This window comes from Veillonella sp. CHU594, assembly GCF_003992265.1.
Taxonomy (GTDB): Bacteria; Bacillota; Negativicutes; order Veillonellales; family Veillonellaceae; genus F0422.
In genome coordinates, this window is record NZ_RQVB01000003.1 from 115,343 (window position 1) to 170,328 (window position 54,986).

Here is a 54,986-nt window from a genome sequence, read left to right on the forward strand (position 1 = left end):
GCTGGCAAAGAGGGGATTGAAGAATTAGATTCCCAAGTAGCTCAACATGTTGCAGGGGAAGATATGGTAGCTAATTTATTACCTACAGGCTCTATGGACAAACATTATCCAATCGCTTTTAATTTAATTCCGCAAATTGATGTATTCATGGAAAATGGATACTCTAAAGAAGAAATGAAAATGGTATTGGAAACACAAAAGATTTTCCATGATGATACTATTGCTGTAGTACCGACTACAGTACGTGTACCAGTATATCGCTCTCATTCTGAATCTGTATTAGTAAAGACAGAGTCTCCAGTATCTGTAGAAGATTTCAAAGCTGCTTGTGAAAAATTCCCTAGTTTACGTGTGAACGATAATCCAGCAGCACAAGAATATCCAATGCCTTTATATACATCGAATCAAAATGATTGTGAAATCGGCCGCATTCGTAAAGATTTATTTAACGAGCATGCTATGAATTTTTGGATTGTAGGAGATCAAATTCGTAAGGGTGCTGCATTAAATGCATTACAAATTGCAGAATACTTGGTAGAACATCAATCTTTCTAATCATATATTTCAGGGGGTGCTAAGATGACAACATTTGGAAATATCTTAACAGCAATGATCACTCCTTTTACTGACGATGGTCATGTAAATTTTCAAGAAGCACTACGTTTAGCCGGATACTTATTAGATAATGGGTCTGATGGGTTAATTGTATGTGGCACTACTGGTGAAGGTCCAAATATTGATGATCGTGATAAACTTGAGCTATTTACATTAATCGCTAAAGAGTATGGTCATCGTGCTAGCATTATTGCGAATACAGGTAGTAATTCTACTAAAAAATCGATCGCTTTAACGAAGGCTGCTAGCCATACTGGTGTTCATGGCGTGATGGCTGTGGTACCATATTATAACAAACCCAATCAAGAAGGTTGTTATTTACATTTTAAAGCAGTTGCAGACAGTACTGATTTACCCGTTATGCTATATAATGTACCGGGTCGAACAGGTGGTCGTATAGAACCACAAACAGTAGCTAGATTAGCTAAAGAATGCCCTAATATTACATCTATTAAAGAAGCTACAGGTGATATTAGTATTACTCAACAAATTCGTGCATTACTACCAAGTGATGATTTCATGATTTATTCTGGTGATGATGCATTAACATTAGATGTGATACAAAATGGAGGAGCCGGTGTTATTTCTGTGGCCGCACATATTGTAGGAAATGAAATGCAAGAGATGATAGGATTATTCAGACAAGGAAAGGTAAAAGAAGCAAGAGTTATTGAGCTATCCTTGGTACCTATCTTAAAAGCTATGTTTATTACCACAAATCCTATTCCTGTAAAATATGCGATGAAGCAATTAGGATTTATAACAGGGCCATTACTATTACCATTATGTGATCCATCTGTAGAAGAAGCGCAGATCATCGATGCAGCTATAGAATCATATAAACAATAAAAATTTAAAAAGAAAAAGATAGTAGTCTTATTAAAGACTACTATCTTTTTCTTTATTATATTAGATTAAATATGGTCACGAATGAGCCCAATCACTCGACCTTCAATCACACAATTACGTGTGATGATAGGCTCAAACTCTTCGTTTTCTGGCATTAAACGAATATGGTCAGACTCTTTATAAAAGCGTTTTACAGTGGCTTCATCATCAATTCGAGCAACTACGATATCCCCATTGTTGGCAGTGGATTGATTGCGAACGATAAGCAAATCACCTTCATACATACCGATATCGCGCATGGATTCGCCACGAACACGTAATAAGAAGCATTCAGAGCTACCTAATAGAGCAGTAGGTAATACGAACTCATCTTCACGGTTTTCAATAGCTGTTACAGGAAGACCTGCTTGTACAGTTCCAATCAAAGGGACACGACGAAGGCCAGCCTCTAAAAAATTAAATTCAGGGCTTGACGTAACTTCGTGAGTTTCTTCATCCATTTCTAAAGCAGGTACATCAGGCATATTTACAACGGTAATAGAGCGATTCTTATTCGCATCACGAGTAATATAGCCAAATTTTTCTAATGTATTTAAATGACTTTGAACAGTAGAAGTGGAGCTTAACCCCATATGATCGCCAATTTCACGAACACTTGGGCAGCGATAGCGCTGTTGTAAACTTTCAATAATAAAATCTAATATTCTTTGTTGTTTGCTATTTATATCAGTGGCAGGACGTCTCAAGGGAATAACCTCTCATTCTACAGTATTATGGAATTTAATTTATATACACCTATTATAAATTTAATATCGAAAATTGTCAAATATGCGTTCTAAAAAATTATGCTTGACCGAACATTTGTATGTGTGTTAGAATATGAATATAAACAAACAGATGTACTATTTATTTTGTTCGATATTATTAGAGAGAGGTATATATTATGAATAAATTATTTTCTATTTTAGTAATGGTAGCTATGGTATTTGTAGTAAATGGTATGATTAATACTACAACATTAGAGATGGATACTCAAAATATTAAAGCTGTACAAGTAGATGCTGGGGACACCTTATGGAGTATCTCTCAAAAGGCATTGGCGCAAACTGAAGATATTGATATCCGTGAGTATATCGTAGCGATCGAAGAAATTAATCATTTACAGCATGGTAAGGCATTACGTGCTGGAGAAACTTTAATGATTCCTACACTGAAAGAAAAAACTATGTTCGGTTTTATTACAGCTTGGGCAAATAATTAAATTATAGCATGTGTATGTTCGGTAAAATATTAAAATATATATATTGAATGATAGAATAAAAAGACTGTATATCCTATGTATTATTCATAGGGGTATGCAGTCTTTTTTGTCTGTTCTTTCTCATGTTTTGGAGACAGAATTGTATCTGATTATTTTCTGTATTATATAGTCTATGTACGACTATATAGAGATTCAATATACATCATCTAACTCAAGTAATATGTAGTTAATATGGTGCTATTTAGGCTTGAATATAGAAGATATAGGATTATCTACAAATTTATTGGCTTCATTAATATAGCGTCGAACCATATTAACACTATGATGTCGTGTTTGTTTCATAATATTACGTTCTTCTACACCATAATGGGCAGCTGTAGTGGCAAATCCATGACGTAGACTATGAGCTCCATATAAGGAGGGATCTTCGCCAATAGCTGCCATATAGTATTTTACAATTTCTGCAATACTTTTATCACTGATAGCAGTTTTGCGTACGTTCATATTTTTGGTAAATCCTCGAAAAATAGGGCCTGTTGTAATAGGAACAAAGCGTAGCCATGCTTTTACGGCTCTTACGGCGCATAATGCTTCATTATCTATATAAGGTATTGCTACAATTGCACCTTGGCCTTCTTGGTCAGCTTTAGAGTTGGCAACAAAGATTTCTAAACCTTGTGGTAAAAACTTTAAAGATTCTACGGTTAAGGCAGATAATTCACTACGTCGAAAGGCGCCCATAAAGCCTAATAATAAAATAGCTTTATCACGAAGTTTTTGTATAGGTGCTATATCAGCAGTTTCCATATAGTCTAGGATATCCATTAGATCATCCAGTAGTACAGGTGTTTTACCTTGTTGGTAAGTGCCTAAGGATCTACGAATACCTCTCATCGCTTGTTTGACGATAGGAGCGCTACAAGGGTTACTTTCAATACCAGAAGCATTAAAGTTTTCCGATAAGGCGCTAATGCGACGTGATATAGTATTAGCCTTAGCGTAATCAGCTAAATCATTAATATAATTGACAATAATTTCTGGTGAACTAGGAAAAAAGGATTCTTGTTTATGTTGACACCAATCCACAAAATCCATCCAATCAGATTCGTAGGCATCAACGGTATTTTCTGCTTTGGATAATAGAATGCTAGACTTAGCCTTATCGCTAAGCTTGGAGTTGTTCATAATCTCTTTATAATTGCGTAAATAGAAGTGTGTATTAGATTGACTCATAAGCACCTCAGATGTACTATATAGAGCTGTTGGTATCTATATAGCTATTTTAAACTAAAAAATTACTTCCGATAATATATCGTTATCGGAAGTAATTATATCATAAGCCAAAATAAATGGCAAATATGTTGTTTTTACCAATAGTTTATATACTTAATAATATCTATAACAGTCCACTGTTATTTTACCATTTAGAGATTCATAGTACCTTCTACTCATGACTAGTATTGTGTGTAGGACAAACTATAGCAAAGATTATATTATAAGCTTTTTAAAAACTCTTTTAACACATTCCAAGTAGTAACAAAACTTTGTAACTCCATACGTTCTGTAGGCGCATGTAAGTCATGAATGTTTGGTCCAATGTTAATAGCATCTACAGAGCCTTGTAAATTATCTAATATATAGCCAACTTCAAGGCCTGCATGGATTACATTGAATTGTAAGTCTGTAGCGCCTGTCACAGATTCATATGCCTTTTGATAAGCTTGTTGTAATGGACTATCAAATGTTGGTAGCCAGCCTGGATATTGGCTCTCAAGGGTTGTAGTAGCACCATAAGTTTCTGCCAATTGTGCTAGTCCTTTATAATGAGCCTCTAAATTCTTCGTAGCTGTACTGCGTACTTGCATTTTAAGGTACACAGTACCATCCGCCATACCTAAGACACCAACATTATTAGAGTACCATACTTCATCCGGATTGCCAGGAGCATGTTGTAATACGCCTTGTTCAATTCCTTGAATAAGAGCACATAGTTTTTGTACAGTGTCACCGCTGAAAGCTCGTTCCATGGTGATAGCATCTAAATCTAATTCCACTAAATCTTCACGATTTACTTTAGGGACAACAGATAAAGATATTGTCATATTTTCACCAGCTGATGCATAGTGAGCATTCCACTTATCTTGTTCTTCTTGTAACAGAACTTGCACATATGGCACATCTTGTAAATGAAGATATACATCTGCATAGGCACGTAATGGAATCGCATTAGGCGCACTACCACCGCTTACTTCTGTGATACGAATGTTATGTTCCCCTGTAATACGTTCTAATACCTTAGATAGGATGTAAATGGCATTACCACGTCCTAAATGGATATCACAACCAGAGTGACCACCTTTTAAGCCTTCAATGGTAATTCTGCGCTTTGTCATTTCATTATTCACAGATACTTGTGCAATAGGCAATGTTACGGTAGAACCATGACCGCCAGCACTGCCGATGGTCACTTCATTCATACGTTCTCCATCCATATTGATGAGACATTTGCCTTGTAAATGACTGTAATCTAATGTTTTTACACCTTTGAAAGTAGTTTCTTCTTCTACAGTGAATACTACCTCTAACGGAGGATGTGGAATCATTGTAGATGCTAAGATAGCCATGCCATAGGCTACTGCAAAGCCATCATCTGCCCCTAACGTAGTTCCATTGGCATGTAAGATACCATCCTCTACATGCAAAGCGATAGGGCTGTTAATAAAGTCATGCTCCACAGACTCTAATTTAGTGCAAACCATGTCCATATGACCTTGTAGAATCACTGGTTCATGTGATTCATATCCCTCTGTGCCGGCTTTTTTAATGACTAGATTGTACTGTTCATCCTGGAACACATCTAAGCCCAAGTTTAGAGCCCAGTCTTTAATATAATTGGAAATAGCTTGTTCATACCCAGATTTTCTAGGAATATTAGCAATTTCTTGAAAGTAATGCAGAATATTATCCACATTATATTGATTTATAATAGTTTGTTCTATTGACACTTGTTCCTCCTAGATTAGTCAATATTTGGCCAACCTAATTCTTTACCGCCCAACAAATGTGCATGTAAATGGAATACAGTTTGACCTGCTTTCGCGCCTGTATTTAATGTTAAGCGATATCCATCAGCGGCAAGACCTAATTCTTTTGCAACCAACTTAGCAAAGGGTAAGATACCTTCCACATAGGCTTCATTATTTTCATTTAAATGAGCAATATTAGACACATGGTTTTTAGGAATGATCAACACATGCACAGGTGCTACTGGAGCAATATCATGGAATGCCAAGAACTTGTCATTTTCTAATACAACCTTAGCTGGAATTTCTTTATTAATAATTTTACAAAATAAGCAATCTTCTTTCATGGGAATTTCCTCTCTTATCTACTGTATGATACTTACATACTATGATATTAACTATATCAAAAATATTCTATGTAGTCTATTATTTCTTTCTAAAAATATTAATATATTCACCATCAGATGTTTTCCAACACTCCCATCCGTTAGATGATGAACCTCTTACCAAAGTAGCTGCTGTAGAAACAGAAGGACAAACAAAATCTTCTACTAATATATTGTTAACTATATTAGCAGTTCTTCTAAGATCAATGATACGATAATAATCAGTAGGTGGACATGTACTCCCTTTTAGAAGGATAAACTTACCATCTTCCACTTTTAGTGTTCCATTTACTGTACCAAAACCTTTTCTTTTTGCCGTTAAATTGTATAAGCCATTTGGAATCATCCCCAAATCTTTATTCTCTAAATTTTCTACTCTAGCTTTTGTTGCATTATCAAATACAACATCTTTACCTTGATCTGTAGGATAGACCTGCTTTCCATCAAAGGAAGATAATAATTGGATAACTAACTCTATATCAAGTGCAAATAGTTCTGTATTATGAAGTCGACTTTTACTAAATATATCATCTAATAGAAGTTCTTTTTCATCATAATCATCTACTTCAATAGCAAACTTTCTTTTTAAGCCTACTACATTGCGATAACCATTATTTTCTAATGTATTCATTCGAGATTCAAAGTTATCAATACCAGTCTTACCTATTTTTACTAGACCATCTACGACTGTTGTCATTACATATAAAATTCCTCTTGCCATATCTCCTCCTAATATAATAAGTAAGTAATGATATTTTATGAGAAAATTTAGATACTAATTTCTACTAACACCACATCACTATGTACTTCTGTCACTTTACCGCTTACAATATCCCCTACATTGAATTGGTACTCTCGTTTAGGTATTTTACTATGTACATATTCATTGGTTAATCCATAATAGTAAAAGTCATCGCATTGTTCGATGAGAACCTTAACAGGTTGGTTAAGGAAACGGTTTGCATAGGCTTTAAAGCCTTCCTTGCCAAGTTGATTTAATAAGGCTACTCGTGTCTTTTTCACGGCTTCTGGAACTTGGTCTTCCATCTTAGCAGCTGGCGTACCTTCTCGAATAGAATATGGGAAGGCATGGATATGCGTAAAACCAACTTCTTTGACTGTGCGCATGGTTTCCTCGAATAATTCGTCTGTTTCCCCTGGGAAACCGGCGATAATATCTGTCGTGATGGATAAATTAGGAATCCGACTACGTAAATACTTCACTAAGTCTTTGTATTGTTGCAAATTATAGTGTCGGTTCATGGATTTTAATACTGGATCAGATCCTGCTTGTAACGGCAAGTGTAAGTTAGGGCATACACGAGGGTTCGTTGCCATTAACTCGATTAATTCTTCCGATACTTCTACAGATTCAATAGAACCAAAGCGAATGCGTTCTAAGCCATCAATAGTCAATAATTCACGCACAACGCGGCCTAAGGTTGGTCGCTCAGGTAGTTCAATACCATAGTTACCGAGATGTATCCCTGTGAGGACAACCTCTTTATACCCATAAGCAACCAGGCGTTTTGCTTCTTCCACGATGTCTTCAATTTTTCTAGACTTTAATTTTCCTCGTGTATAAGGAATGATACAGAAGGAACAGAAATTATTACACCCTTCTTGTATCTTCATGAAAGCCCGACATTTTTCAATTTCATTGCCAAATAAAGGCATTTCTTCAAAGGTAGACTCTTCCATTACATTACGAACGATGGAAATCTGTTCTTCTGTAGATGGAATATTTTCTACTAATTCTACAATTTTATTTCGATTCGCTGTACCGATCACAAGGTTGACCCCATCGATAGCAGAAATCACTTCTGGCGCCAATTGGGCATAACAGCCTGTGACTACGATAAATGCTTCTGGATTACGGCGTTTTGCTTGTCGAATTAATTGGCGTGATTTTTTCTCTCCCATATTTGTTACAGAACAAGTATTAATCACGTAAATAGAGGCTTCTTCATCGAAACCAACAGGTGTATATCCTGCTTTTATAAATAAACCTTTCATGGCATCCGTATCATATTGATTGACACGACACCCTAAGGTTGTAAATGCAACTGTCTTCATGAGACTCCTAATCTAGTAATTCATATTGAATCATACTCACAGCACTTAATGCCGCTGTTTCAGCTCGTAATATAGTGGAGCCTAGGCTAATCTTATGGCCTCCACAGGATTCCAATAGTTCCATTTCAGTAGGGCTATAACCACCTTCAGGACCAATGCAAATGGCTATGGTATGGTATGAATTAGTATGTAACTGTGTTTGTAAAATATCTTTGATCGTCTTGTCATCTTCTCGTTCATAGGCACCTAACAAGAGAACTCCCTCATCAGATTGTAAGGTTTGCAGTACCTCTGAAAGTGACTGTTCTACTGTTAATGTAGGTACATTAGGGCGACCACATTGTTGGCTTGCTTCTATGATAATCTTTTCCCATCTACTTTTCTTGGCGTTTAATTTTTTAGCATCATATTTAGCTACACAATGGACCGAAGATACACCGTAGATGTGATGAACGTTTAATTCCGTAGCCTTTTGCAATAAAAACTCGAACTTATCGCCTTTCAAAAAGGATTGAATTAACACTACTTTCGTAGCTGATGTAGACACATCAAGGGTACGTAATCGTTTTGCCATATATATATCTGATTCTTCAGATAATAGCACAAATTCACCTGTATGCCCTTCATGATTGCTCACAATAAAAGGTTCCTCTTTAGAATGGCGCAATACATGAAAGAGATGATGTGCTGTATCTAATGGTAATTGGATACTTTCATCTATAATGCCATCAATAAATATTTTTTTCATATATTTCCTATCTTATGCCAAGGCAAAGGTATGCCAAGGGCCCTCTACCATTTCTTCCATAATAGTCCAGTGGTTAGTAATATACGGCATAATTTCATCATACCGATCGTCCACAATACCACTTATTATTAGTATACCATTATCGTGTAGTTTTTCCCTAATCATAGGCAATAAAATTTTTAGAGGATCAACTGTTAAATTCGCTAGTATAAGATGAGCTTTATCGTGAAAGTCATCGCTTAAATTGCCATGAATGATGGTGGCCTCAATACCATTATTTTCACAGTTTTCCTTGGCCTGCATAGCTGCTTCTTCTTCTAGGTCGATGCCCACTAGGTTAGGTATCCCTAAATGATGGGCTGCTAGTAATAAAATACCTGTACCAGTACCAATATCTAGGCAAACCTGTTGGCTCAAATCTGTGTGAATACGGTGTATATATTTGCCTAATAAAGTGGCACAGTTCCTAGTAGTCTCATGATCTCCCGTACCAAAGGATAGCTTTGTATCCATGGTCATTACCACATCTTGTTCTGTAGCGAGTGGATCTGTAGTGGCATCATAGCTTTGCCAAGAGGGACAGATCACCAAGTCTGGTAACAATCTCGTAGGCATAATATATTGTTGCCAACTATGATACCATTGCTCATCGTCTACAGTTTTACATTCCATATCTTCAAAGGAAATATTAGCATCTTGCAATGCTGTTTCTATGAGCTGTTTCCATTGCTTCTCATCTTTGTCTATGCTTAAATAGATGGTCACACGGCTTAAGTTGGGGTTATTTTCTATTGTTTCTTCTATGTATCCATTACTCTCTATATCATTAAAAATGGCAGCCATTTCATCAATGACTGCCACTTCTACAGTAATGGATATTTCTATCCATTTCATAGATGACTCCTTACTTACCAAGGTTTAATCTTGTCAAAATAACTGTTTCACCTTATCACTTAAATTTTCTAATATGCTTTTATTCACTTTCAAAGTATTTACATCTTCTTTGTTTTCTGCAGCAAACTCAACTAATAATTGACGTTGTTTATCTGTCAATTTTTTAGGTGTTTCCACAGTGACAACTACGTGTTGATCACCACGTTGGCTTGGTTGACGTAAATACGGAACACCTTGTCCTTTAATTCTGAAAGCAGTACCAGTTTGTGTACCTTCAGGGATTTTTAACTCCACTTTACCTTCTAAAGTAGGAACTTGTATAGTAGCACCTAGTGCAGCTTGTGAGAAAGAGATAGTTTGACGTAACACAACATCATTGCCACTGCGTTCAAACTCTTTGTCACGAGCTACAGAGATATACACATATAAATCACCCTTAGGACCACCTAATGTACCAGGTTCCCCTTCTCCGGATACACGAAGGCGTGCACCATCGTCGACACCAGCTGGTATTTTGATTTCTATATCACGACGTTTGATAGCTTGTCCTTGTCCACGACATACTTTACAAGGTTTTTCAATAATTTTACCTTGTCCTCCACAACGTGAACATGTGCGAACCGTTTGCATACGTCCAAATGGGGTATTTTGAATGACAGCTTCTTGACCGGAACCATGACAGTTTGGACATGTTTCTACTTTAGAACCAGGCTCACCACCTGTACCATGACAATGATCACACTCTTCATGGCGCTGTACATTGACTTTCATCGTTGTTCCAAATACAGCATCACGGAAAGAAATGCGTACATCTTGGCGTAAATCGGCACCACGCTCTGGACCACGTTGACCACGGCCACCACCGCCGCCGAACATGTCAAAGATATTACCAAAAATATCTTCAAATCCGCTGCCACCGCCGAAACCGCCAAATCCGCCGCCACCAAAACCACCGCCAAAACCGCCAGCGGAGTTACCTCCGCCAGCAGTGAAGGCATCATGACCGTATTGGTCATATTGTGCTTTTTTAGTGTCATCAGATAATACTTCGTAGGCTTCATTCACTTCTTTAAAGTTCTTTTCTGCCTCTTCAGGATTATCACGGTTTACGTCTGGATGGTATTGACGTGCTTTCTTACGAAATGCTTTCTTAATTTCATCTTGGGATGCATTTTTGTTGACGCCAAGGACGTCATAATAATCACGAGCCATTATCTATGTCCCTTCTTATTATTTTTTGTCTTCGTCAACTACTGTGTAGTCAGCGTCTACTACATTATCATCTTGTTTAGGAGCTTCTTGTCCACCTTGTTCGCCTTGAGCTTGCGCTTGTTCGTACATTTTAGAGGACAATTCGTATAAAGGAGCTGTCAATGCTTCGCTATCAGCTTTAATTTTTTCAATATCGCCAGACTCAATAGATGCTTTTAACGTTTCTGTCGCTTTTTTAACAGCTTCTAATTGTGCTGCATCAGCTTTACCTTCAAAGTCTTTCACTGCTTTTTCAGCTTGGTATACCAAGTTATCAGCATTGTTTTTCACTTCTACTTCTTCTTTTTTAGCTTTATCTTCAGCTGCATGTGTTTCAGCTTCTTTTACCATGCGGTCGATTTCTTCATCGCTTAAACCGGAAGACGATGTAATTGTGATTGCTTGCTCTTTACCAGTACCAAGATCTTTTGCTTTTACATTAACGATACCGTTAGCATCGATGTTGAATGTAACTTCGATTTTAGGTACTCCACGAGGAGCTGCTGGGATGCCGGACAATTCGAAACGGCCCAATGTTTTGTTAGCTGAAGCCATGTCGCGTTCCCCTTGCAATACATGGATATCAACGGAAGGTTGGTTATCTGCTGCAGTGGAGAATACTTGAGATTTAGATGTAGGGATTGTTGTATTGCGGTCGATAATGCGAGTGAAGATACCACCCATAGTTTCAATACCTAAAGACAATGGAGTTACGTCGAGTAACAATACGTCTTTTACTTCACCTACTAATACACCACCTTGAATCGCAGCACCGATAGCTACACATTCGTCAGGGTTGATGTTTTTAGTTGGTTCTTTACCTAATTCACGTTTGATTGCTTCTTGTACTGCTGGAATACGAGTGGAACCACCAACCAATAATACTTTATCGATTTCGGATGCAGATAAACCAGCATCTTTCATCGCTTTACGAGTAGGCTCGATAGTTGCTTCTACTAAGTCACGAGTTAATTCATCAAATTTAGCACGAGTTAATGTTACGTCTAAATGTTTAGGGCCTGTTGCATCAGCTGTGATGAATGGCAAGTTGATTTGTGTGCTAGCTACGCCAGATAACTCAATTTTAGCTTTTTCAGCAGCTTCTTTTAAGCGTTGGTCAGCTAATTTGTCATTGGATAAATCGATACCAGTTTCTTTTTTGAATTCGCTGATTAAATAATCCATAATGCGTTGGTCAAAGTCGTCACCACCTAAATGGTTGTTACCAGATGTTGCCAATACTTCGAACACGCCTTCACCCAATTCAAGAATGGATACGTCGAATGTACCACCACCAAGGTCGAATACAAGGATTTTACCGTCTTCACCTTTATCTACACCGTATGCCAAAGCAGCTGCTGTAGGTTCGTTGATGATACGTAATACTTCTAAGCCTGCTACTGTACCAGCGTCTTTTGTAGCTTGACGTTGAGAGTCAGTGAAGTATGCAGGAACAGTGATAACTGCTTGTTTTACTGGTTCCCCTAAATGAGCTTCTGCATCAGCTTTAATTTTTTGTAGAATCATAGCAGAGATTTCTTGTGGTGTATAGGATTTACCTTCTACATTCACTTTGTAATCTGTACCCATATGACGTTTAATAGAAATGATTGTGTTTTCAGGGTTAGAAACTGCTTGACGTTTAGCTAATTGACCTACTAAACGTTCGCCATTTTTTGCAAAACCTACTACGGAAGGAGTCGTTCTAGCTCCCTCTTGGTTTGTAATAACAGTTGGTTCGCCGCCTTCCATTACTGCGAAACAAGAATTTGTTGTACCTAAGTCAATACCAATTACTTTTGCCATTTAACATGACCTCCTAATACTTCTTCTAATATGTTAATTATAATAATTAATTATCCGTTATGGACTACTTTCACCATGGCTGGACGTACCACACGGCCTTCTACAGTATAGCCTGTTTGTAATACTTCACACACAGTGTCATCTTCCATATCTTCAGCTGGAACACGCATGATAGCTTGATGGAAATTTGGATCAAATGGTTGTCCCACAGCTTCAATGACTGCTAAACCTTGTTTTGATAGGCTTGCCATCAAGCTTTGTTGAATCATTACAAATCCTTCCATGAAAGCCTTCGTTTCTGGCGTTTCAGGTGCTGAAAGTGCTCTTTCAAAATTATCTAATACTGGGAGTAAATCTTCAATAACATGAGATTTAACAAATACCCCTAATTGTTCTTTTTCTTGGTTCGTACGACGTCTGAAGTTTTCAAAATCTGCTTGCAAACGCATGTATCGTTGCTCCCATTCTTTCGTAGGGTCTACTGCTTCAGGAGCTTCTTCTTCCAAAACTTCCACTTCAGGAGTGACTGTTTCTTCTTGTTTATTTTCTTCCATACTTCACCTCTTTACAGTTTCTTTTTCTGTTCTTGTAATTCTTCCATGCACTTATTAATATAGGCTAGGATACCCATAATACGGCCATATTCCATTCGTGTAGGACCTACAATAGCGAGGGTACCTACTTGATGAGGAACATTGAAACTTGCTTGGATAACACTGATATCTTTCACCAGTTCGTTGGAGTGACCTATTTTTACATCGATAGGACTACTAGAGTTTGGCGTTAATAATTGGGTTAACTCATCTTGTTGTTCTAATAAGGCTAACAGTGATTGGGCCCGTTTAATATCGTTAAACTCTGGTTGTTCTAATAAGGATGTAGTTCCTATTGTATAGAATAATTTACGCTTAGCAATGGCTCGATATAATGTGTCACAAAAAACTACATACGTTGTATCTTGTAAATCTAAAGTTACCCGCATTTTATCTAAGTTTTCTTGCGTGATGTCCTGGATGGATACATCATGAAGTACACTATTAAAGCGATGCGCATGCATAGCTAATTCTTCTTTATTAATAGGTTCTGTAAAATAAATTGGCTCATTATCCAAAGCACCTGTATTCGTTACCACCACCATGACCGCTCTATGTTCATCGATAGGAAGAACATGGATATAGGTTATAGTAGATAAATCATGGGCGGGAGCTAAAAACATACTCACATTATGACTAATACGAGAAATAAGTTTTGCTATTTCTACAAAAAAATCATCAAGTTCTTGTTGATGAGTCTGCCATAACTCTTGAATTACAGGAATATCTTCAGCAGCATCGTCTTCAAACCCCTGTAAAGTGTCTACATAGTACTGGTAGCCTTTTGCCGAAGGTATGCGACCTGCTGATGTATGAGGTTGTTCAAGAAAGCCAAGATCTTCTAAATCAGCCATTTCATTTCGTACCGTCGCAGGACTGATACCTAAATCATAATTCTTTGCGATCGTACGAGAACCAACCGGTTCCGCTGTTTTAATGTAATCTTGAATGATAGCACGCAGAATGCGCTCTTTCCTTTCATCCATAGTATCACCTCGTTATTATTAGCACTCACTAAGGTTGAGTGCTAACTACAAGATATATAGTATCACATTTACAACATATGTCAAGTGAAAAATTGGTGAAAGTTCAGTAAATACCGTATTAGTCAAAAAAACAAACTTTTTGATTGTCTGGTTTGGTGAGGTATGTCAGTACTAATTTGGGCAAAGGGAAGAGCAGGGCACATTCCTCCACAAACTGATCCTACGGTAGGTTTGCTCCGGAACATGCCCTGCTCTTTTAGGGTTATCATCAATTAGTATATTAACTTGACATACCTCACCAACACATCCAATTGGGTGGAAGTTTGAGGGCGAGCGTTGTATTGATCCTCTACGTTAGTTCTTACATAGTGCATTATATAGACATACCTCACTAACGCATCTACTCGGTGTGAGATTTAATCGATGTATTCCCCATTTTAAAATTGTATCGTCATTGAAATGATAGTATAATGATATTAAGATTAAATATTGGAAACTATTAAGATATTAGGCTTTGTAAGATGCTAGGACTTAGCTTAATCTTGTTTTAGATTAATGATTTCTGTAAAGGAAAGGTAGTATATGAAATTTATTGTATTACAACGTGATGACATTGAAAATTTTATACATATTGAGCATGCACAGGTTCATAATTTAATAAATGAAGAACATCATAACGAATTAGCACAGATATTGGATTATGTAAAACACGAAGAGCAATTACAGTTCATAAAAAAAAGTAGTACACTCCTACCCAAAGGACTACGACTGCTGTATATCCCACCATTGAAAGAACTTGGTATCACTACAGGTGAAACTTCCATATCATTAGAATGGACTGGATTAGAAGAAGATACGTTATACATCATACAAGATGAAGAACCACTTAAACTACGTATTACGAATCCAAAAGCTGGGGTGTATTATAAAACCCTAGCATAAAATACTTCTTCCATACTATGCAATGCATAACTTAAAATAATCACAAAAGATCAGTATAAGACATCAAGCGTGTAAGTTGTACTGGTCTTTTTATACATTATATCTTGAGGAACGACATTACGCGTAGCAGATCTTGTGGCTCTTCTCCTTTCTACCTAAATTAGACAAATGCAAGAAATGAGCAACACGTAGACATTCAAGCTACTAGTAGACTCCTTTGTAGAAAATTCTTTCACATTTTATCATCCCTGAGGAACGCCATTAAGTGTAGCACATCTTGTGGCACTCGATATTACCTAAATCACGCATAACTAGAAACGAGCAACATGTTCCGGAGGAAACCTAACCACTGTATCAGTTTCTGGAGGAATATGTTGCTCGTTTCCCTTTGCTAGTTAGTCAATAGCCACAAGATTACATAACAGAAGAAGTGACGACTTCAAACATTATGAAATACCGTTTGTGAGGAGTATACCGTGCTCTTCCTTTTAATATATTTAGTTTAGTTAGCCACAGGCTACATAGCATCACAAGTGACGTTTTACTGGAACGGATTCCCCAATCGTTGTAATACATGCTCGAACTTCTCTTTTGGATTCGCATTTTTGCTATACCATTCTAAGAGCTCTGAGATTTTCTGTTCTGCTTCTTCCGGGGATAATCCTTCTAGCAAGGTAATTGCTTTTCGAGGCAAGGCACCGCTTGTGCCACCTGCTACTAAGGTAAAGCCATTTGGTTTTCCCACTAGGCCGATGTCTTTGATCATAGACTCTGCGCAGCATCGTGGGCAACCGCTGATGCCGATGCGAATTTTATTCGGCATATCTTTGCCGTAGTGTTTTTGGTCTACCATAGTCGCCATCGGAATGGTTTCCATAAAGGCATGGCTACATCCATCTGTACCGCGGCATGCCACGATGGAGTTCACCGATTTATGTTGTACTTGCACCACTCCATCTGGTAAGTGTTCTAAGATGGATTCTTTTTGTTCTTTTGTAATGTCATAAATTTGAATGCCTGTAGGAACGATACGGAACTTTCCATTATGTTCTTTCGCTAGGCTAAAAATTGCCTCCATTTGTTCGTATGTGAACTCACTGAATAAGGCATGTAAAATAACTGCTGTTTTCATAAAACTCTCCTAAATTAACTGTATGGGCGTACATTCCTACTTAGGACGTAAGGAACTGACTAAACACATAATTTCCGTGTTTGGCCCCTTCCTTAGTGAGACGATATGCATCATCTTCATAAACAAGCAATTGTTTATGCATTAGATCTGTTACAACAGATCCATATATATTGTGAAAGTCTAAATTAAATCGACTTTCAAACAAACTAGGTACTAATCCCCACTTTGTACGCAACGCAAGAAAGCTAAAATCTTCATAGTCACGAGGACTAGTGATGATTTCTTCCTCAATGCATGGACTTTCACTCATTTCAATCTTATGAATGTAAGGCACAACGTAAGGGGTATTCTGAAAGCGCCGATTCCCCACAAAGGAATGGGCGCCAGCACCAAAGCCGATGTAATCAGCGCCATGCCAGTATTTGATATTATGACGACTGAAAGCTCCATCTTTACCAAAACTAGCAATTTCATATCTATCGAACATCTGTTTTTCTAACCCTTCTACAAGGTAGTCGTACATCTGTTCGCATATATCTTCAGACGGTAATATGACCGAATGATCCATAACTTGGCGATGCAATAAGGTACTAGGTTCCACTTGCAGGCCATAGATAGAGATATGATTTATGGGCAAAGACTGAATGACCTCTAGATTATAAGAAATATCTTCCAATGTTTGTCGGGGTAATCCATAAATTTGATCAATGCTAATATTGCGGAACCCTACCTCATAGGCATCTAGAACAGCTTGTTGTGCCATCTTTGCCGTATGGGTTCGGTGCAATACACGCAAATGGTCATCACGAAATGTTTGCACACCAAAGCTAATGCGGTTAATTCCTAGTTCATGCAATTGTTTCAGGTATTGTGCATCCACTTCACCAGGGTTAGCCTCAATGGTAATTTCTACATCACTGCTAACCGTATATGTTTTGTACACTGTCTCTAATATACGATTCAATTCCTTAATGGACAATACAGTCGGTGTTCCACCGCCGAAGTAAATCGTATCGAAAGGCTCTGTTCCTAACAGGGATTGACTAGATTCAATCTCTTGGCGCAACGCATAGGCGTACACATCAAAATAGTCTTCTAATCCTTGGTACGAAGGGAAATCACAGTAGGTACACTTTTGACGGCAAAAGGGAATGTGGATATACATTCCCCTGTGACCTACTGGAATATGAGTGGTATTCATTAGTTTTCTACTTTCAAAATCGCCATGAATGCCTCTTGTGGAATCTCTACAGACCCTACAGCTTTCATCCGTTTTTTACCTTCTTTTTGTTTTTCTAGCAATTTACGTTTACGGGAAATATCGCCGCCGTAACATTTTGCCAATACGTCTTTACGCCAAGCTTTTACCGTTTCACGAGCTACAATTTTTGTGCCTACTGCCGCTTGGATTGGAATTTCAAAGTTTTGACGTGGAATCAATTCTTTCAATTTCTCAGCGAGGGCACGGCCACGTAATTGAGCACGATCTTTGTGAACGATAATACTCAAGGCATCGACAGGATCTCCGTTTAGCAAGATATCCATTTTTACCATTGGAGATTGTTGGTAGCCAATCAATTCGTAGTCCAAGGATGCATAGCCTTTCGTAGCAGATTTCAATTTATCAAAGTAATCGTAAATGATTTCCCCTAGCGGCAAGTGGTATACGATGGATACACGGCTTTCATCAATGTATTCCATGCTGATGTATTCCCCGCGTTTGTCTTGTGAAAGTTCCATAATGGCTCCCACATAATCTTTAGGGACGATAGTGGTTGCCTTTACATATGGCTCCTCTACATAGTCAATTTCAGTTGGTGGCGGTAATTTAGCAGGGTTATCAACTTCGATGACTTCCCCATTTGTTTTGTATACCTTATAGTTTACGCTTGGAGCAGTCGTAATCAAGGATAGATTATACTCCCGTTCCAATCGTTCTTGGATGACATCCATGTGTAATAGTCCAAGGAAACCGCAACGGAATCCAAAACCTAGTGCCAAGGATGTTTCTGCTTCGTATTCTAAAGCAGCATCGTTTAGATTTAGTTTTTCTAAGGCATCCCGTAAGTTTTCATAATCTTTGGAATCTGTTGGGTATAGACCACAATATACCATGGACACGGCTTTGCGGTATCCTGGTAATGGTTCTTCAGCTGGATTATCTGCTTTTGTGATGGTATCCCCTACACGACAGTCACGAACATTTTTAATACTTGCTGCCACACAGCCTACAGAGCCACATGGTAATTCTTGGACTGGCAACAGATGCGGTGTAAATACACCTAATTCAGTGACCTCAAAATCCTTAGAACTGTGCATCATACGGATGGTATCTTTTACTTTCAAAGAACCTTCTTGTACACGCACGTATGCAATGGCACCTTTGTAGGAGTCAAAGCGAGAGTCAAAAATTAAGGCACGTGCTGGTTTATCAGAATGATCTGGTGGTGCAGGAATTTTCTCTACAATCGCTTCTAAGATATCCTGAATACCAATGCCAGACTTAGCACTGGCCAAAATAGCATCAGATGCATCTAATCCAATAACATCTTCGATTTCACGTTTTACACGTTCAGGATCTGCACTTGGCAAATCAATTTTATTAATGACAGGAATGATTTCCAAATCATGTTCCAATGCTAAATAGACATTGGCCAAAGTTTGCGCCTCTACACCTTGTGCAGCATCAACCACCAACAAGGCTCCTTCGCAAGCTGCCAAGGAACGGGATACTTCATAGCTGAAGTCCACGTGACCTGGTGTGTCGATTAAATTTAATGTGTATTCTTGTCCATCTTTTGCAGTGTGCAATAAACGAACGGATTGGGCTTTAATCGTAATGCCCCGTTCCCGTTCTAGGTCCATGGAGTCTAAGACTTGGGCTTGCATTTCCCGTTTCGTCAAAGATCCAGTTTCTTCGATTAAACGATCCGCTAGCGTGGACTTACCATGGTCAATATGAGCAATGATACAAAAATTACGAATATGTGATGTACTCATGACTTCCCTTTCTAACAAACAATATCTATTACACCACCACCAAGAACTCGACTTCCTTCGTAGAATACGACGGATTGACCCGGTGTAATGGCGCGTTGTGGTTCCGTAAATTCAACTTTCATAGTACCGTCCTCTGTGAAAGTAACAGTACATGGTGATGGTTTCGCGGCATACCGAATTTTACCTTCTGCTTGTAATGATGTGGGCACAACTCCGTCTAGGAAGTTATAGTTTTTACACAACATGGTGCGAGAGAATAAACTTTCATTAGGACCTACGATAACCTCATTCGTTTCGCCATCTAATTTCACAACATAGAGAGGATATGCATAGGCAATGCCCAAGCCTTTACGTTGTCCAATTGTATAATTGTATAATCCATTATGCGTACCTAACACCTCACCATTTTCATGGACAATGCGCCCTGATTTAGGTTTCGATTTCGATGTTTTTTCGATGAACCCTTGGTAATTATGATTCGGCAAGAAACAGATATCTAAGCTATCTGGTTTATCCCATACAGGCAATTCTTTTTCATGAGCCATTTCGCGAGTTTTCGTTTTTGGTTGATTCCCCAAAGGAAAGACTAAATGTTTTAAAATATCTTGGGTTAACGTGTACAATACATAACTTTGATCCTTCGTTGGATCGTCACCTTTATGTAATTCATACCGTTGTGCTGCCTCATTGTACATAACCTGCGCATAATGACCTGTCACCATGTGTGTAGCTCCTAAGGATAAGGCACGTTGTAGTAACAAATCGAATTTGATATTGCGATTACAGAACACGCATGGATTCGGTGTACGACCATTGGAATATTCTGTGATAAAATAATCTACCACATTATCTTTGAAAATATCTTTCGCATCCACCACATGATGCTCAATACCAAGAAAATCACACATCTTCTTCGCATCCACCACGGCTTGGGGAATTTCGTCTTCCTCCGTGTCGCTGACCCACAAACGCAAGGTAATACCAAATACCTTATACCCCTGTTCTAATAACATTGAAGCGGTTAAAGAACTATCTACGCCACCGCTCATAGCTACTGCATATACTTTGTCCATATTATCTCCTACCATCAAATTGATACATCAAAACAGATTGAAAGTCTGAAGATGTATAATTGAACAAAAATTATACTTATACATATCACTATATTATACGATACATTACTATGCATTTACAATAATCTACCAAAATCCACCAAAATATCATGTTGGCCATAATTTTGCACTTCGATTTTTATTGCTTAACTACCAATATATGACAATTCCTTTTTGCCGTTTTTCTGCCGTCGCTAGATCCAGCAACGATTGTTTTCTTGTCTATATTATAGCACAAAAAGCCTATCAACCTTATGGATGATAGCCTCTTAGTTGTATCTCATTCACTAATGATGTATAATAGCATTGTAATAGCTATTAACAAAATAGGTGAATAATTGATTTGATTGTATTAATGATAGATTCCATGTGCTGTAACACAAGGTCTACTGCCATTAATAATTTTAGGATTTTTTTCAAAGGTTCACCTCCTTTCAAAAAGAGGACATCTAGTGCTGATAACACTTTGGATGTCCTCTTTTTGCTATTTAATTGTTAAGATTATAACTTTTTGATTTCTTTTTCGATGTTAGCAACGATTGCTCCTGCACTCTGTTGGATCACATTAATGTATGCACGGTTTCGCAACTTCACCCACCATGATTTAGTGGTTTTGATTTCGTCCTCTAGTGGCTGTGTCACTCGCTCCAATTCATGACGTACCCATTCTTCAATGGCTGTTGTGTCCATTCCTTTCAACACCAAATCCGCATGTGCTTTTGCTAACTCTACACCTTTATCAAAGATTGTTTTATCGATTCTCATAGTATCCTCCTATTGGTCATCCCAATCTGCTCTGTAATCTCGCACATCAACGTGTACGAACCCTTGGTTATAGTATCGACCTACACCCATCGCACCACATTCTATGGCAATGTCTGCCAATTCATCTACGCCCATACCATCAACGTAAATATCGCTAGCAGTTCCCAACGTATGCTGAGAGTTTGGCACCCCCCCTACGTCTGAATTATGTTCAGGACAACGATAGCCACTAGTGATGTGTACTGGTTGTCCTACTGTTTCACGGATATTATCCAATACATCAACCAATCGCTTATCAATAACATGGTCTAATACATTATGACCATCCACCACATTATGCCTGTCGCAATTACAAGCGAACTCGTAATCATCAAAATACTTGCCTACTTTCATTTGTATAATCCTCCTTTTGCTACTGCACCACCGATATAGCCAATCAATCCGCTAGCAATATTAGTGGCCAATTCGTTCATGCGGAAATAAATTGCCATAAATAATGCAACAGTTAACCCTGTCGCTACTACCATGTCAGTATTTCTACTCACTACATCTGCACCCCCTATCGTTGATTTCGGTAATCCGTTTGTGTGCAGATTTTACCGACTCTTTAATGCTTGCTTGCTCCTTAGACAAGTCAAGCAATCGTTCCTGTGTCTCTTTCAATGTTTCTTTCAATTCTCCGATAGATTCTGTCAGATGTTGCATAGCCAATGTGTTCATCTTAACGGTATGCTCTGCGTTGTGAGTTTGCACCTCAAGCCGTGATTGCAACTCATCTTGCTTGAGCAAGAAATCATTTTTGACCTTTTGTAACTCCATCTCACGTTCGGTCGATACTTTGCTGTCATACAACCACACCACCATTTTGGCGATAGCAAATATCCCACTGACTAGAGTTACAAGTTCCAAAATAGTGTAATTCATTGCCTCAACCTTTCTTGACGGTTTGGATTTGTAATATCCCATCATTGTTATTAAATTCTCTTTGAGGTGGATTGTCATCCGTTATCCACGAGCAAGTGCCTAGTCGCAACAGCCTAGTCGGAAACTTTCCTCGTGCCTCGCTACCCATCCCATCAAAATGAATACGCATTAGTCTTTGATTCTCCTTGTCACCGAACATAACTGTTGCTACTGGTATGCCGTTATCGTTGACAAGCATTCCATATGTTGACTTAACAGGAGTGAATCCCTCTGGGATAATGAAGTTACTTTGAAAACCACCACTGTTATTTGGCTTTTGTATTTGTAGCCAAGTACCGCCTTTGCCGTCAACGGTAGATTCACGTTTTGGCAACTTATTGAAATTGGCGTCTGTAGGCGGTGTAATTGAGATAGTAGCCCAACTATCTCCGTCTGCCCCAGCAACCACTAAATTGCCAATGCGTGTCAACTGAATGTAGCTGTTACCATTCAGCCATGACGCCCCTTTGGGCGTTCGATATACATACTTCTTTTCTACTGCTCGACTTGTTTCAAGTGTTAAGATTCTAGATTTTAGAGCCTTAATCTCTGCCCCTACTGCTATGGCTAACTCTTTGATTTTGCCGACTAAACTCATGAACGTCTCCTAACCATTTACTGCTTTGTTGTACTCTGATACAAAATCTGTATCTGTTAATCCCAATGAGTTAAGTACGTTTGTTTGTTGTGCTTCTGTTAGAGATTGCTGTTCATCAAAACGTAAGCGGTTATTGATAGATGTTGCCATAGCACTAGCACCACTTTTGTCAGTTTCGATATAATCAGCAATCTCTTTCAATGTATCAAACGTAGCAGGAGCACCGCCCACTACTTTGGCGATTTCCTCATTTACCTTGGTTGTAATCACTGATTGATCAACCGTACCGCCTGTACCGTTTGTTTCTAATGCTAACACACGACCTTTTAATTCTTTAATATTCCTAGCAATCTCTTTCACTACCAACGTAATGCGTTCTACAATATTCATTTCAATTACCTCGTTCTAATATGTAAATCGTCAAGAAATCTCTATCCTCTAATGCAGGTTTGCATACAGATCCAATTTCCCCATCTTCCTCGTTAATCAATTCCACCTCATCATCACGTGGATTGACTACCACCCTATAGGGCTTGTTGTATCGTATCGTTACTCTCTTCATCGAATGCCACCTCTTACATACGCCCTACCAAAGGCAATGCCATTAGTTTGGCCATTGACCTCTTGCACGATGTCGTAATATAAGACTGCCCCATGTGATGGTATACGCCCTACCACTTTCATTTGCTCTGCTGTTAACGTCAACACTGCTGTATTACCTGTAATCGTCATGCTAGCCTTTAACACTGGTGTTCTATCGTCTACATGTCGCTTAAATACAGCCGTGAATATGCCACCATCAAATTTGACCGTGCTTGTACCATCGACTAATGTCAATTCAACCACATTGTCAATGCCTGTATAAAGCTCTATGTTCGCTTGCACTAATCCGCCGTACATTGATTACCTCTTTCTTTGTACGATAAAAGGTCGACCACTTGTGCCGACCTCTATCATCAATCCTTATTGTTCTTCTTCAACTTGTTTAGCAATCCATTCAGCTACTGCCTCTACATAAGCCACTGGAATTACTTTTTGACCCTCTTTGCGGTCTTTCTTTGTTAATGCATATTTTCCTGTAGATACTAAATAACCATAAATTGGAATCATAAATTGTTGTACTTTCATTTTGTATACTCCTTTTACATAATCATAAATTGCTCGACCATTACTCATGTTTGCCCTCGCTTTCTTCCTCCGACTGAGGAACTACGCTTGCTAATAATTCATATAATCCTGCCACACTTTCCGCCAAACTCTCTACTGATGGTGGCAATGGTGTGTCTCCTTGTTCTTCTTGCGGATGTTCTCCTGTAGGTTCTTCTTTTGGTGGCTCTTGCTTGATTATCTTGCCGTTAATCAATCGTATTTCCCACGGATTGTACACCTCATCGCTTTCCATATGGGTGTATCCATCGATTGGTTCGATTGATGATTTGGCGGTGATAACACAAGTGCCTGTACTGTCGAATATATAATACATAGATTACCATCCTTTTGTCGCAATACACATAACATTTAAAAAACCTTCCCTAAACTGCCCCCAACTATATTTTTCATAAACCTCAAAGGCAAAAATTTTCCTATTTTTTGTTATGCCACATTTAATTACTGTTATATCCGTTTTACTGTCATGGTGTTTTTGCCAGCCAATTCTTTTTGTATCATGCTGCGAACCAACCATCCATATTTCATCTTGTTTTGGTGCACCCGGGTCGTTTACATGTCTATCACTTTCCCAATAAGGTTTATCACTCTCGTAAACTACTTCCCATTTATCTATATTTAACACAATATATCTGCATTCTTCAAAACTAAAGCCTTCTGGCACTGGCAATGGGGCTTTATTTCGTAAGTTATATGTTTCAACCTTTAAAGCCGTAATCTCAAATCCCGATTTCCTAAACGATTGAGCGTCTATCGTTGCTCCTTTAATTACACCCTCGCTCGATACACTGAATGTGCCACTAGCATTTTGAATAGTAGTACCAATGATTGTGCTACCTGTAATCGTGCCACCTGTCAATGTTCCTACATTGGCAGTTATAGAACTCAACGAATCTACCTTGATTTTATCGGCAGTAACGGCACTAGCCTGTAACATCTTACTTGTAATGATGTTATCATCGAACTTCGCTTTCCCTGTTACATGCAATAATTTGCCATCAATTCGTGTGCCCTCGGGGGATAGATTGATACGAGATACAATCTCTTGACCATTCAACGACTTCAAGCCTTGCGATACCTTTAAATCAATGCTATTGGTTAATTGCGTAATTTGTGAGCTTACACCTTTAATTCCATCAGCTACTTTTGAATCAATACTGCCCTCTAATTGCGTGATTCTCGTAGATATATTCTTGTTCGCATTAGTCACACGGCTATCGATTGCACTATCTAACTGTGTAATTCTCGTAGATAATCCACTCGTTGCATTATTCACTTTGCTATCAATAGAACTAGATAATTGCGTGACTTGAGTATTCGTATATGCCTTGCTATCTGCAATAGCTTTAGTGATGGCATTATCCGTCTGTGTTAAGTGAGATTCTACCCCTTTGATTTTATTTGTTACTGACGTATTGACCGTATCACTTAATTGGCTAATTTGAGTAGATACTCCACTTTTAACATCTTCTACTTTTTGATTAATTAAACTTTCTAACTGTACTACTTTAGATGAAATCGTGCCTGTTTGGCTTTTGACTTCCTGTACTATTTTGTTGTTGATACTGGAGATGTCAGCTATTGCCTTATTCACTCGTTGATGGGTTTGAGTAGCCCACGTAGCTGTTGTGTTGTATTTAGATTCTAGTGAACCAAGTTTAGTACTATAATCAGTAAACTTACCATCATATCCATCAATACGACTTCGTACAGCGTCAATCTCTTTCGCTTTCGCCTCAACAGCTTTAATGGCGTCATTTTGCCCTTTTAATAACTCAGGAGGTATTTCAGCTTTGACTGTAGCTAATTGCTCCCCACTGGTATCACCCTCTCCGAATATATCAACATAAGCGACTTTGACCTTATGTACTCCTGCCTCTATCGGTATAAAGATAGTGTTTGATGTCGATTGGTATCTCTGTGCATTCACGTAAATATTGGCATGATGTGACCCACTCGGAATAGGAGAATATGTAACGACTAACCCATTCATGGTAGTTTTAACAGTTACATCTGTAGGTGTTATTGGCTTAGGAACGTTGTATTGCAACATAGCAGGTGCAGAGTATCCTTTGACTGGATTATGTGCATACAAATATACCGTGCCTTGTCTGTTCTGTAGCAAGCTAGAAGCTGTGGTATTGCTACTTTTTGCTAATAACCCATCGTCATTACCTACAGCGGTATTCAATCTGACTTCATAAAAGTCTACATCTGCATTGGTTACCTCTCGCCAATTATAAATCGCCTGTTCAGCAAATCGGATAGTGAACCCATCGGGGGTATTCGGTTTATCACTCTTCAATGCAATCTGCAAGGATTTTACGATACCCTCGGAATAGTTCCCATTGATGTCTTTAACTTGTAGTTTCACATCATACGTTTTGCCTACTTCGCATTGGCTTATCACGATTTGACCGTTGCCATCACCGCCATAGATCCATTCGCTTGTACCTTGTTCACGATACCATGCCACCACCGTGGATAGTGTTTTAAGGTTAGGTGGAATAAACTTGGCCACCAAATCATAAGCAATCGCCTTGCCACCTAATTGGCGGTACTTGTTAGATAAAGTAAACTCGCTTACCTCTGGTATGAAATACTCTTGGATGGTGTACTCGTATTGTTTAACTCTTGATATATCCTCTTGTTGTCCACCTAGATTATTTAGAGATGTAAACTTCGCATAAATCTTCTTGCCGACATCTTGCTTGCGGTACGGAATACGCATAAAAGCCTCATCAAGACGGCTTAGCTTATCCCCTGCACTATGACTACCTATAGGTGTATTGAACTGACCTCTAACAAGATTATTCAGCGTTACAGTGCCATCTGTATTGAGTGTAGCTGTTTCGTACGATAAGCACTCGCCATTGATGTAGCAGACGGTATTCCCTCGTTCTGCGTCAATGTGTGTGCCACTTTTGAGCGTTCCATTGACCATGCGAACAATACACGAATTGCCATCAGCAGATAATGGACTTACTAGCTTACCTATCCGTGCCGTAGTGTTCAGCATTCCCATAGATTGGAAGTTAGCTGTTGGATCATCACTCATCCATACTTCGCACCCGCCCCACTCCTGTGGCGTGGAAACTCCGACCCACAATTCTTGCCCTTGTCCAACAACATCAGCAGGCGGTTGAATGAATGTAGCATCCAGTATTGATTGAGCAGGCTTGTTATAGTCTACAAACGGTCGTTCATTCTCATGCACATCATATTTCGTAGGTGCATACATGCCAGGTGGCTTACCAATCGCTGTAATTTGCAATTCACCATCTTGTGCCTCTTGTACATCAGTAATTACGACAATTTGCTTATGCAATCCACATGTACTTTCTGTCAATGTCACTAAGTCGCCTGGTTCCAACCTACAAAACGCCCAATCCAATTTGAATGAATATTGGTTACGTTCATAGAGTCGTTTCATGGCTAATTGCTCTGCCAAATACATTGCCCTTGCTTTCGTGTAGATATAGTGAGCGGAATAACTCGGAGCAGGTTTCATGCCATTTCGTTGTACATCTGCCAACACCTCGAATGTGACGGCCTCTTTCTCGTACGAATTAGCACGGTTAATGAACTCAACTGTAGCCGTGTTATAGCTTTCACTGTTCGATTTACGTTTATACTCGACCAATCGCCCATCACTACCGCTTAGGAAGTCATCTTCGGTTAGATCATATTGAATTTGTGAATGTGGATTCCATGACTTTATCGGCTTATCTGCCAACGGTACAATCTTGAGCCTATCATTTGACCAAAATAGATAACAATTACAGATGTCAGCAATATCAGATACAATTTGCTGTGCTTTCTGCGTCTTAGTTTCGGGCGGTGAACTAATCAGAATGTCCGCTTGACTACAATAGTTTCTAAAATTGTCAATCCCATCTATTGCGGTTTCTTCAATTCCTACGCTTTTAAGTACATGAATGATATAGTCAGCTGGATTCACATCAACACCATCACCAGTTTCTAGCAACTGCCCTTGGATTTCAAAGTTAAACGTAGGTAGACTAGCACGTTCACCCATATCAACAACGCCTGCCATATATGCCAACCCACTATAAGGCAACGCCCTATCGGGATGTTTACTCACTGCATACGGCCACGGTGCTTGCCCTACTTCGCCTAAATAAGCAGTCAAGCCTATCTTATCGTTAGGGTATTGATATGTTTCTTTATCAATCCATACCTTACCAATCCGTTTTATCGGCCCCTCACATAAGCCAATAGCCACCGCCACTGTATACGTATATGAAATACTAGTCGCTTTCTTCTTACCACCCTTACCCACACGTTGTGATGTGCGGTGTTCATGTGCGGTGAAATCTTCCCATTGGATAATGTTGCCACTTAGTCGTGTAGTGCCTAACACTACAGGAACGACCTCACCATAACTTGCACTATTAATTTGAAAGTCTGAAATTCTGTCCGTTCTTGTAGTAATCCCACCACCACGACCAAATAAACCGCCCATTATGCTTGCTCCTTGTATCTGTAAACCTTGCGTATACGGCTATTGCCCTTGCTATCGTAGAATATAACATCGTTTAAATTAGAGACAATCACACCCATATCCACATATGCGTGCACTACCATATTATCGCCTATATAGATAGCACCATGACTAATGCAACGCCCATATTGAAATAGAATGAAATCACCCACTTGTAAATCGTCAATATCGACCTCATAGCCTACTCGATCCATATACTTCAAAAACTTATCTTCTGAACGGTGTAAATGCCACTCATTGGAATAATGTTCTATTTGCATATCCTCTTCGCCTATTAGGTTTGTATCAATCAATACGCCTAACATCAAATGAGCACAATCGACCCCATGACCTTTAGCCATGGAATTATCAACATGTGGTGTACCCAACCAATTCATGGCCTCTCTTGCTATTGCTAAACCTGTCATCGTACTGTCTCCTTTAATGGCACATAAGGCGTTGCCCTATTTCTACTGAAATTATTGAACTTATTCTTGCAAGTGGCAGGCGTTTTATCGCAACCTGGATAGATATATGCCTCATCTCCTACAGATGGTTGAGCCTCTGATGGAGTTATAAAATAAATTCTCGATCCATCGTCTTTCATGACCTGTGTTGTTTGCCCTACCAATGCACCGCTTATCCATTCAATGCCACCTGCTGTGTAATAGCCATTATCATGCGTGATATTCAATACCACCGTGTTATGGTCTGGCACTTGTGTTACTACCGCTCGCTTGCGGTAATCCTTAATGTTAACACCACATTCGCCATCATATAAAGTGTACGGACATTGAGGGTAATATCTTCGGTTTGGCCACTCTGTGTTGAGCTTTTGCACTACAGATTTGACCTCTAATTGTAAGGTCAATCCTCCGCCACTCTTTACCTCGGCTTGCCCTTGGAATAGATCCAATCCACCAATCACCGTGCCACCATCACCAAAGAATACACGAATCAATCGAACCGTTGCCCCATCAAAGCCACCATTGTGGGCTACTGTCATGATAGGCACTCCGCCTATTGTGTCATTAGGTGCTGAGTGGATAGTCAACGTCAATTTGTCTACACTCACTTTAGAACTCGTCTTGATTTGTGTTCTTGTGATAATCGGACCATCAACTCGGTATACCTTACCACCATAGGCAACATCTTTGTCAGTGTCTGCGTAATAATACGATACGCCACTCTTGAGCCGTATATCATACAAATCACATGACATGAAATGCTTTTCTGTATTCAAATGTGTCTCTAAAACATTACTAACTTCTTTCATCGTACCGTCACCAACTTCATTTCTTTTGACTTCATGATATTCTTATAAACCAATTCAGCAGTGAATGTATCGCCCGATAATCGAACTTTCCAATAATAAGAATAATCAGCAGTTATTATTGCATCTTGCGGTATCTCATCGCCTACTCGCAATCGAATCAAGCCATTGTCTACTTCGCATGGGTGTTCTACACCATTTACATACAGTTTGACGTCTTTGATGTGGTACATAGGTTCAACATAATCACCCCAAATTCGTATAGCTTGCCATTCTCTTGTTGCTCCAGTGCCTAACTTGACGCCTTTTTCTTTATTGTCTTCGGGATCTAACCAAAGAAATGGCTGATGTCCACCCTTAACAGTGGCAAAGAATCCCATGACTTGCTTATACTGTTCTTCCGTCAAGTGAGCAAAGGATGTGGTGATTATCCATTGTGGTAATTGCCATGTAGTCATTGTTCTACCCTTACCACTACCAGCGGTTTTGAGCACTGTATTCCACTTTTGCCCTTTTGTTGATTTCCACGCCAACGACATAATAGGGGGGAATATCTTCAATTTTGTCATCACCATACCCCCACTTCTGAACCAAATTCACGTTCAGTATTCGCCGTGAATTGTCGTAACACCTTACCGCCTGTGTGTTCTAACCAACTACCGAATGAATGAGCGTCAATAGCACTCACATTCAATGTAATGTTGCTACCTCCACCATTCTCACGAATACCCTCGCCTAATCGACTAAATACAGTATCCGACAACGGTAACACCGCCTCGGGATATTGACCCTCGCCAATTTCTGCAAAGGTACGACCATATGCAAGTCCACCTGTAGCCATCTTCATTTTTGGTTGAATCTGTCCACCGCTAAAATCCATGCGACCTGTCAAGAAATTTCCGCCTAACATACCACCCATTGCTGTTCCTGCCGATGTAGCAGTAGTATAAGCGGTCATACCTGCGGTTGCACTCGCTCCAGCTGTAGCCATTGACATTTGTAACGCCAATTTTGACCAATAAGGAATTTGAGCACTAGCAGACGCAATACTCGCTGCCTCTTGTTTCTTTTGTATCATCTGTCCAAATACTAAGCTTTTAAGAGATTGTGCCGCCCAATTAGCAATATAATCCGCTACCGCTTTAAGCATTGCTTTGCCTAAATTTTGGATAGCTGACGATAATGTGGCCGTGCCTTGCAATAATCCACTAATGCTATCACTAAGTGTATTCATACCTGCCATTACTGATTTATCCATCACTTCATGTAATGAAAAATGTGACTCTTTCACCGCCTCGATATATTGGTTCATCAAGTCTTTTTTCATTTCATAGGAATTTTGCTGTTCTACATATTCATCGGTGAGTGCAGTTTTTAAAGCGTCAAAGTTTTGGGTGCGTAACGCCTCTTGAATCGCAAACTCTGTTTCTGCACCAGTCCTTGCAATTTCAGCACGTTTTTTGTTAAATAACTCCAGCTGTGCCAACTCTTCTTGACGTTTGCGTTCAGAATACGTAATTCGTCCATCTTCGGACAATTCATAAGCGATATTTTGTTCTTTCAACGAATCAAGCCATACTTTCTTGTCTCTATCCGTCTTTTCAGCAAAATCATCACTCATTTTTTGGTGTCTATTGGCAATCTCACGCATTGCCTCTGCATGTTCTTGGTTCAATTTCTCGAACGGTGAAACGGATCCAGTGGAATCAGTGGTTGCAATTTTAATATTGAAAGCCACGTCCATATCACTAATTTCTTTTTTGATTTCTCGAACTCGCTTGGCCTCTTCATATAATGCTTGCTCTCGTTTCTTAGCGTACATTTCATTGAGCATTCGCAAATCTTCATTGTAATTCACATTCTGTGCTTTCGATTTGTCTAATTCCTCAAGTTCTTTCTTTCGCCACGCCTCGACCTCATCTACTTTAGTTCCAAACATTTGGCGGTATGAATCCGTCATCTGTTCATGGGCTCGTTTAGCCTCCTCAATGGCTTGTTGCAATGAATTGTCCGAACCTCCACCGCCTGCGGATCCACCGCCACCACCTCCGCCACTGCTTTCTGTTGCAGTTTCTGCGGTAGTAGTGCCACCACCTCCAGTGAAAGCACTCGCCATATCTCCGAATACTTCTTGGGTCTTGTTAGCGAATCCCTCGGCATCGTCAGCAGATATTTCGCTAATCTCTCCAAATTTGCCTATGTCCACATTAAGTACTTTGCTAATCACTCCACTAACACTATTGAATGCACTAGTTAGCTTGTTGATAAAACGAATGATTTGGTTAATCGCCCATGTGACGGTATGCACAATGCTATTCCATATGCTACTCATGGTTGCCCCTAATCCCTCTGTGGCAATCTTTGGACCAATAAAAGCGGCCGCTAATACTGCCAATAAACCTACAAGGATTGGAATAGGATTCATACGCATTACTGCGTTAAGAATACCTTGAGCCCCTGCTGTTGCCAGTGTAGAACTTCTAACTGCAACCATTAAGCCTTTCATAAACTGCATAGGCTTTACTACCGCCATAATGGCAAAACCTGTGGCGAACATGATTACTTTCAACGCCATAATCGTGCCATTGTATGCCATAGTCGCCAATTGCCCTGCCTTGGTTACCGCCGTCATAGCCATCATAGCTACCTTTTGCACTGTTAATCCACTAGCAAACGCCATAGATGCAATTCGAACGCCTACCAAGTACCCTGCTAAGCCTACCAACAATACGCCAAAGGTTCGTATCGCTTGTGACGGTGCTCCAAATATGCCTTTTAAAACAGTGCCAACCATTTTAATATGAGCCACTGTACCACTAATTACCGCCTTAATGCCTGCAAATGCTACTTTGACTAATGCAATCGCTCCTGTTGCAACAATAGACATCGCTTGTATTGCAATTCCGATCCCATCTATGGCTGTTTTGAAATCTTCACTAGCAGTCATTGATGAAAGTTCTTCCATAACAGGCTGAAATGCTTGGAACATGGCATTCGATAATTGTTGCCCCACCTCTTGGAATGTCATTGGCATTTCATTAAACTTAGCTTGTGTCTCATCCGCACTATTGAATAATGCATTCTTGATGACCTCAGCAGTAATTGCACCCTCTGAACCTAACTCTTTCAATTGACCAATAGGCACGCCCATTTCTTGCGATATTGCTTGTGCCAACATTGGAGCATTCTCCATAACTGAATTAAATTCATCGCCTTGTAAGCGACCTGCGGCCATTGCTTGCGTTAACTGAGTTACGGCAGAACTAATTTCATTAACATTAGCTCCTGATAGTTTGAACTGCATATTTAATTGTTCAACGAATCGAATCGCCTCATCATTCGATGTAAAGCTATCTTTTGCCAACATGTTCAGCTTAGCCACGCTATCAAGCATGTCAGTGTATGAACCTCTTGTTCTTTCTGAGGCTTGATATACTTTGTCCATAATGCTAGCCGTAGACTGTGAGCCGTCATTGATTAAATTAATACGTGCCTTGATGGATGCAAACTTATCACTAACAGCAGTGGCTTTTGCTCCTACCTCTAGCACCTCTTGGCCAACCAGTGCAACACCTGCGACCATGCCCGCCATTGGTAACGCACTAAAGGCTTTTGAGACTATCGACCCCATGCGTTTCCCTAGGACACTTTCGGCTTTATTACCTACCTCTTGGATGGCTTGTTGAGCACCCTCGCTATTACCACCAATTATGACCTTAATTTCTTCACGCATTATTAAATCTCACCCCCTGCAGTTGTCCATTCTTCAATGAATCGCTGTTCTTCTCGTTTCCTGTCTATTCGTGTTACTGGATGGAACGTTTCTACCACATCTTGAACCTTGATGTGCTTACCTTTTGCAATCTGCACGTTAGTAATCATGCACGCATAGTAGGCGTCTTTTACATCTTGCGTCTTAGTCGCCATCTTATGTGCCTCGACTAGATCCACGAAATCAAAGGGAACTAGTTCATCTAGCTCCCTCGGACTCATTCGTAAAAAACCATAACAGATTGGCTTGACTCGTTCTATCCATTCAAATATAGATAGGGGAGTGTTATCTCCCCCCTCTAGTTTTTTGTTTCTTCTTCCTCAGCGATTTTCTTTTCTACCGTAGGCGTTACCTCGTTAGGGAATGCACCATAATAGGCTTTTTTACCAAACACGCCACTAGCAAGCAATACTTTTACAGCCGTTTGAATAAAGTCGTTTAACTCATATTCGTCTGAATCAATCAATTCTTGTATTTTTTCTTCGTAAAAGTCTTGTGTACGTCTGCCATTGTCGATATGTTGCATGCCAATGGTGTATATCTGAATCATGTCAAACAATGATAAGTTTCCTGTTGACATCATACTCATTATAGGCTTATTAATCGCCGTCTCTAACTCCGCCAAACGCTTAACATTGAAATAGATTGTTTCATTTGTGCCAAAATAGTTGCAAGATAATACTTTCATCTAAAATCTCCTATGCTTGTTTCAATTCAGATAACGGACCCACGCCATTCAATGAGCCTTTATGAGTTGCCACATCATCATGCGGAGTTTCTAAAGATAATTCCGTAATAGACGCCCAACCAGTCATATAAGACTTATTAGGATACTCAAATTTTACATTAACTAGCTGGTCATCAAGGAATGCTTGATTGAGTACTTGCAATCCATCATCATTTGGCATTACCAATGTATCCAAATCAATTGACCACTCTTTCAAACCTTGCAATGTAGATTTCCACCCACCACTGCCTTTATGAGATGCGTCAATAGAATCTGCCTTACGTGACAATGTGGTGCCCCGTTGTCCACCGACTAGCAACCATTCAGCCCCTGTAGTTTCATTCGTTCCTACATTAACGTAAATAAAATAATTTTTGCCTACCGTAGGCATTGCTTGCGTTTTAGCAGGTGCTAACGCTTTTTTCTTTGTTACTGTTGTTGCTGTTGTTACTCCTTCATCAGCCATGTTGTTCTCCTTTAATTAATCACCAAATATCTAAATCATCAATTAATGAATATAGCTTGCACCGTATCGTGTATTGACTGCCTACATGTGGTCGTATACTGTCAGCATCGCCAATTCTTCGTTCTACGACTAGATCCATCAATTGATATTTGTCATCCAACACACAATAGTGTTTATCTAGCCTAGTTACTCTATCCCTTAATAGGGTGAGTGCCTTGTCTACCGTTGTTTCTAACTCAGATAAGCTGGCATAACCATATTCTAATTTGGGACTATCTTCACGAACCCATGCCTCTAAATACACCGTTACATCAAGTACTTTAGTATCCATAGCATTCCCCAACGCCTCATCGCCACGCATAAGGACTACATGTCCACCAATTCCCACATTTAAGTGTTGCGGTGAAATTGCTCCAAGGGATACATCAACATTGGAATTAACCTCATTTATAGCTCGTTTAAGAGCCTTTAGTGTTTCGTACCACATGTTACCCCCTAAATATGCGAATCGTGCGGTAATTCGACCGTTTACCACTAGTATTGTCGCCTGTTAAATCTTCGGCAGTGAGTTTTGACTCTAACTGCTTAATGCGTGCGTCATATGTCTTGGATTTATTCGTGTAATGGTCATCCCCATTCTGTCCTCGGTACGGTGTGCCAATCGCTCCATACCCCTTTTTGATACAAACCTCACGATACGCATACATGGCCAATAATTCACGCACAATAAAGGAGTAGGCGATACCCTCTCGCTCTACTCCCAATTTATTTGCAAAATAAAATAACCATTCATAGGCTTTAGTCATAATATCCTCGGAGACTTCACGCCCTACCAGTTCATCGCCTAGTCGTATGCTTTCGTATATGTCATTATTTAATGTTGACTGAATAGCTGTATTCGTCTCTGAGTTCATTGCTAATCACCTCTTTCAATGCCGTTTTCGTGTATTTGGCAAATATATTGCGTATGTCATCTTTCTTATTTTTCAATGCATTAAACAAGAATGGATCTGCTTTCGTTCCCTTATGATGTACTACCCTTGCAAATTGAAAGGCACCGCCTCCTTGTGGTGCCCATCGTAATGCTTTTTTGTTTTTAGGGAAGATATCATGAGCCATCGTTCCCTCATGAACAAATGGCCCATGCGGTGCTGATTGCGAATCAATGTACACGATACCACTATTTTCGTTAAACTTTACGTCAATAGAACGCTCCAATTGCCCTGTTCTACTTATAAACCTATGATTGGTCTGTGCCTCGTCCTGCACTTCAATAGCACTAGCCTTTATTGCTTGACGTAATCGCTTTTGAAATATCGCATTACCGTTACTCATTACCCTCAGCTACTTCTTCGGCTACTTCCTCAGTTGCTCCCTCAGATGTTTCTTCGGTTGCTTCTTTAGCTTTTTTTACACGTTTCGGCTTTTCATCCCGTTCTACTGTGTAGCCTTTTTCTTCAAACCATTCTAAAAGGTTTTCGTTATCTGTTTCACCAACGCCATTCACGAACTCTACAGACGCAGAAATGCCGTTGTAACCTTCTAATGGTGCATATACTTTAGCCATGAATTACCTCCTATTTAACTTTGATATTGCGTAATACGCCTGCGGACTTAGTCGCTTTCAATGCAACAGCTGCGACCATCTCAACCTCGCCACGTTTTACCGCCCCTGCTGTTTTGAAGTCTGGCAACCATGTGCGTACTGGTGCTTGACCTGCCATAGAAACGGCGTGAAATCCATCTAAGCCAAAACGTACCGCATATAAAGATGTAGTGCCATCGCCTGCTTTAGTTGGTACGACATCTTCGTTAGATCCAGCTTTCTCTCCCAAATCAATCAATGGAATACCATCATATGTAGATACTTGACGACCAAATGCGTCATCCGTTTGCGTATACATAGATGTACGGCGTGCTACTGCTTTAATTTTGTTGATTAATTTAGAATTACCCATCAATGCACCTGGGCGACCATCTAATGCAGATAAAAACTCATCTAATTGGTCTAAGAATTTAACCGCATTCTCTGTTACTTTGTCAGACGTAGATAAATCAATCGCTTGCCCTGTTGCATTAATCTCTGTGGAAGATCCTTTCAATGCTTTCTCTAAGCCGTCAAACGCATGTGTACCTAATGCAGAATCACCATTGATTACTGTTTCATTAAATAATGCAGATGCTGCCTTAATCTTTTGTTGTAACTGCAATTGCACCTCATCAACAATACCGCCCATATTGGCAATGATACGGTCGATTTCGAATGCTCCACCAAATACTGCCAAATCAGCAGTGAATTTTTGGCGTGTTACTTCTTGTGGTGTGTACTCGTGATTGATTTCGCGGAAGGACGCCGTAGGTTGTGTCAATAAACGTGTGTATGCATACGTCAACGTTGCTCCACCACCTGTAGGGGATACCACATCATCGAATGTCAAAGTATCCCATAAGAAATTGGATTTTCGGAATTCGTCAATAATCCCAATCTGCAAATCATCTTGCACGTTCTTTTTTGCCTCAACTAATGTAACTGCCATTTTGTTCTCCTTTAATTAATTACTCTTGAACCCCAATCGCATTCGCAATTGACGCTCTTAACCCCATAGGTTGGCCACCGTCATTATTTCCTCGATTGTGACCACTACCTGCTTTTTGCGTGCTTTTAACGGCCCACGCATTGCCATCAAGCCATGATTTAGTACCATCAGCGATAGAATGTGCATTACCCTTATCATCTGTATAAGAATATGCACCATCTTCCCCTACAGTTACTTTTGGAATGATTAATTGTGCTAGGGTGTTCGGATCCACTGCGTTATGTTTACTCAAGGCATCGACTACTTGCGTTGTAATCTCGGACTGCACCCGCTTATCCTGTTCTTCTTGTCTTGCTTTCTCTGCGTCCTCGTACTGTTGCTGTAATTTCTTCAAATCATTTTGTAACTTGGCAATATCAGCACCACTATTCGCACCAGCAGATGTAAAGCCCTCTAACTTAGTTTTTAAATCGTTCTGCATTTCCGTTAATTCTTCGACTTTCTTCTTTTCGTCTTTCAACGATTGTAATTGAGCATTGAATTGTGGTTTACTTACGTAATTCTTGCCATAATCTGCAACCACTGCTTCTGCTTGTTCATCCGTTAATCCTAGTGCTTTTAATTCTTCTTTTGTCATCGCTTAACTCCTTTTCTTAAATTCACGATTCGCTTGTTTTTCGTGAGCCACACCTCACGCCTACAGTCTTGTTAGTTTTCGCCCAACAATACCAAAATGGCAATATTAAAGCACCCATAGGCTAGTGCCTAGAGTGCTAATTACCTTGTATATTTATTTAACCATTCCTGTCGCTTTCGCTCGTCTCTATCTTCTTTCCATTCGACAACGCAAGCGTATAGCAACATCAACAACACGATGAATGCCATAATCCATGTGGCATAAAGCATAAACGCAATGTATCCCATCATTTGTTCTCCTTATATGCTATTACTGCTCCACATAACAAGCATATTAGCCCCAATACTCCAATCGCTAACCCTATGTAGAGTGGTGCAAATAATATGTACCACGGCATTTGCGTATATCCACCGTTTTGCAAGCATATAAACAATATTTGAGTAAGTAACAACGCTTTCATTATTCCTCCTTAATTTTTTGCATGAAAAAACCACTTACTAATGCAAGTGGTTATAAATTGATATTGTTTTCTTCTGCGTATTTCAAATCTTTGTAATACTCATTATACGAATCAACAGCCTTTTGAGGTGCTTTGTCTGTTAGTTTAAACTTCAATCGCCCTCTTTCATCTCTGTATTCCTTATACCATTCTTCATTTTCTAAAAAATACGGCATGTCCATCATGTTATTTCATCTCCTTATTGATCCATTCTTTCAAACGTAATGCCAATGGATTAGGCTCGCTACATAACATAGCATGTGCAAATAACTCTGCGAATGTCTCTCTTTCATTTTTTTGCCCATATCGGCTAACATACTTTTCCAACACATCAGAATACTCAATGCCATCTACAGTCGCTTGTTGTTTAATTAATTTTTGCACTTCACGGGTTATATCACCGCCCGTCTTGTTCATCCACTGATTATGGATAATATGACCATATTCATGTGTAATCGTTTGCAAATGAGCTTTATCTTCGTCCGACTTCATCCACCAATTCGCTTTTTCGTTGCGTTGTACTAAACTCTTAACTTCATCAATTGATATTTTGAAATACTTAGGTGTTAAATTCAATCCCATTTCGAAGAATTTTTTGTCATACGTACTGGTCCAAAAAACACATGCTACCGCTTTTCTACTCATGTTGCCATCAGCAGTGTATGACCAATTACCGCCACTTTTAATGTAATTGCCAATAGCATTGAACTCATCTTCTAATTTCATTAAATGAGCGATATTAGCCATTATGGTTTCTGGCTTTACTTTTTTCAAATCTTTATCTTCAAATCCAACTCCAAATCGTTCTTTTAGATAATGGTTCATCTCATTTCTATCTTTGAACGAATATTCTTTAGGCAATATTTGCTCTTCTAGTTTCAGTCTAACACCTTTAACGCCCTCTTTCAAGCGTTTATAGTCTCTTTTCGGTGTCCTTACCTCGAACTTTCCATTATCCCACCCTCGCAAATGGTCTTGCCACCGTGCCTTGCCCTCTAGCACCGCTACTCGACCGTGTACGCCTAGCAATCTTTCTTGCTCTTTCACTGATAAGGATTTCAATAGATCCATGCCACCATCATTGATATTCTCCTTATGTATAGAATTATCAATCATACCATCAACGATAGGCTTGAGCCTACACATACAATGCGGATGTGCTGGCAATGTAGGCACTTTATCTTTAGGGTAAACACCCTTACCCATGCCATAAAGGTCTGCATTTGCGTAAAAGTCGCAAATATCAAATACTGGATGTCTAGTTCCTAACTTCCATTGAAAGGCGACTATGTCATCATCATCTTTATACCTAGATACTTGACCATCAGCATATGCCCTTGCGGTCTCTGTCCGTGCTATCCTCTCGGCATGGTATCGTGTCTTTTCTTCGGTCGCAATCTCTATCGCCTTATCTAGCTTTTGTTGGTTGTCACTCTCTACGGCTTTTATGACCTCGCTATATCCTGCCCTCAATCCTGCTGTGGTTCGCTTGCTTACTTGCCTTTGTACTTTGCGTAATAGCTTTCGTTTTTCCTCTGCACTAGTTTCTATGGGGAGTTTTGCCACTTGATCCATGAATTGTGGCAAGTCAGCTGTATCAATCACACCTCGGTTGAATAGTTCGCTAGCTATCTTCTTGTTAGTGTTACCCTTGCCAATGGTTGCCTTGAGTATGTCGCCTACTTCCTTGCGTACAGCTTTCCCTCTACTGTGTAGCCGTGTAGATAGGTTCAAATTATCTTTTGCCCATGCTCGTTGCATAGCGGTAGATATGGATTCACTGGAATATGGAATGCTACCAGTATCGACCCCTACCGCCACCCCTGCATTGATGTAACCGCTCATAAAGCCTTTCACCATATCATCGACTATCGACTCTTTCATGCCATCCATGACTGGGTATAGTTGATAGGCTTGTTCTATCGCACTATCTACATCAAATCCTTGTGTCAGCAGATATGCAACAACGCTCTTGAACCCACTAATTAAGGTGTCTATTTTCTGACTCGTCTTGTCCATCGTCCTCGTCATCTCCGCCTAATGCTTGCAACATACTAGCATGGTTCAATAAATTACTGTACTCGCTATCTTGCTTAGCTTGAGCTGTGCTTTCTTCGACCTCTTTCACGATTGTATCGTATATATCGGGTTCGATATTAGGCATGTACGCCTCTAATACTTTCTTGGCCACCTCTACAGTAAACGCATTGGATCCAAGGTTCAAATCAATTGCAGATTGTGCTTGCCCTAGTGATTCAGTTACATCATTGATACTAAAATCACGTGGATATTCGCACGTGAAATCGGTCGTTTCGCCTGTCCATAACTCAAATAATTGTACTATCTTTCGTTCAGTACTCTCACATTGAACGGCAAAGTCTGCCAATCGTTGATTAATTCGTTGGAAATCCCATTGCTTAGCAACACCACTCTTAGCAGATTGAACGCCCACTACACTATCCATGCCACTCATTCTGTATATTTCTTGAATATGTCTGTCCATTTGATTCGTTAGCATATTAGCAGGTGAGGCATCAGGAGAAATGAAAGCAGGTGCTTTAGAACTCTCAGCAGGATATGCTAATAAGTTATCCGTACCTATCGTCAAATTATCCGTCATATTCCCATCATCGGGGTATGTCAGAATACTAAATGCTTGGTCAACCAATAACTGCGTATGCCATGAGCACAGTTGATATAGTGAATAGTTAGTCTGAGCAATACTAATGAACTCGCTCGGAGGTTTAATTACATTCGGAGGTGTAGCACGTCCGAACCATTGCACGATAGGTACTACACCCAAACCATGCACACCTTGATGTATCACATCGTCAGCATTCATGGTTTGTGTCTTATGCGTCGACCATGTTTCTCTATCCCATCGATGGTAGATGTACTGCTTACCTGCCTCTGTAAACTCACCGACTTGGCGGAATACAAATTCAAGGATTGCTCCGTTTTCATCCAACTTCCAAGACACCACATCGTTAGGCAATATCTCTGTAACGAATGGATAATTCTCATTCGTAATATTCCCTTGTAAAGTTGTAGCTAGATTCTCTGTATTATTCACTAACACATACACAACCCCATATAGCTTAGCCATAACTGCCACACGTCTCATGTATTCCTGTAGCCGTGTTCCTGCGTGGTCTGCGTTCTCAAGGAATAGTGGGAATAATTTGTTTTGTTTCCAATCTCGCTTGATTTCATCTTTGAATATCGGGTCTACCGTGGCATCGACCACTGGCCTTGTATAATTCCAATAATAAGCCAAAGATTGACGCTTGATATAATTCTCTACGCTTTCCCTAGCATGCTGTTGTATGCCCTTGCCATAGCTAAATATACCGTTACCATGATAGGCATCTCGGAGCAGTGTATATTCATCTATTTTGACTGATTGCTCCTGTACTCTGTCTGCCATTATCTCACCCCTTAATATAAGTTAACTCGACCACTACGCAATGTAGGTGCATTAATCTTCTCTGCAACCCCTGTCAATGCGTCTGGTGCGTCATCATTTTCATTCTTGCCCTCTCGTTGAAAGCGTAGTATTGCCTTGGCAAAGTCTTTCCATCGCCCCTGCCAATCTATAGGCATATAGATGTGATCCATAACCCATGTTGCCTGCGATAATATACGGCTTTCCTTGTTCTTGGATTGGTGGAAAGCTACTATCTTTGTACGGTTACTGTTGTAAACTTGCTCCAGTATTCGCCTTATACTTCGAGCAAATCCACGGCCACCGCCATTGCTTTCAATGTCAGCAATCGCCACATTATAGTCATAAATTGCCCTTGCTACCTGTGGTTCGGTAATCTCCATTGATTCTTTGGTATAAATCACATCAAGAATGTATGCCTCGTTCTTATATACGCCATAGGTAATGCTACATAGGTAATCTGACCCTTGGTCTGCAGTATCCGTGTAGGTTTTAATCATTTCAAGCGGTGGTAACTTATCATACGTTTTAAACCCACTATATAAGCACCCTTTGAGGTCAATCGGTATCTGTTGATAGTTCGCACTGGCGATATCTTCACCCATAGCCGATACTTTATCTCGGTATGATTGTAGGCTTAATACTTCATCGCATAACATCGTGCCATCGTCCTGCAAGGCTTTCATCGTAATCACCTTGGCACGTTCTCCAAAGTGTTCAATCGCTCGCCCTGCTAAGTCATCACTAGCCCATCGTGTCATGATGATTATTATCTTACCACCCTCTTCTAACCTCGATAACATCGTATTAGTGAACCAATCCCAATGCTTAGCCTTTACATTCTCGTTATAAGCCTCTTCCGCATTCTTTATGATGTCATCTAGTATCAGTAAGCTAGCACCAAAGCCTGTAGCAGTACCACTAGGAGATGTTGCAAGATAGCTGTTATAACCACCCTCTAAACTCCACATGTCCATGCTGCCATCACCACGTTTTATGCGTGTGTTAGGGAATATGTCACTGTATACGATTACATCTTTGTCCGCCTTAATCATCTGAATATCATTTCTAACATTCTTTGCAAACATTGTAGATAAGGTGGTGTTATAACTCCCTGTCATTATCTTTTCATGCGGATGTGTACCTAGTATCCACTTGACTAGCATTTGAGCAGTTCTACTTTTTCCGTGCCTAAGCTATGGAGGCAAGTTAATAATCAACACCTTTTTATTACTTTCATAGAACTCCTGCAGATCCTTGCACAACTCCACTAGATACATTCTTTCCTTTTTGTAAAAGTCGGGTGCTAACAAATTGCAAAAATAAAAAAACTCTCGCCTTGCTAACTCAATTCGTCCCTGTCTTATGATTCTGTCATCAACTTGCATCCAACTCACCCCCATTCTTTGGCAACAATATATAAATGATTACGCCTCGCCTATCAACTTCTTAATATCTTCGGTACTCACCCCATCAAATGGGTTGTTGATATCGGCTTTTACCTCGACTTCGCTATAATCTCGTTGGCCCAAATACTGTTTACCAAGGAATATGGCCATCGTTGCATTTTTTTCTGCTAGTTTCCACTGTTTTCTTCGTAAGCTAATCTTTCCCAGTTCTCGCTTTTGTTTGAAAATTTCGGAAAATGTTGTGCCATATGTTTTACGACACCATGTATTTAACGTCTTATCCGTTATCCCCAATACAAGGCATATTTCTTCTTGCGTAGCCTGTATTTGGCACATCCCCTCGAATTGTTGTTGGTCTATCTTCTTAGGCGGTCGCCCCATTTTAGCCACTGCGTTCGCCCCCTTTCTTGTATTTCTCATTCAATATCTTTGGTGTACATGTATCCCAGTTCACTTGATGATGTAACCTCATATGTTTATCGCCCATCGTAGCTACACGCACACATGATGGTGAATACATCACACTATAGAATGATTTTACATACGTCCCATTATCCAAATATGTGGATGTCATCCCTCCTGCATTAGATTGGGTTTGCTTTTGATTCAGCATGAATTCGCTAATACTCATAATGAGTTTGCCCTGTTGTCCTAATAGAGTGTATGTGTTTACATCCTCATTCACTCTGCCTAAGAATTGAAACGGCTTGTCTACATCACAGAAAAAACTATTCATCGCTTTTCTTAATACTTTCTTATGGAAGTTTTTATTGCTCACTCCACCGATTAAGTCACCGCCTTGTGCAAATGCCACTGTGATTGCACCTGTATCATTCATGAATTTAATCATCATGTCGAATACCTTATCAAGGTTTTTAGTCGATATACTTCTTAGCTTGTCACCGTCAATATATCGGTGCATAAATCCTGTATAGTCATCGTCTAACTCCAAGAAATATTTTATGCCTAACTTTTTGGCAATCTCAAAACAAGCATTTCTTGCATATACGATAGTTCGTCTATCTTCAAACGTATCAGCAGTATCGAATGTTTGTGCTACTGCTAACTTGTCAAACATAATCACTCGTTCTCGACCAAAGTTTTTGTAATATTCCTCGGCTGTATCATCCTCGTTGTCTATCACGATATACCATTCTCCAGTGTACCCACATTTTTTGAGTGTATTAAGTGTGATTATGTTGTTTGGTCGTCCATGGCTTAATATGAATACCGCAAATTTCTCATTCATTGTCCTCACCTAATATCGTCTCTAAGCTACTCGATAGTTGCACATATCCATTGCGGATTGCGTCCTCGTAGTCAATAATGACCAAAGCTGACCGCTCCATAAGCTCCTGCATTTCCTCACTAGCATTCGCATAGTAGTTGGCAATGTTTTTGTAATTAAATACATTGTGACGTTGTGCAGCTTTTCGCAAAAAATCTTTTTCTTCTGCAGATAAATTGCTATTCTCTATCTCCATAAGTAGTGACTCTGTTTTACTGTCATCAAGACAAGCACCCAATGCTACGTTCTCCCCAGTAGGTTCATATTGAGGAATATTTATGTCGGTTGTATATGTATCGTCACTTTCAGCGACAACGTCCGATAAATCAACAAAACCAAAGTCGGACATATCTATATCGACAATATCGCTTAACTCAATCGCTAATAATTCATCATCCCATGTAGCAATCTCTGATACTTTGTTATCAGCCAAACGGAATGCTTTTATTTGCTCTTCCGTCAAATCATCTGCTACAATACATGGCACTGTCTCCAGTCCTAACCTCTTACTTGCCATGTACCGTGTATGCCCTGCGACAATCACATTATTTGTATCTACCACGATTGGCACTTTGAATCCGAATTTCTCGATACTATTTGCCACATACTCAACAGCCTCTATATTATTCCGTGGGTTGTTCTCATACGGCACTAGATCATGAATGCTTAATTCTACAATATTCATCGCAATATCTGCCCTTTCTTCGATTTAATCTTTCCATGCACACGATATACCATATGCACATCTGCACGCATGCTATCATTAGGCGTTGTGAAAGTCTGACAACGGCCATCATATACGATGTCGCTAGCAGTACACACGCCATGCTTATTATTCAAGCATTGTTTCTTGCAACACGCTATTTTTGTCAAACCCTCACCACCTTTCATGCAATACAAAAGGACGCCCATTTCTAAGCGTCCTTGTACATTATTTCATTTCTTCTTGTAATTCTTCTAGCTTTTGCCTTGCCTTGTCTATATCTTTCTTGACTAGTGTAGAAAAGGCTTTCACTACTTGCCATTCATCTTCATGTAATCGCAATTGGTGACCTTGTCTAGCCTCGCTATACCCTTTACGCCATCCGACCTTGCGACCTGCACCTTCTCGTACTCCACCTCTAGGCATTCTTATCACCTAACCACATTTTATAAAGGTAACCAATGAATGCACCATTAATCCATGAGCTCCAATTCATCCCCGAATAAAGATTAGATACAAATGAAACAATAGCCAATGCCAACAATAATAATTTTTTTGTTCTTGTTTTCATCCTGTTTGACGTGATACAATTGAGATACATTGGGGGATTGATCCCCCTCTGTATACCCTCTATAGGTTATTTACGTTTTCGCCGTTGATTCCTTTTAGAGGGTTTTTTATTTTTCAAAATTTGCTTTAATTTCTTATACCCTTGATATGCTCCAGTTAGTACTGCAATCATATTGGCAAGGAATGAAACTATTTCAAATAATGAATCATAAAACTCTTTCACATCTTCACCTCCTTTCTATACTTATATTATAACACTTTATGATTAAAACGTAAAGATAAATAATAGAAAAAAGGTACAAAAATAGCACTATCCCAGCTAATGGATAATGCTACTTTTGCTTTTGTATGTTATTAGAGGAAGTGTTAAATGAGCTCCGATTTCCCACTTATCACATTTTATATTATATCACAGTCTTTAGGTGTATTTAGGTGTATTTAGGTGTATTTGTGGGGGAAATTTCATGAGATTTTACATAAAATTGAACCAACGCCTCGGAGTGCCACTGCTTAACCGTTTCATATGACGGTGTTATACTCTTATACATATTTCTCAACCGTTGGCCACTGATGTATACTCGTTTTAATATCACCCTTAATATTCCATCATCAATTTTGTCAATAATCCTTAATGTTTCTAATTCTAATTTAATTGACCGCTCCTTGTATTCCTCCAGTTGGTCGTATAATTCCTGTAGCTTGGTTAACTGCTCCATTGTCGGTGCTTGGTATCCTCCGCCACCCTCTCCGCTTAGGCTAGATCCATTCAATTCTCTTGGCCCCATCTCTCGTTTTAACTTTTCAATTTGGAAACTCGCCCATTTGCCTTCTTCTCTAATTTTGGTTAATTTACTCAATCGTTCTTTTGACCATGCTCTTTGCTCTTTCTTGCTAATCAATATCTGTCTCCTTTACCATAACACGCACGAATACCACCCCATCACTTGATAGGGTGGTTTTGTCTTACTACATCCCTAATTATTAAAACGGCAATTCCTCTCGTGGTTCAGTATTGGCCATCATATCAAAATTACCTTGCCCCTGTTGCTGTGGTTGGCTTGCATATCCTGTACAGAAATCTGCAACGACTTCTGTTACATATCGTTTTGTGCCATCCTGTGCCTCATAGGAGCGTGTTTGTAGTCGTCCTTGTACAAATACCTTTTGCCCTTTCATGAATTGGCTCATATATTCGCCATTCTTGCCCCACGCCACACAATTCACAAAGGCTGTAAATTCTTTCGCATCGCCGTTCGGATCCTTGTAAACATTTGTCGCAGCTACAGTGAATGTGGCTACTGGCTTACCAGTCTGCGTATATCTTAACTCAACATCTTTCGCTAAATTTCCCATTAATTGAACACTATTCATCGTCTACTTCCTCCCATATTACTTCTACCCAGTCAATTTCTGACTTATGTAAATCTCTGTAAATATAATCTGCCAAATGCCTAACACATTTCGGATTATCGTTTTCTAATACACCCGCTTTAACCATGCCATCTAATACGAATTTCTTTGCAAAGGCTATGTTATCGCTATCATGTCGACCTTTTACATGCCACTTGAATAGCATATCTACCTTGCCTTTCGGTCTGATCCATCTGCTTTGCAAACATTGATACATTACTTGGTTTGTCAAATCATCCTTGATTTTAGCAGCCACATACTTATTCTGCCGTTCCTTGTTTATGTACTCATTCAGATATACGAAGTCGCACTCTATCCGTAGTGCATTCTTCATGTCTGCACCTTATACGGGCAACACTCTGAACACTCATCAAATACTGGCATTCCTGCATGTATGAGTGCTGTCCTTAGATCACATTTTTTGTAATCCTCTCTTTCACAATTAGTACATGCACCACCTATGGCATATTCTGCGAATGTGTTTAAGTACTCGTCGCTTTCCTCTTCCTCTTTCTTTGTGTAAGCAGATGTCTGTACTGTCTTAACTTCATAATGGTTTACTAACCGTGTTAACTGTTTTCGTTGCTCTTCGTCAAGATGTTCAATTACATGGTACATCAGCTTTTCTGCAAACGTGGCAATCGTATTTGCCTTACGTTTCCATTCCCCTGTTAGGTTGAATGATTCTATCATGTTCTTTGATTCTTGGTTCATACATGCTAGCAATAATACGTTTTGCTTGTTCCTACTATTTAAATATCTTCGTTTCACCTATTCACCCCCACATAATCGCCTGCTCGTACATTTTATATAACTTTTCATACTCATCCTCATTGAGCACAGGCTTCAACTGTTTAAGCAGTGGCCACGTATTACATTGTATATCCCAAAACTTTTCATCGTTATTGCCTGGCCAATATGCCATCGTCATAATTAAGTCTAAAACTTCTGCTTTCAGTTCTTCTACTTCATATTCTGTCACGTCTATACTCCAGTGCTACCAAATCCACCCTCGCCACGTTCAGTGGTTGATAACTCTTCTACTTCTTCAAATTCCACTTTTGGAATCGGTACGATAATTCCTTGTGCTATTCTGTCTCCTTGTTTGATGTATTGAGGTGCATCAATAATATTTTCATACATGGCATGAATTGTGCCTCGGTAATCGCTGTCAATAACTCCAACACTATTAGCCATTCGGAATCCTGTATTCATGCCAATGCTCGAACGCGGGAATAACAACAATACATGCCCTTGAGGCACTTCCATTGCCACGCCTAAATTGATTGTATGCACATCTGAGTTTATAATCATCATATTTTCCGCACTATAGAAATCGAATGCACAAGATCCATCTGTTGCATATGTTGGAATCTTTCCATTTGGATGTGTTTTCTTAATCTTTATTTTCATGTATTCTCCTTTATTTTCCATCAATCCATATGTCTCGTTCTTTCAACATAACCTGTTCAGTGGATTTGCTCAAAACTTTAACCATCCAATTGAATGCATCACGCAATTCATTGCTGTTATAACAAGCGTCGAATACGTCATACAATCCCAATCTCATGCTATTATAAATCCCAAAGAATAGATAACAGCAACCCATCAATTCAACAATAAATGTATCCCATTTGCACTCATTTTCTGACCAACACATCGTAAATGCAACGATTGTATCGCATACAGAATGCAATACCATCGCATGTGCTTTAATCTTTTTATGATGACGGCTATGGTTCATGATGTATTGCATTTCACGTTTCAAAAATTCAGCATTATTATGTAACTCCACGATTGCATCGTAACTAATATTTAGTTCTTTGCCATATTCCATACTCCTACTCCTTTACATTTTCTTTGCATTATTCTTTTGAAATCCTTTAACCATTAATTTGTACGCCTTAACAATGCCAACACATCTTGCTTTTGGTTCTTTGAAAAAATCTACATAATCATAAATTCTATGGATTGTTTTTGCTAAATATAGTGCTTTATCACCGTTATAATGATTAAGCGGTTCTATTCCATCCATCTCATCACTTTCCTTTATTCTTTCTAATTAATCCCATTATTACTAAATCTATCGCTTTGTCTGCTCCGATAATTCGTTTTTTAGCCGTTTTACTTTTTAAATAATATGCCCACCTCTTTGTACAGTCGTATACTACTTTTCTCTTTAATACTGTCAATTGTGATAGCATAGTAATCATTATCTTCATATTATCACCCCCACAACACATTAATCAGATGTCTCACCATCTCACGCACATACTTCAACTGCATAAGAAATGCCACTGCATACTCTTTAGCATCTACATTCTTTTCTAATTGCACAATACAGCAGGTTAACAAGCTAGCAACGACCGTAAGCCGTGGTACTGTTTTCTTATTATTCCATGCATGTTTTGTACTTTGAATATAAAAGATAATTTGGCTTGCTAGATCTAAATTAGCCGTTATAGATTCAATCACCAAATCTGAATACACGATTGGTGGTCTTTCTTCTTCATCATTTTCTTTTGCTTGCTCTTTCGCCTCTTCGATGTCCAATTCCTTAACCACCCTAGGGATGTATGCGTGAACGTGGTATAACATGTCATTTAATTCTGTAACACATTCGCCAATGATTCGGTCATGTTCTTTTACTATGTCATTCCGCATTATTTCCTACTCCGCTTTATAAGGACAATTTAAAATATGATTTATTTCATCTATAGCTATATTAAATTCAAAATTTGCATTAATGAACCTCAACGCCTTATTAATTTCTTTTTGTAAAACTAGCTCTACATCTTCAAAATCCTCTCCTATCCAGTCTTTCATTTCGATTATAAATCGACCATCTATTCGTGTATAAAATCCAATTTCTTTACTCATATTTCTACCCCTTAAAACAACGGTTCTTGCCACTCATTAACAGCTAACATCTCATTGACTGCCTTGTTGTAAAATTCCTTGGAAACTTCAAATCCATAACTGCTACGCCCTAATTCTCTAGCACATCGGAGCGTTACCCCACTTCCTGCGACTGGATCTATCACAACATCACCCTCGTCCGTAAATAACTCAATCAATCGTTTAATTACATTTGTAGGCTTCTGTGTAGGGTGGACTTTTGGCACATCTTTCTTTTTATCTCTTCGCCATTCCATCCAATCAAATTGCATTTTCCCGTTATTGTTATACTTCGGCAATTTATCTCGGTAAAGTATCAAGGCATATTCTGTTGCCCCTACTGGTCGCATATTTGCCTTCAACACTTGCGATGAATAATTTTTGATGAAGAATAACGGAATGTAGTTTTTAAATCCATGTTTTTTAGCATATTCAATAATCATCGGCATCTGTTGGAAGCTACAAAATACAATCATGCATGGTGCTTTCTTCTTTTCTTTTGGCTCTTTCTTTAGTAGCCGATTACAGAAATGGAAGTACTCGGCAATATTGAAATTGTGGTCGGTATTGAAGAATGCTTTGCCTGCTAATTTACTTTCGCCTTTCTTGTTGTCCCCATCGTTGTACCACATTGGATTACTAGCATACGCATTCTTGCCTAAATTGTAGGGAATGTCTGCAATCACTAATTGTGCTTTTGGAATCCCATACCGTTTATAGTTTTGAAAATTATCGCAATATAATTCTGTCTTGATTTTACGCTCTGTATTCACTGATTCGCCTCCAGTACTTGCTATCAAATTTCTTACACATGAGCCTGCATGCTCTGTGCTTGTTTCCTTGCCACCGCTTTTGCATATCGATTCTTTCTCCTACATCTATCACTACATGTCGTTGAATTACTTCTATTATTTCCAAACTTCTTCCCACATACTACGCATGTATGTGTAAAAGGGTAATAGCCATCTCGCACTCGCTGTTCCTCGATTTTCTGCTCCATTCCTTGCAATATTAATACTTGGCCAATCGTCAAATTCTGTTTGCGGTGGATCCGCTCGCATTCCTCGCACCGTTCAATGTGGTTGTACTTCGGCAAGAATTGTTTGCCACAATCTACGCATGTTTGTTTTTTCGCCATATTTCTGCTCCTTTCTATCACTTCTAAAAAATACCAATGTCTTGCAATTCTTTAAATAAATCCGTTACCTTTTGTTGGACTGGTTTGCACTTTATCAAACTTGAATATGTCAACATTGAATGGAACCATTTAATGCACTCTTTTTCCGCATGCATTGTTTCTTCTCTTATACAATTATCAATAGCTGCGCTTAACATATCCACACATACATTGAATTTATTTTCTAAAAATTCACGTTGCTTTGATGTTAACGTTTCTGTAAAGTCTAGAAAATTTGTAATTTTTGTGTTCACATTGGTTGTACCTTCCAAAACTTTAATCTTCCGATCCAAGAATGCGATTGCCTTTTGCAAATCCTCAACCTCTTTCGATGGATCTTTGAATCCTGCTCTCGCAATATACTTGACCGCATTCCCTGTGTGGTAATCCAACCCTTGATCTTCTATGAACTCCCATACCTCAATCTTTCCTCGGTTGTAATATTCAGGTTTATTTACATTATCGTTCATTACCGTTCTCCTTCTGCTTTTAAAATTCTATAATCTTCGCCAACTAAAGGAATAATTTTGCACATCTCAAGCACTCTTGATGTAATCCGCTTACCCTGCTGACCCAATCGTTCCTCCATCTCCTGCGGAGTGCAATTACTTGTTATGATTGTCATACGATTATTTAAATATCGTTGGTTAATAACAAGGTATAATCGTTCTGCTACCCACTCTGTAGCCTTTTCTGCTCCTAGATCATCCAATATTAGGCAATCGACATTATAGAGTGCTTGCAGTATTTCAAAATCATCACCATTTTCACGTAGACATCTTCGCAAACTTTCCATAAGTTCAGGCACTACCACAAATAAGCCAGTTCGCCCTCGCTCCATCCTTTTTTTTAGCAACCCAATGGCAAGATGTGTTTTGCCTAACCCACTAGCACCGAAAATATACGCTCCTTGCGTGTTTTCATCATTAGCTAGCGTAATCATATAGGCATGTGCTATCTCGCTCTCTTTAGTGTATTTTCTGTAGTTTTCAAGGGTCGTATTCGTATAAGCATTAGGTATGTTTGCCTGCAACATGACTTTTTCCAACTTTTTCTGATTCCTCCACGAACCATATAAGCCACATTTCAGCACATACAATTCACCATCATCATGCATGCGTGTCATTACTCCTTTAGTTTGGCAACCCTCGCCACCAGTACACTTACTACACATTCGCTTACTTTCGATATACTGGCTCACCCTAATATTAAATAGAGGTCGTTCAGTCGCTCCCTCCACTAACTTCACCTTGTCCTGCATTAGATACTCTCGCAATTCAATCTCATCGTAAATAGAGGTGAGCGTATTTGTCCTGTTTAGGTTTAGTCTCTCCATCAGTGCTTGTACGTTTATTCTTGTCACTTCCTCTCGCCCATGTTTGAATAGCAGATGTCCAACTCTTCATCTTGTTCTTGCCAACCATCCACCCTTTAGATTCGTAAAAATGGTAGAACTTTTCTGCGTCTACAGATACACCCTTTTCATCAATGTACGCTCTAATTTCTTCAATGGTTGGTTTGACAAATGGTTTCGCCTTAGATTTTCGTTTTGGTTTTGGATCATCTTCGATTTGTTCCACACATACTACTTCGTTAGAAGTAGTATTTATGTCTTTAGTCTTATGTCTTTCTATGTGGTACGGTTGTTGATACGGTTGTTGTTCCACTTGTTGGTACTGTTGTTGTTCCTGTTGTTGGTACGTTTGTTGGTACTCAGTACCAACAAGTGATGTAATTGTATACTCAGCAGATTGTTGGCCACTTCTTGATTTCCAATCAATCAACCCATATTGTTTCAACTGATTTCTCGCTTTTTGAACACCTGAAATTGATAAGCCTGTCTTGAATGCAAGGCGTGATAAAGATACTGTAAAAGGTTGAACCCATCTAGCCTTGTTGCACCTTTGCAATAATTGAATGTAAAGCAAACGTGCTGTAGGTGATAGACTCTCGTTTTCATCGACCCAATCATCAAATGCATTAAGTTCCGCCATATAATTCATAAATGCACCCTGTTTATTCTTCTATATCTTCGTCGTCTTTGCTGTTCAACAATATTTCCATGAGTCGATGCAATGAAATGCCTTGCGTATCGTCCTCTTCCTCTAATCTCGCCAATCCATCAATCATGTCCAGTACTGCATGCAACTCTTTTAATTCTTCGTTGTAACTATATCCGAATTGTTTTCGTTCTTCATAAAACTTAATTCGTTGTGCAACCATAAATTTTATTAGTTTATCATGTCTCATTTGATTCGCTCCTTTAACGTTTTATAAACCTCTTCATGGTAACTACCATGTGCCATATTGTGACATTCTCTGCATAGGCATGCTAGATTAGACAAGCGACTGTCACCGCCTCTAGATCTAAATAGAATGTGATGTACTTCTGTTGCAGGTGCTTTACATAATACGCATAAGCCCTCATCACGTTCTATCGCCCATTTCCTTGTTCGCTGATATAATTTATTGTCATCCGCCTTGCTTTTGTTCATCCATCGCCTCCCAATCTTCTAATAGGCTGTTCACTTCCTCTTGTGTTTTTGTTTCTATTCCTAATGCTGTAGCCTCAGATACTAAGCAATCAATGAGCCTTGCCATTTCCTTGGTGTCATAAGTGCTACTGCCATAATAGGCATGTATTACTTTGTATCCGTTTAATTTACTGTTTCCTACATCCTCAACGATCCAACCTATACCATTCGATTGCCATATCTCTGTAAATCGTTCTACAGCCTCCGCCTTGATTGGCATAGGTGTAAAGGCTTGGCAACCTTTGATTGCTTGCCTATACACGTCCTCACGGCTTGTATATGTACCGTGTTTTGATAATTCCTCAGCTATCTTTTGGCATAACACCCAACAATAACTGTTGGCAGTCAGTGACCGTCTTTCACGGTGTAACTTTAATTCTATGTTATACTTTTTATCTTGTTGGATATGATTAAGTACCTCAACCCCTGCGGGCACCATCAACATAGCACCCACTGGAGTTTTGACTATCTGCAAGCTATCAACTTGCCACTTCATAATTAGTAGCCCAATTAAGTAGTGCTTTTAATTCTTCTTCGCTTAATGTTTTGGAATTTTGTTTTCCGAACATCTTCATCATCTGTTCACCAATCGTTTTGTTGTCAATTCCTTTTATTCCCATTTGCTGTTTAATGGAATTAAAATATTCTTCCTTAATTCTTTTTTCTTTAATCGAATTTGTCTCTGGTGCTTTTGCTTTAACTTTTGTTTGCGTTGTATTAGCCGTGTATGCGTCTGTATCTGCGTCCTTGGTATCATCTATGCAGAATAATCCATTCAACGCATACTTCCTCGCATAAGAGGATGTAGCACCAGTGATTTGGCTTGGATCCATTCCCTTTTTATCTAACGGCTCTTTGGCAAATGCACTATTGGCTACCGCTCCACCGTCTGCACCATACAACGTGGCGGTTGCCTTGATGTAATTGTGGTCTCCGATTGTCACAATCTCATCACTGATTACAAGGCACG

The 54,986-nt window shown here is 39.3% G+C and carries 75 protein-coding genes and 1 pseudogene (2 of these 76 running past the window's edge); 4 read left to right on the forward strand and 72 right to left on the reverse strand.

The features are described 5' to 3' along the window. Together EO111_RS02275 and dapA are read left to right on the forward strand one after the other, a co-directional pair. Positions 1-555 carry the 3' portion of an aspartate-semialdehyde dehydrogenase gene (locus EO111_RS02275; RefSeq protein WP_127010441.1) on the forward strand. 477 nt of this gene lie to the left of the window's left edge, so the window shows 555 of its 1,032 coding nt (coding positions 478-1,032); its start codon lies beyond the left edge, outside the window; it ends in the stop codon at positions 553-555. Positions 556-579: 24 nt separating this feature from the next. After that, positions 580-1,464, forward strand: a complete 885-nt coding sequence (dapA, locus tag EO111_RS02280) for a 4-hydroxy-tetrahydrodipicolinate synthase (protein ID WP_126940307.1) — start codon at positions 580-582, stop codon at positions 1,462-1,464. Between the two features lie 65 nt (positions 1,465-1,529). Here the strand turns inward: dapA and lexA are convergent, their stop codons facing one another. Beyond that, the gene (lexA, locus tag EO111_RS02285) at positions 1,530-2,210 is read right to left on the reverse strand and encodes a transcriptional repressor LexA (protein WP_126940308.1); all 681 of its coding nucleotides are present in this window, start codon (positions 2,208-2,210) and stop codon (positions 1,530-1,532) included. A 197-nt stretch (positions 2,211-2,407) separates the two neighbouring features. Between lexA and EO111_RS02290 the strand changes: the two genes are divergently transcribed. Beyond that, a complete protein-coding gene (locus EO111_RS02290; RefSeq protein ID WP_062402758.1) occupies positions 2,408-2,725 on the forward strand; it encodes a LysM peptidoglycan-binding domain-containing protein in 318 nt (105 codons plus the stop codon). Between the two features lie 237 nt (positions 2,726-2,962). Here EO111_RS02290 and EO111_RS02295 read toward each other — a convergent pair whose 3' ends face one another. The 11 genes from EO111_RS02295 to hrcA all read right to left on the reverse strand — a co-directional run bounded on the left by EO111_RS02295 (position 2,963) and on the right by hrcA (position 14,488). Continuing rightward, positions 2,963-3,958, reverse strand: coding sequence for a site-specific integrase (locus EO111_RS02295; RefSeq protein ID WP_126940313.1), 996 nt, complete (start codon positions 3,956-3,958; stop codon positions 2,963-2,965). Between the two features lie 260 nt (positions 3,959-4,218). Continuing rightward, positions 4,219-5,730 carry a beta-Ala-His dipeptidase gene (gene pepD, locus EO111_RS02300; RefSeq protein ID WP_127010442.1) on the reverse strand — a complete coding sequence of 504 codons (1,512 nt, stop codon included), beginning with the start codon at positions 5,728-5,730 and terminating at the stop codon, positions 4,219-4,221. A 14-nt stretch (positions 5,731-5,744) separates the two neighbouring features. Further along, positions 5,745-6,095, reverse strand: a complete 351-nt coding sequence (locus tag EO111_RS02305) for a histidine triad nucleotide-binding protein (protein WP_009352788.1) — start codon at positions 6,093-6,095, stop codon at positions 5,745-5,747. 79 nt (positions 6,096-6,174) lie between these two features. After that, entirely contained in the window at positions 6,175-6,855 is a 681-nt protein-coding gene (locus tag EO111_RS02310) for a DUF4357 domain-containing protein (RefSeq protein ID WP_127010444.1), read from the reverse strand. A 47-nt stretch (positions 6,856-6,902) separates the two neighbouring features. Continuing rightward, positions 6,903-8,210, reverse strand: a complete 1,308-nt coding sequence (gene mtaB / locus EO111_RS02315; RefSeq protein ID WP_127010446.1) for a tRNA (N(6)-L-threonylcarbamoyladenosine(37)-C(2))-methylthiotransferase MtaB — start codon at positions 8,208-8,210, stop codon at positions 6,903-6,905. A gap of 7 nt (positions 8,211-8,217) precedes the next feature. Continuing rightward, entirely contained in the window at positions 8,218-8,958 is a 741-nt protein-coding gene (locus tag EO111_RS02320) for a 16S rRNA (uracil(1498)-N(3))-methyltransferase (protein ID WP_127010448.1), read from the reverse strand. A 12-nt stretch (positions 8,959-8,970) separates the two neighbouring features. Continuing rightward, positions 8,971-9,852, reverse strand: coding sequence for a 50S ribosomal protein L11 methyltransferase (locus EO111_RS02325; RefSeq protein ID WP_127010450.1), 882 nt, complete (start codon positions 9,850-9,852; stop codon positions 8,971-8,973). A gap of 33 nt (positions 9,853-9,885) precedes the next feature. Then, the gene (gene dnaJ, locus EO111_RS02330) at positions 9,886-11,064 is read right to left on the reverse strand and encodes a molecular chaperone DnaJ (RefSeq protein ID WP_127010452.1); all 1,179 of its coding nucleotides are present in this window, start codon (positions 11,062-11,064) and stop codon (positions 9,886-9,888) included. Between the two features lie 18 nt (positions 11,065-11,082). After that, entirely contained in the window at positions 11,083-12,909 is a 1,827-nt protein-coding gene (gene dnaK / locus EO111_RS02335; protein ID WP_127010454.1) for a molecular chaperone DnaK, read from the reverse strand. Positions 12,910-12,959: 50 nt separating this feature from the next. Beyond that, the gene (gene grpE / locus EO111_RS02340) at positions 12,960-13,463 is read right to left on the reverse strand and encodes a nucleotide exchange factor GrpE (protein ID WP_062402738.1); all 504 of its coding nucleotides are present in this window, start codon (positions 13,461-13,463) and stop codon (positions 12,960-12,962) included. Between the two features lie 11 nt (positions 13,464-13,474). Next, positions 13,475-14,488, reverse strand: a complete 1,014-nt coding sequence (hrcA, locus tag EO111_RS02345) for a heat-inducible transcriptional repressor HrcA (protein ID WP_127010456.1) — start codon at positions 14,486-14,488, stop codon at positions 13,475-13,477. Positions 14,489-15,070: 582 nt separating this feature from the next. Between hrcA and EO111_RS02350 the strand changes: the two genes are divergently transcribed. Further along, a complete protein-coding gene (locus EO111_RS02350; protein WP_127010458.1) occupies positions 15,071-15,430 on the forward strand; it encodes a hypothetical protein in 360 nt (119 codons plus the stop codon). Between the two features lie 541 nt (positions 15,431-15,971). Here the strand turns inward: EO111_RS02350 and EO111_RS02355 are convergent. The 60 genes and pseudogenes from EO111_RS02355 to EO111_RS02620 form a co-directional block, all read right to left on the reverse strand. Continuing rightward, complete coding sequence (locus tag EO111_RS02355; RefSeq protein ID WP_062402729.1) at positions 15,972-16,562, reverse strand: nitrite reductase; 591 nt, start codon at positions 16,560-16,562, stop codon at positions 15,972-15,974. A 40-nt stretch (positions 16,563-16,602) separates the two neighbouring features. Then, on the reverse strand, positions 16,603-17,763 hold the full coding sequence (hemW, locus tag EO111_RS02360) for a radical SAM family heme chaperone HemW (RefSeq protein ID WP_164727582.1): 1,161 nt from the start codon (positions 17,761-17,763) through the stop codon (positions 16,603-16,605). Then, complete coding sequence (gene lepA / locus EO111_RS02365) at positions 17,763-19,562, reverse strand: translation elongation factor 4 (RefSeq protein WP_062403449.1); 1,800 nt, start codon at positions 19,560-19,562, stop codon at positions 17,763-17,765. Before lepA ends, hemW begins: the two co-directional genes overlap by 1 nt. Positions 19,563-19,573: 11 nt before the next feature. Then, positions 19,574-20,635, reverse strand: coding sequence for a tRNA 2-thiouridine(34) synthase MnmA (gene mnmA / locus EO111_RS02370; protein ID WP_062402723.1), 1,062 nt, complete (start codon positions 20,633-20,635; stop codon positions 19,574-19,576). A gap of 540 nt (positions 20,636-21,175) precedes the next feature. Further along, positions 21,176-21,439 carry a hypothetical protein gene (locus EO111_RS02375; protein ID WP_127010460.1) on the reverse strand — a complete coding sequence of 88 codons (264 nt, stop codon included), beginning with the start codon at positions 21,437-21,439 and terminating at the stop codon, positions 21,176-21,178. A 9-nt stretch (positions 21,440-21,448) separates the two neighbouring features. Continuing rightward, entirely contained in the window at positions 21,449-21,832 is a 384-nt protein-coding gene (locus tag EO111_RS02380) for a D-Ala-D-Ala carboxypeptidase family metallohydrolase (protein ID WP_127010462.1), read from the reverse strand. Then, positions 21,829-21,984 (reverse strand): hypothetical protein, encoded by a 156-nt coding sequence (locus EO111_RS08265; protein ID WP_164727444.1) that lies wholly within the window; start codon positions 21,982-21,984, stop codon positions 21,829-21,831. Before EO111_RS08265 ends, EO111_RS02380 begins: the two co-directional genes overlap by 4 nt. Further along, positions 21,977-22,363 carry a hypothetical protein gene (locus EO111_RS02385; RefSeq protein ID WP_127010464.1) on the reverse strand — a complete coding sequence of 129 codons (387 nt, stop codon included), beginning with the start codon at positions 22,361-22,363 and terminating at the stop codon, positions 21,977-21,979. Before EO111_RS02385 ends, EO111_RS08265 begins: the two co-directional genes overlap by 8 nt. 4 nt (positions 22,364-22,367) lie before the next feature. Then, positions 22,368-23,000 (reverse strand): hypothetical protein, encoded by a 633-nt coding sequence (locus EO111_RS02390; protein WP_127010466.1) that lies wholly within the window; start codon positions 22,998-23,000, stop codon positions 22,368-22,370. Positions 23,001-23,009: 9 nt separating this feature from the next. After that, entirely contained in the window at positions 23,010-23,390 is a 381-nt protein-coding gene (locus tag EO111_RS02395) for a hypothetical protein (protein ID WP_127010468.1), read from the reverse strand. Position 23,391: 1 nt separating this feature from the next. Continuing rightward, complete coding sequence (locus tag EO111_RS08270; RefSeq protein WP_164727583.1) at positions 23,392-23,562, reverse strand: hypothetical protein; 171 nt, start codon at positions 23,560-23,562, stop codon at positions 23,392-23,394. Further along, positions 23,559-23,900 (reverse strand): hypothetical protein, encoded by a 342-nt coding sequence (locus EO111_RS02400; protein ID WP_127010469.1) that lies wholly within the window; start codon positions 23,898-23,900, stop codon positions 23,559-23,561. Before EO111_RS02400 ends, EO111_RS08270 begins: the two co-directional genes overlap by 4 nt. Before the next feature lie 63 nt (positions 23,901-23,963). Continuing rightward, positions 23,964-24,176 (reverse strand): CD1375 family protein, encoded by a 213-nt coding sequence (locus tag EO111_RS02405; protein ID WP_206168930.1) that lies wholly within the window; start codon positions 24,174-24,176, stop codon positions 23,964-23,966. Further along, positions 24,169-24,483: a hypothetical protein gene (locus EO111_RS02410; RefSeq protein ID WP_127010470.1), complete on the reverse strand. Its 315-nt coding sequence runs from the start codon at positions 24,481-24,483 to the stop codon at positions 24,169-24,171. The genes EO111_RS02405 and EO111_RS02410 overlap by 8 nt, the downstream gene beginning before the upstream one ends. A 3-nt stretch (positions 24,484-24,486) precedes the next feature. Beyond that, positions 24,487-28,653 (reverse strand): phage tail protein, encoded by a 4,167-nt coding sequence (locus EO111_RS02415; protein ID WP_127010472.1) that lies wholly within the window; start codon positions 28,651-28,653, stop codon positions 24,487-24,489. Then, complete coding sequence (locus tag EO111_RS02420; RefSeq protein ID WP_127010474.1) at positions 28,653-29,099, reverse strand: C40 family peptidase; 447 nt, start codon at positions 29,097-29,099, stop codon at positions 28,653-28,655. Before EO111_RS02420 ends, EO111_RS02415 begins: the two co-directional genes overlap by 1 nt. Beyond that, positions 29,096-29,947: a DUF2163 domain-containing protein gene (locus EO111_RS02425; protein WP_127010476.1), complete on the reverse strand. Its 852-nt coding sequence runs from the start codon at positions 29,945-29,947 to the stop codon at positions 29,096-29,098. Before EO111_RS02425 ends, EO111_RS02420 begins: the two co-directional genes overlap by 4 nt. Then, on the reverse strand, positions 29,944-30,438 hold the full coding sequence (locus tag EO111_RS02430) for a DUF2460 domain-containing protein (protein ID WP_240642215.1): 495 nt from the start codon (positions 30,436-30,438) through the stop codon (positions 29,944-29,946). The genes EO111_RS02425 and EO111_RS02430 overlap by 4 nt, the downstream gene beginning before the upstream one ends. A 74-nt stretch (positions 30,439-30,512) precedes the next feature. Beyond that, the gene (locus EO111_RS02435; RefSeq protein WP_127010480.1) at positions 30,513-33,677 is read right to left on the reverse strand and encodes a tape measure protein; all 3,165 of its coding nucleotides are present in this window, start codon (positions 33,675-33,677) and stop codon (positions 30,513-30,515) included. Between the two features lie 2 nt (positions 33,678-33,679). Beyond that, positions 33,680-33,871, reverse strand: a complete 192-nt coding sequence (locus tag EO111_RS02440; RefSeq protein WP_127447747.1) for a hypothetical protein — start codon at positions 33,869-33,871, stop codon at positions 33,680-33,682. A 143-nt stretch (positions 33,872-34,014) separates the two neighbouring features. Continuing rightward, positions 34,015-34,404: a hypothetical protein gene (locus EO111_RS02445; RefSeq protein WP_127010484.1), complete on the reverse strand. Its 390-nt coding sequence runs from the start codon at positions 34,402-34,404 to the stop codon at positions 34,015-34,017. A 10-nt stretch (positions 34,405-34,414) separates the two neighbouring features. Further along, entirely contained in the window at positions 34,415-34,909 is a 495-nt protein-coding gene (locus tag EO111_RS02450) for a phage tail tube protein (RefSeq protein WP_127010486.1), read from the reverse strand. Positions 34,910-34,928: 19 nt separating this feature from the next. Next, a complete protein-coding gene (locus EO111_RS02455; protein ID WP_127010488.1) occupies positions 34,929-35,396 on the reverse strand; it encodes a hypothetical protein in 468 nt (155 codons plus the stop codon). A 1-nt stretch (position 35,397) separates the two neighbouring features. Continuing rightward, positions 35,398-35,823, reverse strand: coding sequence for a hypothetical protein (locus EO111_RS02460; RefSeq protein ID WP_127010490.1), 426 nt, complete (start codon positions 35,821-35,823; stop codon positions 35,398-35,400). Beyond that, a complete protein-coding gene (locus tag EO111_RS02465; RefSeq protein ID WP_127010492.1) occupies positions 35,780-36,244 on the reverse strand; it encodes an HK97 gp10 family phage protein in 465 nt (154 codons plus the stop codon). Before EO111_RS02465 ends, EO111_RS02460 begins: the two co-directional genes overlap by 44 nt. Further along, positions 36,237-36,476: a hypothetical protein gene (locus EO111_RS02470; protein ID WP_127010494.1), complete on the reverse strand. Its 240-nt coding sequence runs from the start codon at positions 36,474-36,476 to the stop codon at positions 36,237-36,239. Before EO111_RS02470 ends, EO111_RS02465 begins: the two co-directional genes overlap by 8 nt. A 10-nt stretch (positions 36,477-36,486) precedes the next feature. Beyond that, entirely contained in the window at positions 36,487-37,446 is a 960-nt protein-coding gene (locus EO111_RS02475) for a major capsid protein (RefSeq protein ID WP_127010496.1), read from the reverse strand. Positions 37,447-37,465: 19 nt separating this feature from the next. Next, positions 37,466-38,083, reverse strand: a complete 618-nt coding sequence (locus EO111_RS02480; RefSeq protein ID WP_127010498.1) for a hypothetical protein — start codon at positions 38,081-38,083, stop codon at positions 37,466-37,468. 140 nt (positions 38,084-38,223) lie between these two features. After that, positions 38,224-38,373 carry a hypothetical protein gene (locus EO111_RS08275; protein WP_164727584.1) on the reverse strand — a complete coding sequence of 50 codons (150 nt, stop codon included), beginning with the start codon at positions 38,371-38,373 and terminating at the stop codon, positions 38,224-38,226. A 220-nt stretch (positions 38,374-38,593) separates the two neighbouring features. Further along, positions 38,594-38,767, reverse strand: coding sequence for a hypothetical protein (locus EO111_RS08280; protein WP_164727585.1), 174 nt, complete (start codon positions 38,765-38,767; stop codon positions 38,594-38,596). Position 38,768: 1 nt separating this feature from the next. Continuing rightward, positions 38,769-40,601, reverse strand: a complete 1,833-nt coding sequence (locus tag EO111_RS02485; RefSeq protein WP_127010499.1) for a hypothetical protein — start codon at positions 40,599-40,601, stop codon at positions 38,769-38,771. Beyond that, the gene (locus tag EO111_RS02490; RefSeq protein WP_127010501.1) at positions 40,564-42,009 is read right to left on the reverse strand and encodes a hypothetical protein; all 1,446 of its coding nucleotides are present in this window, start codon (positions 42,007-42,009) and stop codon (positions 40,564-40,566) included. Before EO111_RS02490 ends, EO111_RS02485 begins: the two co-directional genes overlap by 38 nt. A gap of 11 nt (positions 42,010-42,020) precedes the next feature. Continuing rightward, complete coding sequence (gene terL / locus EO111_RS08415; RefSeq protein ID WP_371413120.1) at positions 42,021-42,632, reverse strand: phage terminase large subunit; 612 nt, start codon at positions 42,630-42,632, stop codon at positions 42,021-42,023. A 6-nt stretch (positions 42,633-42,638) separates the two neighbouring features. Continuing rightward, positions 42,639-43,205, reverse strand: a pseudogene (locus EO111_RS08420) (terminase large subunit domain-containing protein); the annotation flags it as partial. 249 nt (positions 43,206-43,454) lie between these two features. Beyond that, positions 43,455-43,856 carry a hypothetical protein gene (locus EO111_RS02500; protein ID WP_240642227.1) on the reverse strand — a complete coding sequence of 134 codons (402 nt, stop codon included), beginning with the start codon at positions 43,854-43,856 and terminating at the stop codon, positions 43,455-43,457. Next, a complete protein-coding gene (locus EO111_RS02505) occupies positions 43,819-44,685 on the reverse strand; it encodes a hypothetical protein (RefSeq protein WP_127010503.1) in 867 nt (288 codons plus the stop codon). The genes EO111_RS02500 and EO111_RS02505 overlap by 38 nt, the downstream gene beginning before the upstream one ends. Further along, entirely contained in the window at positions 44,678-45,409 is a 732-nt protein-coding gene (locus EO111_RS02510; RefSeq protein WP_127010505.1) for a ParB N-terminal domain-containing protein, read from the reverse strand. The genes EO111_RS02505 and EO111_RS02510 overlap by 8 nt, the downstream gene beginning before the upstream one ends. After that, entirely contained in the window at positions 45,406-45,636 is a 231-nt protein-coding gene (locus tag EO111_RS02515) for a hypothetical protein (protein WP_206168932.1), read from the reverse strand. Before EO111_RS02515 ends, EO111_RS02510 begins: the two co-directional genes overlap by 4 nt. A 19-nt stretch (positions 45,637-45,655) precedes the next feature. After that, complete coding sequence (locus EO111_RS02520) at positions 45,656-45,853, reverse strand: hypothetical protein (protein ID WP_127010508.1); 198 nt, start codon at positions 45,851-45,853, stop codon at positions 45,656-45,658. Between the two features lie 211 nt (positions 45,854-46,064). Then, positions 46,065-46,220, reverse strand: coding sequence for a hypothetical protein (locus EO111_RS08285; protein ID WP_164727587.1), 156 nt, complete (start codon positions 46,218-46,220; stop codon positions 46,065-46,067). Between the two features lie 205 nt (positions 46,221-46,425). Further along, entirely contained in the window at positions 46,426-46,896 is a 471-nt protein-coding gene (locus tag EO111_RS02525; protein WP_127010510.1) for a hypothetical protein, read from the reverse strand. An 82-nt stretch (positions 46,897-46,978) separates the two neighbouring features. Further along, complete coding sequence (locus EO111_RS02530; protein WP_127010512.1) at positions 46,979-47,368, reverse strand: single-stranded DNA-binding protein; 390 nt, start codon at positions 47,366-47,368, stop codon at positions 46,979-46,981. Beyond that, positions 47,361-47,741: a hypothetical protein gene (locus EO111_RS08290; protein ID WP_164727588.1), complete on the reverse strand. Its 381-nt coding sequence runs from the start codon at positions 47,739-47,741 to the stop codon at positions 47,361-47,363. The genes EO111_RS02530 and EO111_RS08290 overlap by 8 nt, the downstream gene beginning before the upstream one ends. Next, the gene (locus tag EO111_RS02540) at positions 47,738-48,100 is read right to left on the reverse strand and encodes a DUF5651 domain-containing protein (protein ID WP_127010515.1); all 363 of its coding nucleotides are present in this window, start codon (positions 48,098-48,100) and stop codon (positions 47,738-47,740) included. Before EO111_RS02540 ends, EO111_RS08290 begins: the two co-directional genes overlap by 4 nt. 82 nt (positions 48,101-48,182) lie before the next feature. Then, positions 48,183-48,389 (reverse strand): hypothetical protein, encoded by a 207-nt coding sequence (locus EO111_RS02545; protein ID WP_127010517.1) that lies wholly within the window; start codon positions 48,387-48,389, stop codon positions 48,183-48,185. Between the two features lie 2 nt (positions 48,390-48,391). Further along, entirely contained in the window at positions 48,392-48,820 is a 429-nt protein-coding gene (gene dut / locus EO111_RS02550) for a dUTP diphosphatase (RefSeq protein ID WP_164727589.1), read from the reverse strand. Between the two features lie 10 nt (positions 48,821-48,830). Beyond that, positions 48,831-49,244 (reverse strand): hypothetical protein, encoded by a 414-nt coding sequence (locus EO111_RS02555; RefSeq protein ID WP_127010521.1) that lies wholly within the window; start codon positions 49,242-49,244, stop codon positions 48,831-48,833. Positions 49,245-49,256: 12 nt separating this feature from the next. After that, entirely contained in the window at positions 49,257-49,442 is a 186-nt protein-coding gene (locus EO111_RS02560) for a hypothetical protein (protein ID WP_127010523.1), read from the reverse strand. Between the two features lie 4 nt (positions 49,443-49,446). Continuing rightward, positions 49,447-49,629: a hypothetical protein gene (locus EO111_RS02565; protein ID WP_127010525.1), complete on the reverse strand. Its 183-nt coding sequence runs from the start codon at positions 49,627-49,629 to the stop codon at positions 49,447-49,449. A 4-nt stretch (positions 49,630-49,633) separates the two neighbouring features. Next, positions 49,634-50,071, reverse strand: a complete 438-nt coding sequence (locus EO111_RS02570) for a hypothetical protein (RefSeq protein ID WP_127010527.1) — start codon at positions 50,069-50,071, stop codon at positions 49,634-49,636. Between the two features lie 6 nt (positions 50,072-50,077). Further along, the gene (locus tag EO111_RS02575) at positions 50,078-50,287 is read right to left on the reverse strand and encodes a hypothetical protein (protein ID WP_127010529.1); all 210 of its coding nucleotides are present in this window, start codon (positions 50,285-50,287) and stop codon (positions 50,078-50,080) included. Positions 50,288-50,298: 11 nt separating this feature from the next. Next, positions 50,299-51,078, reverse strand: coding sequence for a site-specific DNA-methyltransferase (locus EO111_RS02580; RefSeq protein ID WP_127010531.1), 780 nt, complete (start codon positions 51,076-51,078; stop codon positions 50,299-50,301). A gap of 32 nt (positions 51,079-51,110) precedes the next feature. Next, the gene (locus tag EO111_RS02585) at positions 51,111-51,443 is read right to left on the reverse strand and encodes a hypothetical protein (RefSeq protein WP_127010533.1); all 333 of its coding nucleotides are present in this window, start codon (positions 51,441-51,443) and stop codon (positions 51,111-51,113) included. Between the two features lie 23 nt (positions 51,444-51,466). Continuing rightward, positions 51,467-51,952 carry a DUF3310 domain-containing protein gene (locus EO111_RS02590; protein ID WP_127010535.1) on the reverse strand — a complete coding sequence of 162 codons (486 nt, stop codon included), beginning with the start codon at positions 51,950-51,952 and terminating at the stop codon, positions 51,467-51,469. After that, positions 51,952-52,731, reverse strand: coding sequence for an ATP-binding protein (locus EO111_RS02595; protein ID WP_164727590.1), 780 nt, complete (start codon positions 52,729-52,731; stop codon positions 51,952-51,954). Before EO111_RS02595 ends, EO111_RS02590 begins: the two co-directional genes overlap by 1 nt. Before the next feature lie 34 nt (positions 52,732-52,765). Then, the gene (locus EO111_RS02600; protein WP_127010539.1) at positions 52,766-53,485 is read right to left on the reverse strand and encodes a helix-turn-helix domain-containing protein; all 720 of its coding nucleotides are present in this window, start codon (positions 53,483-53,485) and stop codon (positions 52,766-52,768) included. Positions 53,486-53,498: 13 nt separating this feature from the next. Further along, complete coding sequence (locus tag EO111_RS02605; RefSeq protein ID WP_127010541.1) at positions 53,499-53,732, reverse strand: hypothetical protein; 234 nt, start codon at positions 53,730-53,732, stop codon at positions 53,499-53,501. After that, positions 53,729-53,977, reverse strand: a complete 249-nt coding sequence (locus tag EO111_RS02610) for an HNH endonuclease (protein ID WP_127010543.1) — start codon at positions 53,975-53,977, stop codon at positions 53,729-53,731. Before EO111_RS02610 ends, EO111_RS02605 begins: the two co-directional genes overlap by 4 nt. Then, positions 53,955-54,512, reverse strand: coding sequence for a hypothetical protein (locus EO111_RS02615; protein WP_127010545.1), 558 nt, complete (start codon positions 54,510-54,512; stop codon positions 53,955-53,957). Before EO111_RS02615 ends, EO111_RS02610 begins: the two co-directional genes overlap by 23 nt. Continuing rightward, positions 54,496-54,986: the 3' portion of an ERF family protein gene (locus tag EO111_RS02620; RefSeq protein WP_127010547.1), read on the reverse strand. It continues 151 nt past the right edge of the window; the window shows 491 of its 642 coding nt (coding positions 152-642); the start codon falls outside the window, past its right edge — the gene reads right to left on this strand; it ends in the stop codon at positions 54,496-54,498. The genes EO111_RS02615 and EO111_RS02620 overlap by 17 nt, the downstream gene beginning before the upstream one ends.

What these genes read in the sequence shown, in the direction of transcription:
- EO111_RS02520 (WP_127010508.1), bottom strand. Translation starts at nt 45,853, where the DNA reads ATGCCTAGAGGTGGAGTACGAGAAGGTGCAGGTCGCAAGGTCGGATGG.
- EO111_RS02600 (WP_127010539.1), bottom strand. Translation starts at nt 53,485, where the DNA reads ATGAATTATATGGCGGAACTTAATGCATTTGATGATTGGGTCGATGAA.
- EO111_RS02295 (WP_126940313.1), bottom strand. Translation starts at nt 3,958, where the DNA reads ATGAGTCAATCTAATACACACTTCTATTTACGCAATTATAAAGAGATT.
- dnaJ (WP_127010452.1), bottom strand. Translation starts at nt 11,064, where the DNA reads ATGGCTCGTGATTATTATGACGTCCTTGGCGTCAACAAAAATGCATCC.
- EO111_RS02615 (WP_127010545.1), bottom strand. Translation starts at nt 54,512, where the DNA reads ATGAAGTGGCAAGTTGATAGCTTGCAGATAGTCAAAACTCCAGTGGGT.
- EO111_RS02350 (WP_127010458.1), top strand. Translation starts at nt 15,071, where the DNA reads ATGAAATTTATTGTATTACAACGTGATGACATTGAAAATTTTATACAT.
- EO111_RS02395 (WP_127010468.1), bottom strand. Translation starts at nt 23,390, where the DNA reads ATGAATATTGTAGAACGCATTACGTTGGTAGTGAAAGAGATTGCTAGG.
- EO111_RS02415 (WP_127010472.1), bottom strand. Translation starts at nt 28,653, where the DNA reads ATGGGCGGTTTATTTGGTCGTGGTGGTGGGATTACTACAAGAACGGAC.
- EO111_RS02380 (WP_127010462.1), bottom strand. Translation starts at nt 21,832, where the DNA reads ATGAAAGTAGGCAAGTATTTTGATGATTACGAGTTCGCTTGTAATTGC.
- EO111_RS02530 (WP_127010512.1), bottom strand. Translation starts at nt 47,368, where the DNA reads ATGAATAGTGTTCAATTAATGGGAAATTTAGCGAAAGATGTTGAGTTA.
- EO111_RS02450 (WP_127010486.1), bottom strand. Translation starts at nt 34,909, where the DNA reads ATGGCTGATGAAGGAGTAACAACAGCAACAACAGTAACAAAGAAAAAA.
- EO111_RS02585 (WP_127010533.1), bottom strand. Translation starts at nt 51,443, where the DNA reads ATGGCGAAAAAACAAACATGCGTAGATTGTGGCAAACAATTCTTGCCG.
- EO111_RS02560 (WP_127010523.1), bottom strand. Translation starts at nt 49,442, where the DNA reads ATGGATGGAATAGAACCGCTTAATCATTATAACGGTGATAAAGCACTA.
- EO111_RS02305 (WP_009352788.1), bottom strand. Translation starts at nt 6,095, where the DNA reads ATGAAAGAAGATTGCTTATTTTGTAAAATTATTAATAAAGAAATTCCA.
- EO111_RS02510 (WP_127010505.1), bottom strand. Translation starts at nt 45,409, where the DNA reads ATGAATATTGTAGAATTAAGCATTCATGATCTAGTGCCGTATGAGAAC.
- EO111_RS02425 (WP_127010476.1), bottom strand. Translation starts at nt 29,947, where the DNA reads ATGAAAGAAGTTAGTAATGTTTTAGAGACACATTTGAATACAGAAAAG.
- EO111_RS02435 (WP_127010480.1), bottom strand. Translation starts at nt 33,677, where the DNA reads ATGCGTGAAGAAATTAAGGTCATAATTGGTGGTAATAGCGAGGGTGCT.
- EO111_RS08290 (WP_164727588.1), bottom strand. Translation starts at nt 47,741, where the DNA reads ATGAAGAATGCACTACGGATAGAGTGCGACTTCGTATATCTGAATGAG.
- mnmA (WP_062402723.1), bottom strand. Translation starts at nt 20,635, where the DNA reads ATGGACAAAGTATATGCAGTAGCTATGAGCGGTGGCGTAGATAGTTCT.
- EO111_RS02405 (WP_206168930.1), bottom strand. Translation starts at nt 24,176, where the DNA reads ATGAGTAATGGTCGAGCAATTTATGATTATGTAAAAGGAGTATACAAA.
- EO111_RS02325 (WP_127010450.1), bottom strand. Translation starts at nt 9,852, where the DNA reads ATGAAATGGATAGAAATATCCATTACTGTAGAAGTGGCAGTCATTGAT.
- EO111_RS02590 (WP_127010535.1), bottom strand. Translation starts at nt 51,952, where the DNA reads ATGAACGATAATGTAAATAAACCTGAATATTACAACCGAGGAAAGATT.
- EO111_RS02445 (WP_127010484.1), bottom strand. Translation starts at nt 34,404, where the DNA reads ATGAAAGTATTATCTTGCAACTATTTTGGCACAAATGAAACAATCTAT.
- EO111_RS02355 (WP_062402729.1), bottom strand. Translation starts at nt 16,562, where the DNA reads ATGAAAACAGCAGTTATTTTACATGCCTTATTCAGTGAGTTCACATAC.
- EO111_RS02390 (WP_127010466.1), bottom strand. Translation starts at nt 23,000, where the DNA reads ATGAGTTTAGTCGGCAAAATCAAAGAGTTAGCCATAGCAGTAGGGGCA.
- EO111_RS02565 (WP_127010525.1), bottom strand. Translation starts at nt 49,629, where the DNA reads ATGAAGATAATGATTACTATGCTATCACAATTGACAGTATTAAAGAGA.
- EO111_RS02555 (WP_127010521.1), bottom strand. Translation starts at nt 49,244, where the DNA reads ATGGAATATGGCAAAGAACTAAATATTAGTTACGATGCAATCGTGGAG.
- lepA (WP_062403449.1), bottom strand. Translation starts at nt 19,562, where the DNA reads ATGAGTACATCACATATTCGTAATTTTTGTATCATTGCTCATATTGAC.
- EO111_RS02470 (WP_127010494.1), bottom strand. Translation starts at nt 36,476, where the DNA reads ATGGCTAAAGTATATGCACCATTAGAAGGTTACAACGGCATTTCTGCG.
- EO111_RS02480 (WP_127010498.1), bottom strand. Translation starts at nt 38,083, where the DNA reads ATGACAAAAGAAGAATTAAAAGCACTAGGATTAACGGATGAACAAGCA.
- EO111_RS02540 (WP_127010515.1), bottom strand. Translation starts at nt 48,100, where the DNA reads ATGATAGAATCATTCAACCTAACAGGGGAATGGAAACGTAAGGCAAAT.
- EO111_RS02460 (WP_127010490.1), bottom strand. Translation starts at nt 35,823, where the DNA reads ATGAACTCAGAGACGAATACAGCTATTCAGTCAACATTAAATAATGAC.
- hemW (WP_164727582.1), bottom strand. Translation starts at nt 17,763, where the DNA reads ATGAATACCACTCATATTCCAGTAGGTCACAGGGGAATGTATATCCAC.
- EO111_RS02400 (WP_127010469.1), bottom strand. Translation starts at nt 23,900, where the DNA reads ATGTACGGCGGATTAGTGCAAGCGAACATAGAGCTTTATACAGGCATT.
- EO111_RS02385 (WP_127010464.1), bottom strand. Translation starts at nt 22,363, where the DNA reads ATGAATTACACTATTTTGGAACTTGTAACTCTAGTCAGTGGGATATTT.
- EO111_RS02605 (WP_127010541.1), bottom strand. Translation starts at nt 53,732, where the DNA reads ATGAGACATGATAAACTAATAAAATTTATGGTTGCACAACGAATTAAG.
- EO111_RS02570 (WP_127010527.1), bottom strand. Translation starts at nt 50,071, where the DNA reads ATGCGGAATGACATAGTAAAAGAACATGACCGAATCATTGGCGAATGT.
- EO111_RS08280 (WP_164727585.1), bottom strand. Translation starts at nt 38,767, where the DNA reads ATGATGGACATGCCGTATTTTTTAGAAAATGAAGAATGGTATAAGGAA.
- hrcA (WP_127010456.1), bottom strand. Translation starts at nt 14,488, where the DNA reads ATGGATGAAAGGAAAGAGCGCATTCTGCGTGCTATCATTCAAGATTAC.
- EO111_RS02290 (WP_062402758.1), top strand. Translation starts at nt 2,408, where the DNA reads ATGAATAAATTATTTTCTATTTTAGTAATGGTAGCTATGGTATTTGTA.
- dnaK (WP_127010454.1), bottom strand. Translation starts at nt 12,909, where the DNA reads ATGGCAAAAGTAATTGGTATTGACTTAGGTACAACAAATTCTTGTTTC.
- EO111_RS02485 (WP_127010499.1), bottom strand. Translation starts at nt 40,601, where the DNA reads ATGGACAAGACGAGTCAGAAAATAGACACCTTAATTAGTGGGTTCAAG.
- EO111_RS02420 (WP_127010474.1), bottom strand. Translation starts at nt 29,099, where the DNA reads ATGACAGGTTTAGCAATAGCAAGAGAGGCCATGAATTGGTTGGGTACA.
- EO111_RS02610 (WP_127010543.1), bottom strand. Translation starts at nt 53,977, where the DNA reads ATGAACAAAAGCAAGGCGGATGACAATAAATTATATCAGCGAACAAGG.
- mtaB (WP_127010446.1), bottom strand. Translation starts at nt 8,210, where the DNA reads ATGAAGACAGTTGCATTTACAACCTTAGGGTGTCGTGTCAATCAATAT.
- EO111_RS02475 (WP_127010496.1), bottom strand. Translation starts at nt 37,446, where the DNA reads ATGGCAGTTACATTAGTTGAGGCAAAAAAGAACGTGCAAGATGATTTG.
- EO111_RS02440 (WP_127447747.1), bottom strand. Translation starts at nt 33,871, where the DNA reads ATGGCGACTAAGACGCAAGATGTAAAAGACGCCTACTATGCGTGCATG.
- EO111_RS02505 (WP_127010503.1), bottom strand. Translation starts at nt 44,685, where the DNA reads ATGAATGAGAAATTTGCGGTATTCATATTAAGCCATGGACGACCAAAC.
- EO111_RS02320 (WP_127010448.1), bottom strand. Translation starts at nt 8,958, where the DNA reads ATGAAAAAAATATTTATTGATGGCATTATAGATGAAAGTATCCAATTA.
- EO111_RS02375 (WP_127010460.1), bottom strand. Translation starts at nt 21,439, where the DNA reads ATGAGAATCGATAAAACAATCTTTGATAAAGGTGTAGAGTTAGCAAAA.
- EO111_RS02490 (WP_127010501.1), bottom strand. Translation starts at nt 42,009, where the DNA reads ATGGCAGACAGAGTACAGGAGCAATCAGTCAAAATAGATGAATATACA.
- EO111_RS02465 (WP_127010492.1), bottom strand. Translation starts at nt 36,244, where the DNA reads ATGAGTAACGGTAATGCGATATTTCAAAAGCGATTACGTCAAGCAATA.
- EO111_RS08270 (WP_164727583.1), bottom strand. Translation starts at nt 23,562, where the DNA reads ATGAAGAGAGTAACGATACGATACAACAAGCCCTATAGGGTGGTAGTC.
- EO111_RS02575 (WP_127010529.1), bottom strand. Translation starts at nt 50,287, where the DNA reads ATGAGTAAAGAAATTGGATTTTATACACGAATAGATGGTCGATTTATA.
- grpE (WP_062402738.1), bottom strand. Translation starts at nt 13,463, where the DNA reads ATGGAAGAAAATAAACAAGAAGAAACAGTCACTCCTGAAGTGGAAGTT.
- EO111_RS02500 (WP_240642227.1), bottom strand. Translation starts at nt 43,856, where the DNA reads ATGAGAAATACAAGAAAGGGGGCGAACGCAGTGGCTAAAATGGGGCGA.
- EO111_RS08275 (WP_164727584.1), bottom strand. Translation starts at nt 38,373, where the DNA reads ATGATGGGATACATTGCGTTTATGCTTTATGCCACATGGATTATGGCA.
- dapA (WP_126940307.1), top strand. Translation starts at nt 580, where the DNA reads ATGACAACATTTGGAAATATCTTAACAGCAATGATCACTCCTTTTACT.
- dut (WP_164727589.1), bottom strand. Translation starts at nt 48,820, where the DNA reads ATGAAAATAAAGATTAAGAAAACACATCCAAATGGAAAGATTCCAACA.
- EO111_RS02310 (WP_127010444.1), bottom strand. Translation starts at nt 6,855, where the DNA reads ATGGCAAGAGGAATTTTATATGTAATGACAACAGTCGTAGATGGTCTA.
- EO111_RS02515 (WP_206168932.1), bottom strand. Translation starts at nt 45,636, where the DNA reads ATGGGCGTCCTTTTGTATTGCATGAAAGGTGGTGAGGGTTTGACAAAA.
- terL (WP_371413120.1), bottom strand. Translation starts at nt 42,632, where the DNA reads ATGGGTGAAGATATCGCCAGTGCGAACTATCAACAGATACCGATTGAC.
- EO111_RS02410 (WP_127010470.1), bottom strand. Translation starts at nt 24,483, where the DNA reads ATGTATTATATATTCGACAGTACAGGCACTTGTGTTATCACCGCCAAA.
- EO111_RS02455 (WP_127010488.1), bottom strand. Translation starts at nt 35,396, where the DNA reads ATGTGGTACGAAACACTAAAGGCTCTTAAACGAGCTATAAATGAGGTT.